The 55836-nt window shown below is 58.3% G+C and carries 51 protein-coding genes, 1 other RNA gene and 1 riboswitch (1 of these 53 only partly in view); of the genes, 34 read left to right on the top strand and 18 right to left on the bottom strand.

Features of this window, described 5'->3' with window-relative positions:
- Positions 1-209: 209 nt before the first annotated feature.
- A complete protein-coding gene (pdxR, locus tag ACR0FB_RS19700; protein ID WP_171638305.1) occupies positions 210-1670 on the bottom strand; it encodes a MocR-like pyridoxine biosynthesis transcription factor PdxR in 1461 nt (486 codons plus the stop codon).
- A 133-nt stretch (positions 1671-1803) separates the two neighbouring features.
- Here pdxR and ACR0FB_RS19705 point away from each other — a divergent pair, with 133 nt between their 5' ends.
- Positions 1804-2112 carry an ArsR/SmtB family transcription factor gene (locus ACR0FB_RS19705; protein WP_171207031.1) on the top strand — a complete coding sequence of 103 codons (309 nt, stop codon included), beginning with the start codon at positions 1804-1806 and terminating at the stop codon, positions 2110-2112.
- Positions 2105-3136 (top strand): permease, encoded by a 1032-nt coding sequence (locus ACR0FB_RS19710; protein ID WP_480621668.1) that lies wholly within the window; start codon positions 2105-2107, stop codon positions 3134-3136. Before ACR0FB_RS19705 ends, ACR0FB_RS19710 begins: the two co-directional genes overlap by 8 nt.
- A 56-nt stretch (positions 3137-3192) precedes the next feature.
- Here the strand turns inward: ACR0FB_RS19710 and ACR0FB_RS19715 are convergent, their stop codons facing one another.
- Together ACR0FB_RS19715 and ACR0FB_RS19720 are read right to left on the bottom strand one after the other, a co-directional pair.
- Entirely contained in the window at positions 3193-3582 is a 390-nt protein-coding gene (locus tag ACR0FB_RS19715) for a hypothetical protein (protein ID WP_171725100.1), read from the bottom strand.
- Positions 3583-3633: 51 nt separating this feature from the next.
- Positions 3634-4395 carry a DUF1013 domain-containing protein gene (locus ACR0FB_RS19720; protein ID WP_171638297.1) on the bottom strand — a complete coding sequence of 254 codons (762 nt, stop codon included), beginning with the start codon at positions 4393-4395 and terminating at the stop codon, positions 3634-3636.
- A gap of 130 nt (positions 4396-4525) precedes the next feature.
- On the opposite strand from ACR0FB_RS19720, the gene ACR0FB_RS19725 reads away from it, so the two are divergent.
- Positions 4526-5167, top strand: coding sequence for a ribonuclease T2 family protein (locus tag ACR0FB_RS19725; RefSeq protein WP_209835526.1), 642 nt, complete (start codon positions 4526-4528; stop codon positions 5165-5167).
- On the opposite strand, the gene ACR0FB_RS19730 is transcribed toward ACR0FB_RS19725, so the two are convergent.
- The 4 genes from ACR0FB_RS19730 to ACR0FB_RS19745 form a co-directional block, all read right to left on the bottom strand.
- Complete coding sequence (locus ACR0FB_RS19730; protein ID WP_480621669.1) at positions 5164-5652, bottom strand: hypothetical protein; 489 nt, start codon at positions 5650-5652, stop codon at positions 5164-5166. The two genes, ACR0FB_RS19725 and ACR0FB_RS19730, sit on opposite strands and share 4 nt — an antisense overlap.
- Positions 5653-6238: 586 nt before the next feature.
- On the bottom strand, positions 6239-6832 hold the full coding sequence (gene recR / locus ACR0FB_RS19735) for a recombination mediator RecR (RefSeq protein ID WP_209835524.1): 594 nt from the start codon (positions 6830-6832) through the stop codon (positions 6239-6241).
- Positions 6833-6893: 61 nt separating this feature from the next.
- A complete protein-coding gene (locus ACR0FB_RS19740; RefSeq protein ID WP_171725104.1) occupies positions 6894-7247 on the bottom strand; it encodes a YbaB/EbfC family nucleoid-associated protein in 354 nt (117 codons plus the stop codon).
- A 400-nt stretch (positions 7248-7647) separates the two neighbouring features.
- Positions 7648-9411 (bottom strand): DNA polymerase III subunit gamma/tau, encoded by a 1764-nt coding sequence (locus ACR0FB_RS19745; protein ID WP_480621670.1) that lies wholly within the window; start codon positions 9409-9411, stop codon positions 7648-7650.
- 171 nt (positions 9412-9582) lie between these two features.
- Between ACR0FB_RS19745 and ACR0FB_RS19750 the strand changes: the two genes are divergently transcribed.
- Entirely contained in the window at positions 9583-10095 is a 513-nt protein-coding gene (locus ACR0FB_RS19750; RefSeq protein ID WP_171638284.1) for a protein-tyrosine phosphatase family protein, read from the top strand.
- On the opposite strand, the gene ACR0FB_RS19755 is transcribed toward ACR0FB_RS19750, so the two are convergent.
- Entirely contained in the window at positions 10087-10494 is a 408-nt protein-coding gene (locus tag ACR0FB_RS19755) for a hypothetical protein (protein ID WP_210093882.1), read from the bottom strand. The two genes, ACR0FB_RS19750 and ACR0FB_RS19755, sit on opposite strands and share 9 nt — an antisense overlap.
- Positions 10495-10585: 91 nt before the next feature.
- Positions 10586-10806: riboswitch (cobalamin riboswitch) on the bottom strand.
- Positions 10807-10963: 157 nt separating this feature from the next.
- Here ACR0FB_RS19755 and ACR0FB_RS19760 point away from each other — a divergent pair.
- Positions 10964-11797: an alpha/beta hydrolase family protein gene (locus ACR0FB_RS19760; protein ID WP_348539753.1), complete on the top strand. Its 834-nt coding sequence runs from the start codon at positions 10964-10966 to the stop codon at positions 11795-11797.
- Positions 11798-11836: 39 nt separating this feature from the next.
- On the opposite strand, the gene rsgA is transcribed toward ACR0FB_RS19760, so the two are convergent.
- The 3 genes from rsgA to ACR0FB_RS19775 all read right to left on the bottom strand — a co-directional run bounded on the left by rsgA (position 11837) and on the right by ACR0FB_RS19775 (position 15027).
- Positions 11837-12913 carry a ribosome small subunit-dependent GTPase A gene (gene rsgA, locus ACR0FB_RS19765; protein ID WP_245218231.1) on the bottom strand — a complete coding sequence of 359 codons (1077 nt, stop codon included), beginning with the start codon at positions 12911-12913 and terminating at the stop codon, positions 11837-11839.
- Between the two features lie 107 nt (positions 12914-13020).
- Positions 13021-13119, bottom strand: an RNA gene (ffs, locus tag ACR0FB_RS19770) — signal recognition particle sRNA small type.
- A gap of 39 nt (positions 13120-13158) precedes the next feature.
- A complete protein-coding gene (locus ACR0FB_RS19775; protein ID WP_480621671.1) occupies positions 13159-15027 on the bottom strand; it encodes a bifunctional 2',3'-cyclic-nucleotide 2'-phosphodiesterase/3'-nucleotidase in 1869 nt (622 codons plus the stop codon).
- 182 nt (positions 15028-15209) lie between these two features.
- Between ACR0FB_RS19775 and nudC the strand changes: the two genes are divergently transcribed.
- From nudC to ACR0FB_RS19790, 3 genes are read left to right on the top strand one after another with little or no spacing between them, the layout of a single operon-like run.
- The gene (gene nudC, locus ACR0FB_RS19780; protein ID WP_210093881.1) at positions 15210-16193 is read left to right on the top strand and encodes an NAD(+) diphosphatase; all 984 of its coding nucleotides are present in this window, start codon (positions 15210-15212) and stop codon (positions 16191-16193) included.
- Positions 16194-16230: 37 nt separating this feature from the next.
- Positions 16231-16698 (top strand): SRPBCC family protein, encoded by a 468-nt coding sequence (locus ACR0FB_RS19785; RefSeq protein WP_171638278.1) that lies wholly within the window; start codon positions 16231-16233, stop codon positions 16696-16698.
- A gap of 49 nt (positions 16699-16747) precedes the next feature.
- The gene (locus ACR0FB_RS19790) at positions 16748-17290 is read left to right on the top strand and encodes a chloramphenicol phosphotransferase CPT family protein (RefSeq protein ID WP_480486554.1); all 543 of its coding nucleotides are present in this window, start codon (positions 16748-16750) and stop codon (positions 17288-17290) included.
- A gap of 4 nt (positions 17291-17294) precedes the next feature.
- Here the strand turns inward: ACR0FB_RS19790 and ACR0FB_RS19795 are convergent, their stop codons facing one another.
- A complete protein-coding gene (locus tag ACR0FB_RS19795) occupies positions 17295-18128 on the bottom strand; it encodes a prephenate dehydratase (RefSeq protein WP_480621672.1) in 834 nt (277 codons plus the stop codon).
- Between the two features lie 120 nt (positions 18129-18248).
- Here ACR0FB_RS19795 and ACR0FB_RS19800 point away from each other — a divergent pair, with 120 nt between their 5' ends.
- From ACR0FB_RS19800 to ACR0FB_RS19820, 5 genes are all read left to right on the top strand, one after another.
- Positions 18249-18761, top strand: a complete 513-nt coding sequence (locus ACR0FB_RS19800; RefSeq protein WP_152459925.1) for a c-type cytochrome — start codon at positions 18249-18251, stop codon at positions 18759-18761.
- 170 nt (positions 18762-18931) lie between these two features.
- Positions 18932-20836, top strand: coding sequence for an extracellular solute-binding protein (locus ACR0FB_RS19805; protein ID WP_480621673.1), 1905 nt, complete (start codon positions 18932-18934; stop codon positions 20834-20836).
- Position 20837: 1 nt separating this feature from the next.
- Positions 20838-21932 (top strand): microcin C ABC transporter permease YejB, encoded by a 1095-nt coding sequence (locus tag ACR0FB_RS19810; protein ID WP_152459198.1) that lies wholly within the window; start codon positions 20838-20840, stop codon positions 21930-21932.
- Positions 21933-23039: an ABC transporter permease gene (locus ACR0FB_RS19815; RefSeq protein ID WP_480621674.1), complete on the top strand. Its 1107-nt coding sequence runs from the start codon at positions 21933-21935 to the stop codon at positions 23037-23039.
- Positions 23036-24613, top strand: a complete 1578-nt coding sequence (locus tag ACR0FB_RS19820; protein WP_480492556.1) for an ABC transporter ATP-binding protein — start codon at positions 23036-23038, stop codon at positions 24611-24613. Before ACR0FB_RS19815 ends, ACR0FB_RS19820 begins: the two co-directional genes overlap by 4 nt.
- A gap of 24 nt (positions 24614-24637) precedes the next feature.
- Here the strand turns inward: ACR0FB_RS19820 and ACR0FB_RS19825 are convergent, their stop codons facing one another.
- Both ACR0FB_RS19825 and hemN read right to left on the bottom strand, forming a co-directional pair.
- The gene (locus ACR0FB_RS19825; RefSeq protein WP_480621675.1) at positions 24638-26566 is read right to left on the bottom strand and encodes an elongation factor G; all 1929 of its coding nucleotides are present in this window, start codon (positions 26564-26566) and stop codon (positions 24638-24640) included.
- 212 nt (positions 26567-26778) lie between these two features.
- Positions 26779-28134, bottom strand: a complete 1356-nt coding sequence (gene hemN, locus ACR0FB_RS19830) for an oxygen-independent coproporphyrinogen III oxidase (RefSeq protein ID WP_480621676.1) — start codon at positions 28132-28134, stop codon at positions 26779-26781.
- Between the two features lie 61 nt (positions 28135-28195).
- On the opposite strand from hemN, the gene fnrL reads away from it, so the two are divergent.
- Both fnrL and ACR0FB_RS19840 read left to right on the top strand, forming a co-directional pair.
- Positions 28196-28939, top strand: a complete 744-nt coding sequence (fnrL, locus tag ACR0FB_RS19835) for a transcriptional regulator FnrL (RefSeq protein WP_171638263.1) — start codon at positions 28196-28198, stop codon at positions 28937-28939.
- A 70-nt stretch (positions 28940-29009) separates the two neighbouring features.
- Positions 29010-29264 (top strand): GlsB/YeaQ/YmgE family stress response membrane protein, encoded by a 255-nt coding sequence (locus tag ACR0FB_RS19840; protein ID WP_152459192.1) that lies wholly within the window; start codon positions 29010-29012, stop codon positions 29262-29264.
- A gap of 52 nt (positions 29265-29316) precedes the next feature.
- Here the strand turns inward: ACR0FB_RS19840 and ACR0FB_RS19845 are convergent, their stop codons facing one another.
- On the bottom strand, positions 29317-30156 hold the full coding sequence (locus ACR0FB_RS19845) for a universal stress protein (protein WP_171638259.1): 840 nt from the start codon (positions 30154-30156) through the stop codon (positions 29317-29319).
- A 200-nt stretch (positions 30157-30356) separates the two neighbouring features.
- Between ACR0FB_RS19845 and ccoN the strand changes: the two genes are divergently transcribed.
- From ccoN to nusG, 10 genes are all read left to right on the top strand, one after another.
- Positions 30357-31964 carry a cytochrome-c oxidase, cbb3-type subunit I gene (gene ccoN, locus ACR0FB_RS19850; RefSeq protein WP_171638257.1) on the top strand — a complete coding sequence of 536 codons (1608 nt, stop codon included), beginning with the start codon at positions 30357-30359 and terminating at the stop codon, positions 31962-31964.
- A gap of 14 nt (positions 31965-31978) precedes the next feature.
- Positions 31979-32707, top strand: a complete 729-nt coding sequence (ccoO, locus tag ACR0FB_RS19855; RefSeq protein WP_152459189.1) for a cytochrome-c oxidase, cbb3-type subunit II — start codon at positions 31979-31981, stop codon at positions 32705-32707.
- 12 nt (positions 32708-32719) lie between these two features.
- Complete coding sequence (locus ACR0FB_RS19860; protein ID WP_050605006.1) at positions 32720-32905, top strand: CcoQ/FixQ family Cbb3-type cytochrome c oxidase assembly chaperone; 186 nt, start codon at positions 32720-32722, stop codon at positions 32903-32905.
- Positions 32902-33765, top strand: a complete 864-nt coding sequence (gene ccoP / locus ACR0FB_RS19865; protein ID WP_171638254.1) for a cytochrome-c oxidase, cbb3-type subunit III — start codon at positions 32902-32904, stop codon at positions 33763-33765. Before ACR0FB_RS19860 ends, ccoP begins: the two co-directional genes overlap by 4 nt.
- Positions 33766-34184: 419 nt before the next feature.
- Entirely contained in the window at positions 34185-35612 is a 1428-nt protein-coding gene (gene ccoG / locus ACR0FB_RS19870; protein ID WP_171638252.1) for a cytochrome c oxidase accessory protein CcoG, read from the top strand.
- 2 nt (positions 35613-35614) lie between these two features.
- Entirely contained in the window at positions 35615-36073 is a 459-nt protein-coding gene (locus ACR0FB_RS19875; protein WP_171638250.1) for a FixH family protein, read from the top strand.
- Positions 36074-36075: 2 nt separating this feature from the next.
- On the top strand, positions 36076-38253 hold the full coding sequence (locus ACR0FB_RS19880; RefSeq protein ID WP_480621677.1) for a heavy metal translocating P-type ATPase: 2178 nt from the start codon (positions 36076-36078) through the stop codon (positions 38251-38253).
- 5 nt (positions 38254-38258) lie between these two features.
- Positions 38259-38417 (top strand): cbb3-type cytochrome oxidase assembly protein CcoS, encoded by a 159-nt coding sequence (gene ccoS, locus ACR0FB_RS19885; RefSeq protein ID WP_152459183.1) that lies wholly within the window; start codon positions 38259-38261, stop codon positions 38415-38417.
- 99 nt (positions 38418-38516) lie between these two features.
- Positions 38517-38714, top strand: a complete 198-nt coding sequence (gene secE, locus ACR0FB_RS19890; RefSeq protein WP_050605011.1) for a preprotein translocase subunit SecE — start codon at positions 38517-38519, stop codon at positions 38712-38714.
- A gap of 199 nt (positions 38715-38913) precedes the next feature.
- The gene (nusG, locus tag ACR0FB_RS19895; RefSeq protein WP_152459924.1) at positions 38914-39447 is read left to right on the top strand and encodes a transcription termination/antitermination protein NusG; all 534 of its coding nucleotides are present in this window, start codon (positions 38914-38916) and stop codon (positions 39445-39447) included.
- Between the two features lie 86 nt (positions 39448-39533).
- On the opposite strand, the gene ACR0FB_RS19900 is transcribed toward nusG, so the two are convergent.
- Positions 39534-40763, bottom strand: coding sequence for a peptidoglycan-binding domain-containing protein (locus ACR0FB_RS19900; protein ID WP_171638246.1), 1230 nt, complete (start codon positions 40761-40763; stop codon positions 39534-39536).
- 382 nt (positions 40764-41145) lie between these two features.
- Here ACR0FB_RS19900 and rplK point away from each other — a divergent pair, with 382 nt between their 5' ends.
- The 9 genes from rplK (at position 41146) to ACR0FB_RS19945 (ending at position 54787) form a co-directional block, all read left to right on the top strand.
- Entirely contained in the window at positions 41146-41595 is a 450-nt protein-coding gene (rplK, locus tag ACR0FB_RS19905) for a 50S ribosomal protein L11 (protein ID WP_037314971.1), read from the top strand.
- 1 nt (position 41596) lies between these two features.
- Complete coding sequence (gene rplA, locus ACR0FB_RS19910) at positions 41597-42295, top strand: 50S ribosomal protein L1 (protein WP_171638244.1); 699 nt, start codon at positions 41597-41599, stop codon at positions 42293-42295.
- Between the two features lie 128 nt (positions 42296-42423).
- Positions 42424-43182, top strand: a complete 759-nt coding sequence (locus ACR0FB_RS19915; protein WP_480492560.1) for a nuclear transport factor 2 family protein — start codon at positions 42424-42426, stop codon at positions 43180-43182.
- A 321-nt stretch (positions 43183-43503) separates the two neighbouring features.
- The gene (rplJ, locus tag ACR0FB_RS19920; protein ID WP_171638240.1) at positions 43504-44022 is read left to right on the top strand and encodes a 50S ribosomal protein L10; all 519 of its coding nucleotides are present in this window, start codon (positions 43504-43506) and stop codon (positions 44020-44022) included.
- 79 nt (positions 44023-44101) lie between these two features.
- On the top strand, positions 44102-44479 hold the full coding sequence (gene rplL, locus ACR0FB_RS19925; RefSeq protein ID WP_152459178.1) for a 50S ribosomal protein L7/L12: 378 nt from the start codon (positions 44102-44104) through the stop codon (positions 44477-44479).
- Positions 44480-44729: 250 nt separating this feature from the next.
- Complete coding sequence (rpoB, locus tag ACR0FB_RS19930; RefSeq protein WP_171725116.1) at positions 44730-48866, top strand: DNA-directed RNA polymerase subunit beta; 4137 nt, start codon at positions 44730-44732, stop codon at positions 48864-48866.
- Positions 48867-48916: 50 nt separating this feature from the next.
- Positions 48917-53158 carry a DNA-directed RNA polymerase subunit beta' gene (gene rpoC / locus ACR0FB_RS19935; protein ID WP_171638236.1) on the top strand — a complete coding sequence of 1414 codons (4242 nt, stop codon included), beginning with the start codon at positions 48917-48919 and terminating at the stop codon, positions 53156-53158.
- Positions 53159-53344: 186 nt separating this feature from the next.
- Positions 53345-53827: a hypothetical protein gene (locus tag ACR0FB_RS19940; RefSeq protein WP_480621678.1), complete on the top strand. Its 483-nt coding sequence runs from the start codon at positions 53345-53347 to the stop codon at positions 53825-53827.
- 90 nt (positions 53828-53917) lie between these two features.
- On the top strand, positions 53918-54787 hold the full coding sequence (locus ACR0FB_RS19945) for a DMT family transporter (RefSeq protein ID WP_171725118.1): 870 nt from the start codon (positions 53918-53920) through the stop codon (positions 54785-54787).
- On the opposite strand, the gene ACR0FB_RS19950 is transcribed toward ACR0FB_RS19945, so the two are convergent.
- Together ACR0FB_RS19950 and ACR0FB_RS19955 are read right to left on the bottom strand one after the other, a co-directional pair.
- Entirely contained in the window at positions 54772-55578 is an 807-nt protein-coding gene (locus tag ACR0FB_RS19950; RefSeq protein ID WP_171725122.1) for a glycosyltransferase, read from the bottom strand. The genes ACR0FB_RS19945 and ACR0FB_RS19950 overlap by 16 nt on opposite strands.
- 4 nt (positions 55579-55582) lie before the next feature.
- Positions 55583-55836, bottom strand: partial view of a putative rhamnosyl transferase gene (locus ACR0FB_RS19955; protein ID WP_480486577.1) — the final stretch only. 553 nt of this gene lie beyond the right edge of the window; only the last 254 of its 807 coding nucleotides appear in the window; its start codon lies beyond the right edge, outside the window — the gene reads right to left on this strand; its stop codon occupies positions 55583-55585.

Here is a 55836-nt window from a genome sequence, read left to right on the forward strand (position 1 = left end):
CGCAGATCCAATGATCCCGAACGCATGCTCAATCCCGTGCATCTGCAAAACCTTAACAAAGGCCTCTTCCGTCGTCATTTTCATAAGGGTGCTCTCCAACCAAGAGTGAGTGAAACCGGGCACTGCACCCGGCGTTTGATATGGTTTTGGCGCAAGGGTGCGACCTGCGTTAGGGCCAAAACGAAAGCCGGATTAGGTCCAGATAAGGCTCAAACGGCCCGAATTGCGTCTGCGATCAGTTTCACGCCGGTCGCGATGCGGTTAGTTGGAATTGAGGAATAGCCCAGGCGATAGAAATTCTGTGGTCTGTCCGGCCCCGAGAAGAACGGTGCGCCGGGTTCGATGTGAACACCCTGGTTTTGCAGTCTTAATGCCAGTTGAGTTGTGTCGACATGCTCAGGGGCTGACATCCACAGTGAAGAGCCGCCAATTACACCCCGTCCAGCCACGGTCAGCCCACTTTCCGCGATGGCTTTGTCCATCGCGTCGCGCCGCTCTTGCAAGGCCTTTGACATACGCCGAATTTGCGCGTCGTAGTGGCCCAGCGACAGGAAATACGCCGCCGTGCGCTGAATGTGGCCTGGTGGGTGACGCAGAACCAATGAACGCAGCGCGCGTGCCTCGCGGATAAAGGGCTCTGAGCCGACCATGTATCCAAGTCGCAATCCTGGAAACAGCGACTTGGAAAAACTGCCGACGTAGATCACGCGCCCATCCCGATCCATGGATTTCAGCGCCGGCGAAGGGGCGCCTCGGAAGGCCATTTCAAACTCATAGTCATCCTCGACGACCATCGCGTCGAGTTCGCGTGCTCGGTCCAGCAACTGGTTGCGGCGGTCGATCGGCATCGTCGCGGTTGTCGGGCTTTGATGGCTGGGGGTGGTAAAGATGACGTCTGCTTCGTCGGGAATCGCCTCGGGCGGCAGACCGTCCCGGTCCACACTCAAGGGCGTGACCGCACAGTCCCAATGGTTCAGAAGGCTTCGCAGCGCATAGTAACATGGGTCTTCTATGACGGCCGTGCGATTGTGGGTCAGCAAGATACGCGATGCCAGCCAGAGCGCGTTCTGCGCGCCAAGAGTGATCAAGATCTCTTCGGGGCGGGCCGCGATGCCTCGGCGTGGTAGAGTGTGACGGGCAATAAACTCGATCAACAACGGATCATCCTGATCCACGTAATCACCGGTCAGCGAATCGAAATCCTTGTGTCCCAACGCGCGGACGGCGCATAACCTCCAGTTGGCGTGGTCAAACAAGGTTCGGTCAGCCTGCCCGTAGATGAACGGATAACGGTATTCTCGCCAGTCGCTGGGTTTTGGCAGCACGTCGCTGTCCAGAAAGCGACGCGCCAGTGCCTTGTCCCAGTCAACGGATTCTGTGCCGCGCTGGACAGGCGAATACTTGGGGGGGACAGGTGCGTTTTGCGAAACGTAATACCCGGACCGTCCCTTGGCGGTCAGGTAGTCATTGGCCAACAGTTCGGTGTAGGCCAATGTCACCGTTATTCGGCTGACCCCCAGATGCGCGGCCAGTTTGCGTGACGAAGGGAGTTTTTCTCCGACGTGAAAGCGACCGGACAAGATGCCTTCGGCAATCATCTGCTGGATCTGGGCCTGCAATGTGCCCTGACCATTGAGCTCAAGAAAGAATGTATCGACCGAAATCCCCATGCCTGCTTATAGGGTGGACTTAAGGCCGGGGCAATCTGGACTTACATCGCAGTCACGAAATTTTGTCGGCGGGGTTGACCGGAGAGTTCCTTCGGACTAAATAACTATACATCTAGTTTAATGGAGATAGTGGATGTGGGAAGCTGCTGCTGCCGGATTTTCTGCCATGGGCTCTGAAGCTCGGCTGAAAGTCCTCAAGACGCTGGTCCGGGCTGGCAAAGCCGGATTGACCGTTGGCGAGATACAGGACCGGACCGGGATTGCCCCGTCGACCCTGGCCCATCACCTGCGGTTTCTTGCGGCCGGTGGAGTGGTTGAACAGGAAAAGGTCGGTCGAACCACGATCAACCGCGCCAATTACGACGAATTGAGAAATCTGGCGCAATTCATTCTCAGCGAGTGCTGCGCTGACGAAGTTGGAAAGGCTGCGAACGATGGCTGAATTGACACAGAACCCGCGCATGACTGCCAAAATGGCGCTGGACCTGATCAAGACACCCTGGACGCTGATCGTCGTCATTCTGGCGGCGGTGGCAATCCTGGATCCCGGAAACTTGCCCGAGGTGGTGACATTTGCAGCCAAGGCTCTGGCGCATACAGGGCAATATATTCTGTTTGCAGTGCTTCTGCTGTCTTACCTCAAGGCGACCGGCGCAGAGGTGATGGTGGCGCGTGCCTTTGAGGGGCGCGAGACCCGGATGATCTTTCTGGCTGCCTTGTTCGGTGGTCTTGCCCCCTTCTGTTCTTGCGAGGTTATTCCCTTCATTGCGGGTCTTCTGGCCCTTGGTGCGCCGTTGTCCGCGGTCATGGCGTTCTGGCTCAGCTCACCCTTGATCGATCCGCCTACGCTTTTGATTACCGCCGGTGCGCTGGGATGGCCCTTTGCCATCGGCAAGGCTGTTGCGGCGGTTGCGCTTGGCCTGTTCGGCGGGTTCGCGGTTCGGTTGCTTATGCGCAAAGGAGCGTTTGCCCAGCCTTTGCGCGAATACAAGCCCTCCGGGTGCTGCGGATGTGGTCCGAAAACGGATACCAAGCCGGTCTGGACATTCTGGCCGGAGTCCGAGCGTCGCGCCCGGTTCCGTTCGGAATTCGTGCACAACGGTCTGTTCCTGTTGAAATGGCTTGCGCTGGCTTATGTCCTCGAGGCGCTTTTGGTCAATTATATCCCCGCCGACCTGATCGCCGGCGTGGTTGGCGGAGAAGGCGTGCTGCCGATCGTCGTCGCTGCGCTGGTGGGTATGCCGGCATACCTGAACTCGTACGTGGCGCCGCCTTTGCTGGCAGGGTTGATGGAGCAAGGTATGACAGCGGGTGCGGCCATGTCGTTCATGGTTGCCGGTGCTGTCAGTTCCATCCCGGCGATGGCTGCGGTCTGGTCATTGGTCAAACCACGTGTCTTTGCAACCTATCTGACCCTGGGAGTCGGTGGCGCAATCGTGGCTGGTATCATCTTTCAATTGGTATGAACGCAAAAACCGCCCGGTGTCACATCGGGCGGCTTTTATCCGTTCGGTGCCGTCGATCAACTACCGTCGCACAGACGTGGCAGTTTGAGCCGGTACCGGGCTTCTCCGCTTTCGAGGTAAACGCGTTTTTCGATACAGGCCGTCGTGCCCACTGTCTGCGAAATCTGCGCATCTGTAGACGTAATCGATGTGGCGGACCCATCCGGCAAGCGGACAGATGCCACGACGCCGTTCTTCAGATCTCCGTTCACCGGAGTTGCAGACAGAACCGGGACGGTCAGAAACGCCTCATGCTCGTGTTCGCCTTCATCCCCCAGCAGAAACAATGTCGTGACGATGGCAATCATGACAACGCCGCCGGCCAGACCAAGCCCCCACGTTTTCAGAAAGGCATAAATCGTGACGGCGCGATGCGGGCCAAATACCGCAGATAGAACGTTCAGCATGGCAAGTCCGTGAAAAAAGCCCCAGCCGTCATGGCCGAGGCTGTTTGCGCGTTACGGGCGAAGATCGTCTTCGTCTTCGTCATCCGCCCCACCCTTGGGCAGGTTGAAAAAGCTGTCTGCGTCGATGATCGGCTCGTCGTCTTTCTCTTCCGACGGTTCGTCGGACAGCGAGAAGGTTTCCAGACCTTCAATTGCGGTCGGGATTTTCGGCGCTGCGTCCATTTCCAGCGACTGCTCGGTCGAGACCAGCTTGCGACGTTCGTCATCGCTCATCACGCCGCCTTCAGCCGCTTTCTTGGCCGCCGCTTTCTGCACGGCGGTGTCCAGTTCGGACTGTTTGCACAGACCCAGAGCAACCGGATCAATCGGCTGCATGTTGGCGATGTTCCAGTGCGTGCGTTCGCGGATCGACTGGATGGTGGGTTTGGTGGTGCCCACCAACTTAGCAATCTGGCCGTCGCTGAGTTCCGGGTGGAACTTGACCAGCCACAGGATCGAGTTCGGACGGTCCTGACGTTTCGAAAGCGGCGTGTAGCGCGGACCACGGCGCTTTTCCTCACCGGCGGCCGATGGGTTGAACTTGAGCTTCAGCTTGTGAAGCGGGTTGTTCTGTGCCGCGTCGATTTCTTCCTGGGTCAGCTGGTTGTTGGCGATCGGGTCAAAGCCCTTGACGCCGGCGGCGACGTCGCCATCAGCGATACCCTGCACTTCCAACTCGTGCATTCCTACGAAATCCGCGATCTGCTTGAAGCTGATCGTGGTGTTGTCCACCAGCCATACGGCGGTTGCCTTGGCCATAAGCGGTTTTGCCATCAGCCCGTCTCCTATACATACATCTGTCCCGTCGCCGGAATTCGGCGGCCCCTTGGTTTTGGGGCAGGTTTCCGTTGTCGGGGAACTTGGCCCGTATATAGTCGCGCAAAGGCAAGAAGGGAAGAGGCGAATGCGCCAAGGGATTACGGGGCTGGTTTTGTGGGTCTTGAGCGCGGTCGCTGCGCCGGCCGAGGGCGAAAAGGCGGGCGAGTTCGATTACTACGTGCTGTCGCTCAGTTGGTCGCCCAACTGGTGCGCCCGCGAAGGTGACGCGCGCGGCTCGGATCAATGTGACGATCGGCATGATCACGGCTGGATACTGCACGGGCTATGGCCACAGTTCCATCAGGGCTGGCCGTCCTACTGCCGTACCCCGGAAGGCCCACCTTCGCGACGCACGACGCGGGAAATGGAGGACATACAAGGCAGTTCCGGCCTTGCTTGGCATCAATGGAAGAAACACGGCACATGCTCGGGATTGTCGGCATCCGACTACTTTGCCTTGTCCCGGCGGGCTTACGAAGCCGTCAAGCGCCCTGAGGTGTTCCGCAAACTGGATTCATCCGTCAAACTGCCGGCTTCGGTGGTCGAGGAGGCATTCCTGAAGGCCAACCCGGAGTTGGAGCGCGACATGATCACGATCACCTGCAAACAGGGCTATATCGAAGAAGTCCGCCTGTGTCTGTCCCGCGATCTTGATTCCGTACCCTGTGGCCGCGACGTGATCCGCGACTGCACGGCCAAGGACGCGCTGTTCGATCCGATTCGTTAAAGCTTTTTGTTCTGGCAATCCCGCGCATAGTCCAGCGCCCTGGCGGTGCCTTTCAGATCGATGGCCATCACCACCTCACCTGCCGGGTTATAGACGGTCATCGTTTTGTTCTGAGCGATGGCGTTCACAAAGCTCCGGTCAGTGAAAAACACGGTTGCGCCCGGCACGTCGCGTTCGTTGAACCCGATGGCCGTCGCATCATAGCTTTTGCCGTCCAGATCAAAGCGGATCGGATAACTCTCACCCTGTTTAATGTCGCCCCATGCCTTGTTGTACACGGCGAAATACCCACGATTGCCCAAGGCATCATAGCCCAGCCGCACCACCGAGAGATCCTGATACACCGTCTGGATCAGGCACCCGTTGCCAAGCGCGGGGTCCATCATGATGTTCCAGCCGTCGACAAAGCCCTTGTCGATGAGGTCTTGGGCTAGGGCGGAGGTGGCTGTCAAAGCGGCGAAGGCGAGGGCGAGAAGGCGGGTCATAGCATATCCACAAATCAGACAATCTATTCATGTCATTGTAAATTGTTGTAGAAGTTAGACAATCCATTTATTTCCCGCGGGCCGTGTCAGGTCTCCTCGCCGTTGGAACAGATCTCAAGTCTCAGGTTAACAATTGCCTGGTTTGGAACGTCTTCTGAATTCAGCGATCCTCCGACAGCTAACCATTCGGAGAATTCAGGGTTAATGCAATCAACGTATAGAACGCCGAAAAAATCGCCGTACTTACCTTCACCGCGAACATAGACGTGCCTGTGTGTTTGTTCATCATACCTTTTGTCTTCTGGAATTGCGCTCCACCATTGTTTGTATGGCGGCGGTAAATCGTGCGTGTCTTCGAATAAGTAGAGAGTTTCAGCGGCCAAGGGCGAGGCGAAAGCACCAACAATTGCAAAAAAACGCTAAGTGTTTCATCGTGTTTGATAATCCGTGGAATTAACAGAAAGAAACTCATCCAATAACTGTACAGCTGTCAAGCTAGTTACCGCGATACTTGAGCGTGCATCGTGCGTTGCGCTGGCGCCGCCTAGCGCAAAGGCCTCGCGAAAAAAGAACCGGTAAGTTAGAGCTACAGTTCCTTCCGCGCCCTGAGCGCCGCCGTAATCGTCCCGTCGTCCAGATAATCCAGTTCGCCTCCAATCGGAACACCCTGCGCCAGTGAGGTCAGGCGGACCTGTCCCTCGAGCTGATCGGCGATGTAGTGGGCGGTGGTCTGGCCATCGACGGTTGCGTTCAGGGCCAGAATGACCTCAGAAATCCCTTCGGCCATCACCCGATCCTTGAGTCGGGGAATGCGCAGTTGGTCCGGGCCGACCCCATCCAAAGCCGACAGCGTGCCGCCCAGAACGTGATAGCGACCCTTGAAAACTGCAGCGCGTTCCATCGCCCAGAGGTCGGCGACGTCTTCGACCACGCACAGCTCTCCGGTCGCGCGATCCGCGCTATCGCAGATGTCGCAGATATCGGTGGTGCCGACATTGCCGCAGTTCAGGCATTCGCGGGCGGTGGCGGCCACTTGTTGCATCGCGTCCGAGAGGGGCGTCAGCAGCAGGGCGCGTTTGCGGATCAGGTGCAGAACCGCGCGGCGGGCCGAGCGCGGGCCCAGGCCCGGCAGTTTGGCCATCAGGTCGATCAGGTTGTCGATGTCGCTGTTCGAACTCATGGCCAATCCTGCATTGCGCCAGAGGGAGCCTCCGGCGGGAGTATTTGGGAAAAGATGAAGCTCAGAACGGCAGCTTGATGTCTTTGGGCAGGCCCATGCTTTCGGTCAGCTTGGCCATTTCAGCCTGCGAACGTTCGGTTGCCTTGGTCTGCGCATCCTTGATGGCGGCCAGGATCAGGTCTTCGACCACTTCCTTGTCATCGCCGTTGAAGATGGAAGGGTCGATATCCAGACCTTTGAGTTCACCCTTGGCCGTCGCCGTTGCCTTGACCAGGCCTGCACCGGATTCGCCGACAACCATCATGTTGTTCAGCTCTTCCTGCATTTCGGTCATCTTGGTTTGCAGGTCCTGCGCAGATTTCATCATCTTGGCCATGTCGCCCAGACCGCCAAGCCCGCCGAGTCCTTTCAGCATAGTATTCTCCTGTGTCTCCGTTTGCGCTCTAGATACGGGCAGCAGCGACATGGCACAAGGGTTCTCCCGCCGGTCGGAGGCTCATCCGTTCCGGTCGGCATGTTGATCAGCGCAGGCGTCAGCAGGAACGTGCTAACCATCTGTGACACCATATTTGCCAGCAGGCCCGACAAGCGCAGATCGTCCTTGGCGCGCATATGGTCTGCTGCCGAGACTGATTGCACGGAACACAGGAAATCTGGGCGGGGTTCGAATGGCTACGCAGCATTCGGATCAGAATGGTCACGGGCCGCCTTCCGCTGGCCGGTGTCGCAACAAACGATCTGAGACATGCGGGCGGATGTGTTCGATCGAAACCTCGGTCAGCTTCGTTTGAAACGGGGGGTGACGGGCGGCGGGGTCAGTCTTCCTCGAACGGGTCCCACTCGTCTTCCACTTCGGGAAGCGCTTCGGTCTCGACCTTGGCGGCGCGTTGCTCCGGCGTTTCGATCCTAGTGATTTTCGCCTTTGGGAATTGCGCCAATACCGCCTGCACCAACGGGTGTTGTTCGGCTTCGGATTTCAGTGCGAGCTCGGCCGCATCCCTGACTTCTGCAATCGTGGGGGCTTCTCCGTCCGAGACGATCGAGACAGCCCACCGATTTCCTGTCCAGCGTTGCAAGGCAGTGCCCAGTCGTGGCGCCAGATCCGCCGGTGCCTGGGTGGCGGGTGTGAATTCGATTCGTCCGGGTTGATAGGAGACGAGGCGCACGCCGTTTTCCACCTCGACCAGCAACTTTACGTCGCGATTGGTCCGGATCAGTTCCACCACGTGGTCGAAGGTCGGGTAATGGGCAAGGGCCGTCTGGGCATCCTGCGCCAGGGCTGCAACCGGTGCGCCACCGGAACCGCGAGGGGACGGCGCGTAGGCAGGTGGATGGGTCGCGCCAGCCGGCGCCGGACCGGCGCCCGGTCGGGATATCGAAACGCCGCCATTGGGCCCGCCCGGCGGCGGTGGCGGGGCATCTTGCAACCGTTTGATCAGCTCTTCGGGGCTGGGCAAATCCGCCACATGGGTCAGGCGAATAACGGCCATTTCAGCGGCCATCATGGCGTTGGGCGCAGCCGAGACTTCCTCGAGCGCCTTCAGCAGCATTTGCCACATCCGGGTCAGAACCCGCATCGGCAGAGCCTCGGCCATGTGTTGGCCCCGGGTCCGTTCATCCGGAGAAACCGTCGGATCCTGCGCCGCGTCAGGCGTGATCTTCACGACGGACACCCAATGCGTGATCTCGGCCAGATCGCGCAGCACCGCCAGCGGGTCTGCGCCTTCGGCGTATTGGCCGCTCAACTCGGTAAGTGCTCCGGCGGCATCGCCGCGCAGGATCATATCCATAAGGTCCAGAACCCGGCCACGGTCTGCCAGTCCAAGCATTGCACGGACCTGATCGGCGGTCGTCTCGCCAGCCCCATGCGAAATCGCCTGATCCAGCAACGAGGTCGCATCCCGGGCCGATCCTTCCGCTGCTCGGGTGATCAGCGCCAGCGCGTCTTCGGCGATCTGGGCGTTTTCCGCTTCGGCGATCTTGCGCAGCAGGCCAATCATGTCTTCGGGTTCGATCCGGCGCAGGTCGAAACGCTGGCAGCGGGACAGCACAGTGACAGGGACTTTGCGGATTTCAGTGGTTGCGAAGATGAACTTCACATGCGCGGGCGGTTCTTCCAACGTCTTGAGCAGCGCGTTGAACGCGCTGGTCGAGAGCATATGAACCTCGTCGATGATGTAAATCTTGTAACGCGCGCTGGCGGCGCGATAGCGGACACTGTCAATGATCTCGCGGATGTCGTTGACGCCCGTACGGCTGGCGGCGTCCATCTCCATCACGTCGACATGGCGGCCTTCCATGATGGCGACACAATGTTCACACTGACCGCAGGGTTCGGTCGTGGGGCCACCGGTTCCGTCGGGTCCGATGCAGTTCATGCCCTTGGCGATGATCCTTGCGGTCGTGGTTTTGCCGGTGCCGCGAATGCCGGTCATGATGAAGGCCTGCGCGATCCGGTCGGCCGCGAACGCGTTTTTCAGGGTGCGCACCATGGCATCCTGACCCACCAGATCGGCAAAGGTTTCCGGGCGATATTTGCGGGCGAGAACCTGATAGGCGGGGCTGGAGCTGTCTGTCATGTCTTCTCGTTGGGATTCGGTGCTTGGGCACAGCGTAGTGGCCACCGTTGCCCGCGTCCACAGCGTGGCGCGATGATTTTTGATTTAGAAACGAGTCGCTTTCGCACTAAACTGCATCAGCGGATTTAATGGCTCATTTTTGTATAGAGTTCTTTGGGGAGGACAGGATTCATGTCGCAGTTGGTGATCTACGCCCTGCAAGTCGGTGGCGGAACGCTGGCGCTGACCTCGATGCCCGGACGCGGCGGAGATTACTCCAGCGATCTGGATATGATCGCAGCCTGGCAGCCGGGGCTTGTTGTTTCGATGACGACGGATGTCGAAATGCTTCAGGACGGGGCGCAGGAATTTGGAAGCGATATTCAAAGCCGCGCCAGCCGATGGGTTCACCTGCCGATCGAAGATTTCGGAGCGCCGACAAAAGCGATTGATGACGCGTGGCCGTCCGTCAGCGCCGCGGCCCGGCACGCGCTGTCCGGCGGAGGTCGCGTATTGGTACACTGCCGCGGGGGCTGTGGCAGGTCAGGTATGATTGTCCTGCGGCTGATGGTCGAATGCGGCGAAGGCGCGGACACGGCGCTGCAACGATTGCGGGCGGTGCGCCCTTGCGCCGTCGAAACGGATGCGCAACTGGCCTGGGCCTCTCGGCGTGCCCAGGCACAGGTCAGTCTGGACTCAGATTGAAATCTGCGCGGGCGCGCAAGCAGGTTTTCGAGGCCGGATCGTAGAAACTTCGATCATCGCGCAGGGTGGGGTTTTCACGACGCCGGATGGCATCGCACTGAACGTGTTTCCGAAGATCAGGTCGGCATAGCCGTTCAGCGGCTCAATCGCGGTTTCGGGCTGCGTCCCGCAAAAGACACGAATGCGGTCTGATTGCGCGCGGAAAATTGCATGACATCCTTCGCTGCAATGTGACAGCGCGCTGCTGCCCTCAATCTCGAAATCGTCACTTGTGGCCGAGGTCGCCTGGGCCATGGCTTCGGATATCGAGCGCGCCAGCCGCGCCAAAGCGGGACAGGTTTTGCCCGTCCGCTGACATACTGTTGCACTGAATTCATGTGTCTTTGTCTTCCAGATCATCCTGCGCCCTCCGCGCTTGGTGGACAGGATATTTGGGACAGGTGGGACAGCGTGATGCCGTCAGGACCTGCCCGGACACCCCGCCCGAGTTTCGGTTTCGTTTCCGATGGCAGGTCTCCTGACTTGCGGGTCATCGCTTTGCCGACCTTCCCAGCCTTTGGGCCAGTGGTGTTTCGGCATCGCTTACCGCTTACAGTTGCGGGGGCAGTCGCGGATTTGGTTGTTGCCTGCATGACCAGACATTACCGCACCGTGTTCCCTTTTCATCCCGACCCCTTGTGGAGGCCGGAAACCATCACACAACCGCTAGCGTTTGAGCACGCGTCGAGTCAAGCCGATCTTTTGACCGGACGCTTGGTCATGCTGGATACGGTGTTGGTTCATGCATAGTGTCGAGGGCGTTGAGGTTCGGAAACCGGATTTACCAAGCGCAAAGCCAGAGATCATGTTGGACGCAGAGCAAACGGTAATGACCGAAGAATTTCGCTTTCCGTCCGGGCAGAAAACACTGTCTGCCCGGTTGTACAGCCCGCTGTCTTCGCCCGAAATCGTCGTCGTGCTGAACAGTGCAACGGGTGTGCCGCGCGATTATTACCGTCATTTCGCACGATGGCTTGCTGCCGAGCAGGGTATGGCCTGCCTGACCTATGACTATCGCGATTACGGGCATTCCTTGACCGGCCGCCTGAAAGATTCGCGTGCGACCATGGCGGATTGGGCCTTGATCGACATGCCCGCGGCACGGGCAGAAATGCGCAGACGGTTTCCCGATTCGCAGCATTGGACCATCGGCCATTCGATCGGCGCGATGTTGGGGCCTGTGCAGCCGGATATCGATCTGATTGATCGCATGATCTGTGTGTGTTCGGGGCTGGTAACCCTAAGCGACCATCCATGGCCCTATCGTGGTTTGGCAGGATTGTTCTGGTATGGTCATGCCCCGCTTTTGGCCCGAGCCCTTGGCTACCTTCCCGGAAAGGCGATCGGGTTCGGCTCGGATCTGCCGGCATCGGTCTATTGGCAGTGGCGCAAATGGTGTACGGCGCCTTTGAACTATGTGCCTGAAATCGGGCATGAGTTACCTGCGGCGCAGTGGAAGGATTCTGGAACGCCCGTGGATTTGTTCACCTTCGAGGACGACCAGATGGTGCCGCCGGAAGCGGTTTGGCGGCTTGCGGATCTTTACGGCCCCGATGCCAACCGCCACCTGCTGAGCCCTGCCGATTTCGGGTTGCCCGAGGTTGGTCATATCGGAGCATTTGCCCGGCGCAATGCAGCGGTTTGGCCGCGACTGATCGCTTGATCAGACGCGGCGCAGGACGGGCCGGGCACCGCCCAACGATCACCGGTTGCGAAGTTTCTTTTCCTTCATGACGCCACGGACCATCTTGCCGAACGCTTTGTCCCGCGCCCGGGACTGCGCGACGGTTTCAGAATTGCGCTGATCTTCGCGCCGAAGCTTGCGCCACCGGTCCAATCGAGCCGGATCAAGCGTGCCGTGGCTTATTGCCTTTTGCACGGCACATCCGGGCTCGGAGCTGTGCTGGCAATCCGAAAAACGGCAGTCCCGGCTCAACTCGGCAAGGTCCGAGAAAACGTCGTCGATCCCGTCCCGAGCGTCCAGCAGGCGCAACGCGCGCATTCCGGGTGTATCGATCAACCAGCCACCGTTGCGCATCCGGTGCAATGCGCGTGCGGTCGTCGTGTGCCGGCCCCGCGCGTCATCCTCGCGAATGTCCGAGGTGGCGAGATCCTGATCGGTCATGGTATTGGCAAGTGTCGTCTTGCCAACGCCCGACGATCCAACCAGCGCTCCGGTCTGGCTTTTGGGGCACCAGGACAGAACCTTTTCAACCTCTGCCGGGTCCAGCGCGTTGATCGCCAGAACCGTCAGGAACGGATCCAGAGATTGCACCTGCCCCGAGAAACTGTCGGGGTCCGCCGATTTGTCGGCCTTCGTCAGAACAACGACCGGGTAACACCCGGCCTGATGCGCGAGCGCCAGATATCGTTCCAGCCGGGGCAGTTTGAAATCGGCATTGCACGAGCTGACGATGAACAGCACATCGACATTGGCTGCGATCAGTTGCGTCGCGGCGCCTGTACCCGCGGCGCGTCGGTGCAGCAGGCTGCGCCGGTCGAGCAAATGGCGCACGCGTTTGTCGTCATCGGCGAGAACCCAATCGCCAACAGCATAGCTGCCGGTCGTTTGATCGGGGGTCAATAACGGGACTTCGCCGTCAGGGTTAAGCCCTATCAGGCGGTCCCGATGAACGGAAGTGATGCGAAAAGGCGTGCAGGAAGGATAAGCCGCGTGTTGCGCGGCAAAGTGAGAGGACCATCCCAGGTCCGAAAGTGCAAGAAACATTGGTTTGCCTGTCGTCAGAAACAGCACTCCCGACGGATGGCGATCGCTCATCCCCGGGTCATGTATTCAGGCAGTCAGTCGATACCGTGAGGTCAGAACCGTGCTGCCCGAAGGATCTTTGCTACAATCATAAAGCCCTCCTGCGGCCAAGGTTCGTAAAGTGAGAGGTTGGACATCGACCCAAGCGGGGCTCGTTGTGGCTGCTTCCTTCCGGACCTGACCAGGTTGGCGAGGCGCTCGCCCGCGCCAACCTCTCGACTCTGGATATAGGGAAGGCTTCGGCAAAAGACAACCCGTCAGAGCGTCAGCCGAATGCGAGCAAAACCGTTTTCGTCAGGTTCCAGAATCTTGGGGGCAAACCTGTTCAATTCGTCAACATACTTCAAAGCACCGGGACCGGTCCGAAGAATGGTCGTCACCCCCGATTTTGGCATCAGAGAGAACGGGTAAGGTTGCCGGGCCAATGGGTCGGGTGGCAGGCGGTGCGTCATGTAGTCCCGCAAAATGTCCCGGATATCCAGCGGGGGCAGATCGATGGCCGGGGCCGACGACACATGCGGGAAATGTCCGCCCCCGCTTGCGCGATAATTATCGAGCGCGACGACAAATGCCTGATCGGGTTGCACGGCTTGGCCTGCGCAAGTCAGATGATGCACCCGCCTGTGGCCGGGATGGATCATTTGCCCCCCGACATCGTAACGCGCCGGTTGCGACGGGTCGACCTGATAGGACAAGCCAAAGATGACATCGAAATTGTATCCCGCCCGATCCCGGTCGAATAGCTCTGCCTCGGCGTCGGGGAATTGTTGGTTGAATGCGCTGGCTGACATCTCCAACCACTCCAGCAGCTGCGCGCCCGTGATCTGAACCGCGCGCAATTCGTTTGGAAAGACATGCAGGTCCGCCACGTGACGCAGACAGATTTCGCCGAGCGGCACGTCCGTATAGTGCCTGGGGCCAGAGCGTCCGCCGCATTTGGCCGGCGACGCGGCTGACAACAGCGGCAGCTCTGCAAGCGTGGTGCCGTGTAAAAAAGGGCGCAACGTGGCTGCCTGTGCGGCGGCCACAAGCGCCAACCCACGATCCGGCGCACAGAAGCTGAAATAGCTGTGCAATGTGTCCGAGACGCGCGCAACGGGCGCGGCCATGTCCTGACGGGTCTGCTGATGTGCGGGTTCAACCAGATGCGCGAATTCCAAATCTTCGCCAATCGCGGTGCCGCCCACCGAAACCGGGCGCAATTCGGCGTGGCTGTCGACAACACGCAGCCCCGACTGGGGCTCTAGGGTAACGGCCAGATCGATTACTCCAAGATATGCGCCTGCCGAACCGGGCATGACAACCGGCGTTCCATGCACCAGCCCTTTCACGTAATCCACATTCGGGGTTTGCGCGCTGGTGCGTGCGGGAAGGGTCAGGTGCGTGTGCCCGGCGACGACAGCGTCGATGCCCTCGATCGCGGCCAGGGGAATAACGGCATTTTCAGTGTCGGTCGCTGTGTCCGGGTGTCCAAGCCCGGAATGGGCGAGCGCCACGATCAGATCGCACCCCTTTTCGCGCAAGATACGCGTCAGGGACTGTGCCGCGACAACGATGTCGTCCGCCTCTACGGTTTCGTTCAGATTGTGTTCTTCCCAACGTGTTGTCTGCGGTGGCAGCACCGAAAACACGCCGACGCGAATGGGCACATCCTTGTTTCCCACCCTAACGATACGGTCAAGGATCGCAAAACGCTGCCAAGATTGGTGTTCTCCGGACCGATGAAGATTGCCGCACAGAACCGGGCACGGGGCTTGTGCAAGGGTCTTGTCCAATGTCGGCAGCCCGAACCCGAAATCATGGTTGCCCAGACCAATCGCATCATAGTCCAGCGCCTTGAATGCCTGCATCATCGGGTGGGGATTGTCGTTCCGAACGGCCCATTCGCCCATCGGCGTTCCCTGAAGCGAATCCCCGTTGTCGAACATCAGCACCAGCGCGTCTGTGGCCTCGTGTCGGGCCTTGCGGATCAGGCTGGCGGTGCGTGTCAGCCCAAGCGTCGGGTCCGGTGTGTCCGCGTAATAGTCAAAACCAGTCAGATGCATATGCACGTCGGAGGTGGCAAGAATACGAATACGCCCACGGTCTTTTGTGGGTTGCACCTGCGTCGATGGGGTTTGCTTCACTTTTGTTGTTCTGCTTTTGAGTGTGGTAATGGGCTAAAATCATCAAAACGCAGTCTAGATGATTTTTCCGGGGCCGCCATGCGGCTTTTCGGTGGCGTGTCCCTGCGTTTTGCGCCTTGAATTGCCATTGCAACAGGGCCTGAGACATGGCAGCCCTGTGCGCAAGACCAGAAGGAATTCCAATGAAAAACGCAGAGCAGGTGACTTTCGGCGGCTCGGGCCTGAATCGGGCAGCGCATCTTCGTGGGGATTCAGAGAAGCTGTCCGAGATGGCGGGCGACCCTGCTGCGCGATGCATATTGTTGTGGCGAGGCAAGCTTCTGGTCGTGGGCGCGGCGCTGGATCAGCTTGCCCTGACGCAGATGACCCACCCGCTGGTATGCGATGGCCCCGGCGGCGTGATCGAAGCACCGGTTTTTTTGGGCCTGAGCGCAGAGGGCGCACCCCTGTTTGCCGCAGATATCTCGGCCTGGGGGGCAGAGGGATTGGATCTGACCGGCCTGGGAGAGTTCGTGGACAGATCCGAACAGCAGCACCCGGATTTGCCTGAAGGGCATGTTTTTGCCGAGCTCCGCCGGATCATGGCGCGATTGTCGCCTCGTGATGCCGAGTTGGCCGCATCGGCCAAGGCGGTTGTCGGTTGGCACGAAACACATCGCTTCTGTGCTCGCTGCGGCGCAGCCAGCGATATGTCGCAAGCGGGATGGCAGCGCAGTTGCCCGTCATGCGGCGGGCAACATTTTCCGCGCACGGATCCGGTTGTGATCATGCTGATTACGCATGCGGACAGCGTGCTTATGGGGCGGTCTCCGGGTTGGCCCGAGGGAATGTTTTCCTTGCTGGCGGGATTTGTCGAACCCGGCGAAACGCTCGAAGCGGCGGTGCGCCGCGAAGTGATGGAAGAGGCAGGCGTACCGGTTGGTGCGGTGTCGTACCTGTCCAGCCAGCCCTGGCCGTTCCCGGCATCCCTGATGTTCGGATGCGCCGGCGAGGCCCTGTCGCGTGACATCGTTATCGATCCGGTCGAGATCGAAGAGGCGATGTGGGTCAGCAAATCCGAAATGATGCAGGCATTTGCCGGCGAACATCCCCGGTTGTTGCCGGCTCGCAAGGGGGCTATCGCTCATTTTCTGCTTCAGAACTGGCTTGCGGATACGCTGGACTGAAGAAAAACTGGTGAAGCCATAAACAGCAAAGGTCATTATGCAGTTTTCAGCGCGCGAAGATATCGAAGCCCCGATCAATTCGGTGTTCGACATGGTGTCGGATTTCGAAAGGTTCGAACGTATGGCGATGCGTCGTGGCATCGACGTGCGGCGTCTGGACACTGATGCGATGGTGGTTGCCGGCACTGAATGGAAAACCGAATTCAAGTTGCGTGGAAAGCCGCGCCAGATGTCGGTGGTGATGACGGATTTCGACAAGCCGTCGCAAATGCGGTTCGAGGCGGCCAGCAAAGGGATGACCGGCCTGACGACAGTAGATTTTCTGGCCTTGTCTCCGCGCCGGACACGCCTGAGCATCGAGATGTCCTTGGCCGCAAAGTCCTTGCCCGCGCGGTTGCTGTTGCAGTCCATGAAGCTTGGACAGTCAAAGTTCCGCAAGCAATTCCAGGTGCGGTTCAGCGAGTTTGCGCGTGAACTGGAACAGCGTCACCTGCACGGGGCGTGAACGGCGTCCGCTGGGCTGATCGGGGCAAGGATTGGAAAAGAAACCTCGGATGTCGCACATTATTTTTCTGCATGGCGCATCAAGCAGTGGAAAATCGACAATCGCGCAGGCTTTGCAGCAGAAGATAGAGAAGCCGTTCTGGCATATCTCGATCGACCACCTTCGCGATTCTGGTGTTCTGCCGCTGGATCGCTATCGCCGTGGCGAGTTCGATTGGTCCGACGACCGATCGACTGTCTTTGATGGGTTTCATCAGTCGCTAGCTGCCTACGCGGCCTCGGGCAACAATTTGATTTTGGAACATATTCTGGATACGCCGGGGTGGGACAAAGATTTGCGCGACCTCTTGCGCCCGTTTGATGTTCTGTTCGTAGCTGTCCATTGCCCGGTTCCCGAGTTGAACGCGCGCGAACGATTACGCGGCGACCGTCCGGTGGGAAGCGCCCAGCGGGACCAAACCATGATCCATGCTGGTAGAGTTTACGATATCGAGATTGATTCCATGGACGGCATTGAAGCCAACGTGCAGACAATTCTTCAGGCATGGCGCAGTGACCTGCGCCAATCGGAATTCAGCCAGTCTTTCGCGTGACCTGTCAGCCGCGAGGATGGGCCGCAGGGTAGACGCCAAGAACCTCGACATTGGTCGTGAAGTGTTCCAGTTCGTCCATTGCCAGCTGCACGTTGCGGTCTTCGGGATGTCCAACAATATCCGCATAAAACTGCGTTGCCGTGAAGGACCCGTCGACCATATAGCTTTCCAGCTTGGTCATGTTGATCCCGTTGGTGGCAAAGCCACCCATGGCCTTGTACAGCGCGGCCGGGATGTTGCGGACCTGAAACACGAAACTGGTGATCATCCCATGATCGCCCCGGCGGGACAAATCCGTTTCGCGTGACATGACAAGAAAGCGGGTCGTGTTGTCGTCATTGTCCTCGATATGGCGGGCCAGCACGTTCAGGTCGTAGATTTCAGCCGCAAGCTCGCTTGCCAGAGCGGCGGAATGCAAGTCCCCGATTTCGGCCACTTCGCGCGCGGCGCGGGCATTGTCGGGACTGACACGGCCACGAATACCGTGTTCTTTCAGAAATTCTGAACATTGCGGCAGCAGCACCAGATGCGAATGCGCTTCGGTGATGTCTTCCAGTTTTGCGCCGGGTACACCAAGAAGGTTGATGTGAACACGCACGAACGCTTCATCGATGATGTGAAGCCCGCTATGGGGCAACAGCCGGTGAATATCGGCAACCCGACCGTAGGTCGTATTTTCGACCGGCAGCATCGCCAGATCGGCCGCGCCCAAGCGAACTGATTCGATCACATCCTCGAATGTGCGGCAGGGCAAGGCCTCCATTTCGGGTCGTGCGTTGCGGCAGGCCTCGTGACTGTAGGCGCCGGGTTCGCCCTGAAAAGCAATGCGATTGGTCATTTGGTCGATTCCATGCAACAAGTTCGCGATTTGGTCGTTTCGTCGCGGTGTCTATACCTTGCCTCTCGCAAGTGGAAGCCTTAGACACCTGCGCAGACAGCTGAAATGGACACGCGATCAATGTTCGACACGATGACAGTTACGAAGGCCGCCGCAGGCCTGTTCGGCACTTTCCTGGTGCTGCTTCTGGCCAAATGGGGGGCTGACATCCTCTATTCTTCCGGTGGCCATGGCTCGGCTGAGGCCGCCTACATTATCGAAACCGAAAGCTCGGGCGAAAGCGCCGACGGCGAAGAAGTGGTCTTTGAAGATCTGCTGGCCGCCGCTGACGTTGAGAAGGGCGCGAAAGTATTCCGCAAGTGCACCGCGTGCCACAAGCTGGAAGACGGGGCGAATGGAACCGGCCCTTACCTGTATGGTGTAGTTGATCGCCCGGTTGCCTCGGCAAAAGGTTTCACCGGTTACTCAGCCAGTATGCAGGCCCATGGCGGCAACTGGACGCCCGAAGCGTTGGATGCCTTCCTGGAACGCCCAAGCGCCTATATCTCGGGAACATCGATGAGTTTTGCTGGCTTGAAAAAACCTCAGGACCGCGCGGACTTGATTGCTTATCTGCAGACAATTGGCAACTGATTGCCTGAGAGACCATTGAAGTTCAGAGCCGCTGCCCCGCGCAGCGGCTTTTTTTGTCTGAAGGGAACTTCACAAAGCGCTCACGCATTCTAAACTTGAAACTGTCAGCGTTGGCACTTTAGCTAGCGTATGCGACATAAAAGATTACAATAACCCAGAGGATGAGCCCCATGATATCCCTAATGCCTGCTGCATGTGATCTTAAGGTCAGGCCATTGGCTGGCATATTCGGGCTTTGTGCTGTTCTGCTCTCACCGCAAGCTGCTTTGGCATTGGATGAGGGGGTTACCCGCAGTCATGGATATTCGTATTTCGGCAATCTGGATTACCCTGCTGACTATCCGCATCTGAATTACGTGAATCCAGATGCGCCCAAAGGTGGTGAGTTGTCCTTGGCGGCTTCTGGGACGTTCGATTCCTTGAATCCCTATTCCCGCAAGGGGCGCGCAGGCGCCTTGACGACGCTGCAATATGACCGCCTGTTCGAAAGCTCTGATGACGGTGTCGGGCAGTATTACGGCGTGCTGGCGGAAAGTCTGGAATATGATGAAGGGCGCAACTACGTCATTTTCCATTTGCGACCCGAAGCAACCTTTTGGGATGGCACGCCGGTGACGGCCGAAGATGTTGTCTACAGCCATCGCCTGTTCATCGAACAGGGCCTGCCTTCCTACGCCCAAGCCGTGGGCCGCATGGTGACGGGGGCCGAAGCGCTGGATGATCACACGGTCAAATTCACGTTCAATCCGGAAGTCACCCGCCGCAGTTTGATCGAGACCGTCGGGTCGACCCCCGTCTTTTCGAAAGCATGGTTCGAGGCGGACGAGTCCCGGCGTCTGGATGAGCCGCGTCTGGAAGTGGCGGTCGGCTCGGGTCCCTATAAACTCGACAGCTATGACATCAATCGCCGTATCGTTTACAAGCGACGTGACGACTATTGGGGTAAGGATCTGCCATTCAATGTCGGTCGCAACAATTTCGATACCATTCGCGTTGAGTATTTCGCCGATCAGACAGCGGCGTTCGAGGGGTTCAAGGCCGGTGAATACACGTTGCGGATTGAAAGCGATCCCAAGCTTTGGGCGACGGCGTATGATTTTCCGAAGCTGAACGAAGGTGTGATCGTACGGGACGAGATACCGGATGGCAGCCCGCCAACACCGTCCGGCTTCGTCTTCAATCTCGGAAAACCGCAGTTTTCCGACAAGAACGTACGCAAGGCCCTTGCCTTGGCCTTCAATTTCGAATGGGCAAATGAATCCCTGCTGTTTGGTCTGAATTCACCGCGCAATTCCTTTACACAAGGCACCCCGCTGGAAGCGCAAGGCCTGCCCGAGGGCGATGAACTGGCGTTTCTTCAAGCGCTGGGTGAGGTTGTGCCCGAGGACCTTCTTTCAGAACCTGCCGTGACGGTTCACGAGTCAAACCCCGCGCGCCTGAACGATCGCAGAAATCTGCGAAAAGCCGCGAAACTGCTGGACGAGGCCGGGTGGCCGGTCGGCGATGGCAACGTGCGGCGTAACGCGGAAGGGCAGACACTGAAGGTTAATATCCCCTATCCTTCAAACCTGCCGACTTCGACGGCCACGATGATTGAAACCTATGTCCAGAACCTGCAAGCCATTGGCGTGGATGCGTCGGCGGAAAAGGTTGACCCGGCGCAATACACGCTGCGCAGCCGCGAGCGGGACTATGACATGGTCTATTCCACTCGTTACGGGTCTTTTTTGTCGACCGGTGGCGGGTTGAGCCAGATGTACGGGTCGGAAGAGGCCGCATTCAGTCTTTTCAACCCGGCCGGATTGGCAAGCCTATTGGTTGACGCGATCATCGAAGCATCCTTTGATACTGACAATCAGGCGGATCAGGACATGGCGTTGAAGGCGTTGGATCGCGCTTTGCGGTACGAGTTCTTCGTGATCCCCGTAGGATACATCGCTGACCACTGGGTGGCATATTACGATATGTATGAATACCCGGAAAACCTGCCGCCTTATTCGCTGGGCTATTTGGATCTGTGGTGGATCAATCCGGAAAAAGAGGCTGCACTGAAAGCGAAAGGCGCGCTGCGATAACATGGGCGCCTATATTCTAAGACGTTTGTTGCTGATCATCCCGACCCTTCTGGGCATCATGATCGTCAACTTCACGCTGGTACAATTCGTGCCTGGCGGGCCGGTTGAACAGATCATTGCCCAGATCGAAGGTCAGGGGGATGTTTTCGCCGGTTTTGCGGGTGCGGGCGATGCCGGCGCGGGGTCAGAGCCGGCGGGCGGCGTTTTCGACGACAAATATGTCGGTGCACGGGGCCTGCCGCCCGAGTTCATTGCTGAACTTGAAAAGGAATTCGGCTTCGACAAACCGCCCCTGGAACGTTTTCTGATCATGATGGGCAACTATCTGACGCTGGACTTCGGCGAGAGCTATTTCCGCTCGATCAGCGTGATTGATCTGGTGCTCGAGAAAATGCCGGTCTCGATCTCGCTGGGCCTGTGGTCAACGCTTATCGCCTATCTGGTTTCGATCCCTCTGGGCATTCGCAAGGCGATCAGGGACGGTTCGCAGTTCGACACGTGGACCAGCGCAGCGATCATCGTGGCCTATGCGATCCCTGGCTTCTTGTTTGCCATTCTGCTGTTGGTGCTTTTCGCCGGTGGATCCTATTGGCAGATCTTCCCGCTTCGGGGGCTGACATCTGACAACTGGGACAGCCTGAGTCTTTTTGGCAAAATCGCAGATTATTTCTGGCATATCGCGTTGCCGACCATCGCGCTGACGATCTCGGCCTTTGCGACATTGACGCTGCTGACCAAGAACTCGTTTCTCGATGAAATCAAAAAGCAATATGTCATGACCGCCCGCGCCAAAGGCCTGAGCGAACGCAAAGTGCTGTATGGCCATGTGTTCCGCAACGCGATGCTGATCGTCATAGCCGGATTTCCGGCCGTGTTCATCGGCGTGTTCTTCGGAGGTTCGATCATCATCGAAACGATCTTCTCACTTGATGGTCTGGGACGTCTGGGTTTTGAAGCCGCCGTGGCGCGGGATTACCCAGTGATTTTCGGCACGCTGTTCATCTTTGGCCTGATGGGGCTGGTGGTCGGCATCATCAGCGATCTGATGTATGTGCTGGTCGACCCGCGCATCGATTTTGAAAAGCGGGAGGGGTAAATGGCATTGTCCCCCCTGAACCAGCGCCGCTGGAGCAACTTTCGCCGCAACAAGCGCGCCTTCTGGTCGTTGATCATCTTCGCCGTGTTGTTCGGCCTGTCGCTGTTTGCCGAGTTCATCGCCAATGACAAACCGATTCTGGTGAAATACCGGGGCGAGTTCTACATGCCGGTCTTCAACTTCTACGCGGAAACCGATTTTGGCGGAGACTTCCAGACAGAGGCGATCTATCGCGACCCCGAGGTTCAGTGTCTGATAGACAGCGGCGGCCTGGAAGACTGTTTTGACGATCCCGAAGGCATTATCGAACAGATCGACGCCGGTACGTTCCAGGCGGAGGGGTTCGAGCGTGGCTGGTCGCTTTGGCCGCTGATCCCTTATTCCTACAACACGTCTGTGGACCGCCCCGGGGCTGCACCCTTGCCGCCCAACGGCCAGAACCTGCTGGGCACCGATGACACCAAGCGCGATGTGCTGGCACGGGTGATTTACGGCTTCCGCCTGTCGATCCTGTTCACGCTGCTGGTGACGGGTGTTGCCAGCCTGATCGGTATTTTCGCCGGTGCCGTACAGGGTTTCTTCGGCGGTTGGCTGGATCTGATCTTTCAGCGGATCATCGAGATCTGGTCCGCAACCCCGTCGCTTTATGTCATCATCATCATGTTCGCGGTGTTGGGGCGAAGTTTCTGGCTGCTGGTCGCGTTGATGATCCTGTTCAGCTGGACCGGGCTGGTTGGCGTGGTGCGCGCAGAATTCCTGCGGGCGCGAAACCTTGAATATGTGCGCGCTGCACGGGCATTGGGTGTGGGCAACATGACGATCATGTTCCGCCACATGCTGCCCAACGCAATGGTGGCCACGCTGACCTTCATGCCCTTCATCGTCACGGGCACCATAGGCGGGCTGGCTTCGCTGGATTATCTGGGTTTTGGTCTGCCGTCTTCGGCCCCCTCGCTGGGGGAGCTCACCTTGCAGGCAAAACAGAACCTTCAGGCCCCATGGCTGGCTTTCACGGCCTTTTTCACCTTTGCTATCATGCTGTCCCTGCTGGTCTTCATCTTTGAAGGCGTACGGGATGCGTTCGATCCCAGAAAGACCTTCTCATGAGCCTGCTGGATGTAAACAACCTGAAAGTCTCGTTCCGGCAGGACGGTCGGATCAGTGCTGCGGTTCGGGGCGTGTCATTCCATGTCGATCGCGGGGAAACCGTGGCGCTGGTGGGCGAATCCGGGTCGGGCAAATCTGTCACCGCGCTCAGCACCGTATCGTTGCTGGGCGACAGCGCGATCGTCGAAGGGTCCGTCACCTATGACGGGCAGGAGATGATCGGCGCCTCGGAGCAACGCCTGATGGATGTGCGCGGCAATGACATCAGCTTTATTTTCCAGGAGCCGATGACATCGCTGAACCCGCTGCACACGATCCAGAAGCAGATGGCGGAATCGCTGGCCCTGCATCAGGGGGTCACGGGCGATGTCGCGCGCGAACGAATTCTTGAACTGTTGAACAAGGTCGGTATCCGCGACCCCGAAGACCGGCTGGACAGCTATCCGCACCAGTTGTCTGGCGGACAGCGGCAGCGCGTGATGATCGCCATGGCGCTGGCGAACAAGCCGGACATCCTGATCGCCGATGAACCGACGACGGCGTTGGATGTAACCATTCAGGCACAGATCCTCGAGTTGCTGGCCAGTTTGCAGAAATCCGAAAACATGGGGATGCTGTTCATCACCCACGATCTGGGCATTGTGCGGCGCATCGCCGACCGGGTTTGCGTGATGAAGGATGGTGAGATCGTCGAGACCGGCGCGACCGCCGAGATCTTCGACAACCCGCAGCACCCCTATACCCGCAAGCTCCTGGCCGCGGAACCTTCGGGTCAGCCAGACGCCGTTGCAACAGATGCCGAGGAAGTCGCGCGTACGGATCATCTGAAAGTCTGGTTCCCGATCCAGCGCGGGTTTCTGAAACGCACGGTCGGCTATGTGAAGGCGGTGAATGACGCCACGCTGAGTGTACGCGCGGGTGAGACCTTGGGGATCGTGGGCGAAAGCGGGTCGGGCAAGACCACGCTGGCGCTTGCGATCATGCGCCTCATCGCGTCCGAAGGCGGCATCACCTTCCGCGATCAGGATGTGCGAAGATGGTCTACCCGCGAATTGCGCCGGCTGCGCAAGGATATGCAGATCGTGTTTCAGGACCCGTTCGGCAGCCTCAGCCCACGCATGACCTGTCAGCAGATCATCGCGGAAGGTCTGGCCATTCACAACATTGATCCTCATCGCGCGCCGCGCGAGCTGGTCGCTGAGGTGATGACCGAGGTGGGCCTGGATCCTGCGGCCATGGACCGATATCCGCACGAGTTTTCGGGCGGTCAGCGTCAGCGCATAGCCATTGCGCGCGCGATGGTCTTGCGGCCCAAGCTGCTGGTTCTGGACGAACCGACCAGCGCGCTGGACATGACGGTTCAGGTTCAGATCGTCGATCTGCTGCGCGATCTGCAAAAGAAATACGGGCTGGCGTATCTGTTCATCAGCCATGACCTGAAAGTTGTGCGGGCGATGTCGCACAAGGTGATCGTCATGCGAAACGGAGATGTGGTTGAAATGGGCACGGCCGAGGATTTGTTCGAAAATGCCCAGACCGACTATACCCGCGAATTGATTGCTGCGGCGGGCTGAGATCAGCCCGCCATCGTCAGGCCATCAGGCGCTGGCTTTTTCTTTGGCCGCCGTTTTCGGCACCGGCCCGCGCAGTTCTTCATAGTGATCAAAGCTCAGCTTGACCCACCCGGTTCCGCGCGTGGCACTGGCAAGAGTGCGATGCAACTCATCTTCGGCAACGGAGGGAATCAGAGCGTTGAAAATCTCCCAGCCTGATGCGTTCGGGTTGCCCTCAAATCCCAGAACCTGCCCTTGCAGAGAGCTGATCGTCGGCACGAGGTCGCCGACAAAATCAGAAGGCAGGTGGATTTCAGCGTTCAGGATCGGCTGCAAAACAACGGGCTTGGCCTGAGGCAGCGCTTCGCGCACGGCGTTCTTGCCCGCGGTACGGAAGGCATAATCCGAACTGTCTACGTTGTGATGCTTGCCGTCATGCAGCGTGACCTTCACATCCACCACCGGAAAACCCTCGGGGCCTTGCTCCAGCGCGTCTCTGGCGCCCTGTTCCACGGATGGAATGTAATTCTTGGGCACCGCGCCGCCCTTGACCACCTCTTCGAACTGGAACCCAGATCCGCGCGGCAGCGGCGCGACCGAGATCACGACATCCGCGAACTGCCCAGCCCCGCCGGATTGTTTGCGGTGTCTGTGGCGGTGTTCGACAGGTGTTCGGATGGTTTCGCGATAGGCGGTTTCGACTTGGTCGGCTTCAATCTCGATCCCGAAATCCTCGGCCAGCTTGGCGGTCACGCGTCGCATGTGCTGCGGACCTTGAGACCCAAGAACGGCGTGGCCGGTAAGCTCATCCTGTTGCAGGTGAAGGCCGGGGTCGATTTCGGCCAGACGGCTCAGGGCGTTTGACAGGCGCACATCGTCCCGCTCATGCGCGGGCGAGACAATCTGACGATGCGCCACCGGATGCGAGGCCGCCCATTCCGGCAGTTCCGTCGCCGAATTGCTGTCGTAGATGTAGCCGGGTTCGAGGTGATCGGATTTCACCGCCAGACCAATCTGCCCGGCCTCCAGCGCGGCGATCTGGGTTTTGGCATCCAGCGTTGTCAGATTGCCGACGGTCTCACCGCCCAAGGCTTCATGGGCTTGCACGCCGTCCCCCAGGCCGCGCAGAACCACGATTTTTCCGATGTGTTTTTTGACATCCGCGAAACCGGCAATGGCGCGGGCGCTGTCAGCGGCCTCGTCGCGCCCGGCGGCGATGTCAAATTCGGGGGCTTCGTGCCGCAGCGCCTTCATCAGACGCGTCAGCCCGTTGCCGTGACTTGCGGCACCCAGGCAGGCGGGAATCAACTGATGGTTCTGCAAAACCTGTGCCGCCAGATCATAGACCTCGCCACTTGGCGGCTGTTTGTCTTCTATCAGCTGTTCCAACAGGTTGTCATCAAAATCGGACAGGGTTTCGAGCAGCTCGGTTCGCGCTTCCTGCTCGCGGTCTTCGACGGATTGAGGCAGTTCGATCAGGGCCGAGGGCTGGCCCTCCTGATATTTCCAGGCCCGTTCCGAGATCAGATCAACCGCCCCGATGATCGTATCCCCTTCGCGGATCGGTACCTGACGCAGGGCAATGTGGTGGGTGCAGTATGTTTGCAGAGCAGCGATGATATCGCGGACGCGGCCATTGGGGTTGTCCATCCGGTTGATGAACAGAAAACAGGGGATGCCGGCCTCTTCGACCAACCGCAGGTAGGGCGCGCACAGAACAGCGGCATTTGGGTCTGGGGGCACCACGACCACGGCGGCGTCCGAAATCGCCATTGCGGGGCCAACATAGGCCAGCGCATCGCCGCCCCCATCGACGTCGATCGCGCACCAGGGCTCGTCCAGGTAAGAAAAACCGTGCAAATGCACGGTTCCGGAAACATCGAATGTGGTGGGGCGCCCGTCAAGGCGGCTGATGGCCTCGACAAGCGTAGATTTGCCCGATTGGCTGGGCCCGAGGACGGTGAAAACGCGCATGAGTGTTGTCCCTCTTTCAGGTTGCAGATTAGCTACACGAAAGGGACCGACCGACGCGTTGGCGCCGACAAGGGTTGTCTGTATTTTGCCCGCCTCAGACCGCAGAGCGAGATGCCGCCCTACAGCATGAGTGTGGGAAAAACCGCAGGTGTGCGTCAAGCCCCTGATGTGTTTTGCGCGTCACGGGCCGAATGTTGCCCGCCGAAAAAGGGTCAGATGGCCGAGCTGTGCCCGGCTTTGCTGAGGTCATAGGCGTCAAAGCTGCGGGCGATCATCCGGGTCAGCGCGCGCGCTTCGGGCGGTATGAAAAGCCCGGCTTCAGTGATTTGCAGCATCCCGTCGAAAGATGCATTGGCTGCGTGATACATCTCGTCCAGGTCAGAGACCGAAATATCGTGATCCCGAAGGATTTCTGTCGAGTCGATCTTGAAATCGCACATCAATGCTTCGATCAGGCGGGCACGCAGAATGTCCTGACCTTTGAAAAGGTGCCCTCGGGATGTCGAAAACTGCCCATCGCGAATGGCTTTGGTATGGGCAGAGGTGGCCGGAGCGTTCTGTGCGTAACCTTGCGGGAAGCGCGAGATCGAGCTGGCCCCGACACCAATCAGAACATCGGCCTGATCGTCGGTGTAACCCTGGAAGTTCCGCTTGAGGCGGCCCGCGCGCAACGCGTGGGTCAGCCCGTCATCCTGAGTGGCGAAATGGTCGATGCCGATTTCGGCATAATTGTCCCAAAGGAACAAACGCCGGGCTGTGTCGAACAGTTCAAGGCGTTGTTCGGGCGTTGGCAGTGCGTCCGACGGAATCAGCTGCTGCCGCTTGGCCATCCAGGGTACGTGGGCATAACCATAAAGTGCCACGCGATCCGGGCTGAGCGACAGGAGTTTCTGTACGCTTTCCGTCATGCGCGCCTTGGTCTGATGTGGCAGGCCGTAAAGAATATCCGCATTCAGGCTGGTGATGCCACGTTCACGGATCATGTCGATAGCGTCGCGCGTGGTGTCATAGCTTTGAATACGGCCTATGGTTTTCTGGATTTCGTCATCGAAATCCTGCACCCCAATCGAGGCGCGGTTCATGCCCGCGTCAGCCAGCGCATCCAGACGCGCCTCGTCAATCTCGTTCGGATCGATCTCGACCGAGAATTCGGCATCCGGCCCCATGGGGACGATACCCAGGATGTGTTGTGCCAATTCGCGCATCAATTGGGCGTTCAGCAACGTTGGTGTGCCGCCGCCCCAGTGCAGACGCGACAGGACCACACCCTCAGGCAGACGTGCCGCCAGAAGGTCCAGTTCGGCCTTCAGAACATCGACATAGGCGATTACCGGGTTGTCGGTTTGTGTGCCTTGTGTCCGGCAGGCGCAGAACCAGCATAACCTGCGGCAGAATGGGACATGAATGTACAGCGAAATTGCACTGCCGGGTTTGATCCCGGAAATCCAGTCGCCAAACATATCTGCTCCCACGTCGTTGTTGAAGTGGGGGGCGGTGGGGTAGCTTGTGTAACGCGGTACTTTCGCGTCAAAAAGTCCAAGCTTTGCCAATTGTGGTTTCACTATCATGGCGATACCCTTATGCGACAGGCGACACAGGTGCTTTGATGGAGATCAAGTGGGAACGCGCATGACAGTAAAAGCACAATTTGACCATTCAAATTGCGGAGATTGCCCGATTCGTCATCGCGCCGTCTGTGCCCGTTGTGATGCCGATGAGCTGGAAGAGCTTGAAAGCATTAAATATTACCGCAGTTTTGAGGCGGGTCAGACGATTATCTGGTCTGGGGATCAGATGAGTTTTGTCGGCTCGGTTGTGGCCGGAATCGCGTCGTTGACCCAGACGATGGAAGATGGCCGCACTCAAATGGTTGGTCTGCTGCTGCCAAGCGACTTTGTTGGCCGCCCGGGTCGCGATACTGCGCCTTATGATGTTCAGGCTACGACGGATGTCGTGATGTGCTGTTTCCGCAAGAAACCGTTCGAAGAGTTGATGGACCACACCCCGCATATCGCCCATCGTCTTTTGCAGATGACTTTGGACGAGCTTGATGCCGCCCGCGAGTGGATGCTGGTTCTGGGGCGCAAAACGGCGCGTGAGAAGATTGCCAGTTTGTTGTCAATTATCGCCCGCCGGGACGGTTCAATCAGTCAAAAAGCTGTATCAGGACCCATTGTGTTCGACCTGCCCCTGACCCGAGAAGCAATGGCGGATTACCTGGGTTTGACATTGGAAACGGTCAGTCGCCAGATATCAGCTTTGAAAAAAGACGGGGTGATCACGCTTGAAGGAAAGCGGCACGTGACCATCCCCGATCTGGGCCGCCTGATGGAAGAGGCGGGTGACGATTCGGATGGCGGCTTTCCGGTCTGACGTAATAGGCTTTTGACCACTGACAGCCGCCGCAGTCTTTTTCGCGGGATATCTAATTCAGGAGCTCGGCATGGAATTTACCAGTTTGTTGGCAATGCTTTTGGTCGGCGCAATCGCCGGTTGGCTTTCCGGAAAGATCATGGAGGGCAGGGGTTTTGGCCTTTTCGGAAACATAGTTGTCGGAATCGTAGGCGCGTTTCTGGCGGGGTTGATATTTCCGGCGCTTGGATTTGCCGTTGGCGGCGGCCTGTTGTCGTCTATCCTATTCGCAACAGCAGGTGCCGTGATCCTGTTGTTCCTGATAGGCCTGATCCGCAGAGGATGACAAAAGAGAGGATGACAAAAGCCGCCAAGTCGGGCGGCTTTTGATGGGCGTATCAATGGGCCAGGAATACCGGTACGCCAGACTGCTCCAGCATGTTGCGTGTTGCGCCGCCCAGAATGGCCTCGCGAAAACGGGAATGACCGTAAGCGCCCATGACGATCAGATCCGATTCTGTATCGGATGCGTGACGGTTGAGAATATCCGACACGCGCGTCATGCTTTTGCTTAGCACATCAATCTCACATTTGACCCCGTGACGGGACAGCATCTGTGACAGCATTCCGCCCGGATCAGACCGGTCCGGACCATGGCGAGGCGGATCGATGACCACGATTCGGACCAGCTCGGCCTGTTTCAGGAAGGGCAGGGCGTGACGAATGGCGCACATGGCCTCTACGCTTTCGTTCCAACCTATCATGATATTGCGCGGCACCGTCAGGGGCTCGACGTCGTCCGGTACGACCAGAACCGGGCAATGCCCTTCGAACATGGCGGCTTCGATGATGGGCTCGGCCTCGGCACCGCGGTCTTTTCCATAAGGGTGCGGCAGGACCACCAGATCGGAAAACCGTGCCCTATGCGCGACATGGCGTCCGATATCGGCAATCTGCGCGACACCATGCTCGGCGGACCAGCGAACGCCGGACTTGCCAAGGTAGTCATTGGCAAAGTTTAACAGCTCCTGGGCCTCGGCGTTGGCCCGGCTCAGTGTTTCCTGAACGATCAGCGCATTGGCACCCGCATAGTAGTAACCTGTCTGACTGCGATCGACGCCAAGGCACAGGGCTTCGGCATGTGCATCCTGCGATTCCGCCAGGGCCACCATCTGCGCCAGAGCGGCGGGTGCTGTCTGCGTTTCGGTCATGACAGTGAGTAGAGATTTGTAAGTCATTGCGACCTCATGATTCGGGCATTTGGTCTCATGTGACCAGTTGGCCTGTTTCCTTTACAATGCGTGTCACAGAAAACGCAGAACTGTCTTGATACAGATCAAAGCAGTAACAGCCGCCGTGCTTCAGAACGGCAGCCAGTCAAATGGGTTTCGCGCGTATAAGAATCAAAAACGCGCGGGGCATGGCAAAGGGACGCAATATGTCGAATTACATCAAGCTGATCGTGCTTGGTCTGATCGCGCTGTTTGCAGCGATCGGAACCAATTATGCACGCGATTTGGCGTATCAGGTACATGCACTGCTGGTGATGCTTATCGCCGGTGGCCTGTTTATCTGGACGCTTCGAAACACTGACGAGCCAGATATTCTAGTCGACCGCTCGGGCGAATACATGGATGACGTGATCCGCTATGGCGTGATCGCAACCGCCTTCTGGGGCGTGATCGGGTTTCTGGCCGGGACCTTCATCGCATTTCAGCTGGCTTTTCCGGTGCTGAACTTTGAATGGGCACAGGGGTATCTGAATTTCGGTCGTTTGCGTCCGCTGCATACGTCGGCAGTGATTTTTGCCTTTGGCGGCAACGCATTGATCGCAACGTCGTTCTACGTCGTTCAGCGTACCAGCGCGGCGCGGCTTTGGGGCGGCAATCTGGCCTGGTTCGTTTTCTGGGGCTATCAGCTGTTCATCGTGCTGGCGGCGACGGGTTATGTTCTGGGCGGAACGCAGTCCAAGGAATATGCCGAACCTGAATGGTATGTCGATCTGTGGCTAACCATTGTCTGGGTCGCCTATCTGGCTGTCTACTTGGGTACGATCATCAAGCGGAAAGAACCCCACATATATGTGGCCAACTGGTTCTATCTGGCCTTTATCGTCACCGTCGCCATGCTGCATCTGGTCAACAACATGACCGTTCCTGTCAGCATCTGGGGTTCGAAATCGGTCATCGTCTGGTCGGGCGTGCAGGATGCCATGATCCAGTGGTGGTATGGCCACAACGCGGTGGGCTTTTTCCTGACTGCCGGCTTCCTGGGCATGATGTACTACTTCATTCCGAAGCAGGCCGAGCGTCCGGTGTTCTCGTACAAGCTGTCGATCATCCACTTCTGGGCGCTGATCTTCCTGTACATCTGGGCCGGCCCGCACCACCTGCATTATACTGCGCTACCTGACTGGGCCTCGACGCTGGGCATGGTGTTCTCGGTGATCCTGTGGATGCCGTCCTGGGGTGGTATGATCAACGGTCTGATGACCCTGTCGGGCGCGTGGGACAAGCTGCGCACCGACCCTGTGATCCGGATGATGGTGATCTCGGTCGGCTTCTACGGCATGTCCACCTTCGAAGGCCCGATGATGTCGATTCGCGCGGTGAACTCGCTGAGCCACTACACCGACTGGACAATTGGTCACGTGCACTCGGGCGCGTTGGGCTGGAACGGCATGATCACCTTTGGTGCGCTGTACTTCCTGGTGCCTGTCCTGTGGAAGCGTGAGCGTCTGTACTCGCTGCAAATGGTCAGCTGGCACTTCTGGCTCGCCACCATCGGTATCGTGCTTTACGCCGCGTCGATGTGGGTCACCGGTATCATGGAAGGCCTGATGTGGCGCGAAGTGGATGCCAACGGCTTCCTGGTGAACTCGTTCGCCGACACCGTGGCTGCCAAGTTCCCGATGTATGTGGTGCGTGCTCTGGGTGGCGTGATGTTCGTCGCCGGTTCGCTGATCATGTGCTACAACCTGTGGATGACTGTGCGGAAAGCGCCGGCCAAAGAGGCCAGCCTGACCGTCGCGGTCCCGGCTGAATAAGGAGGGCCGGAGCAATGGCAATTCTCGACAAACACAAGATCCTCGAGACCAACGCGACCCTCCTGCTGATCTTCAGCTTTTTGGTCGTGACCATCGGTGGCATCGTACAGATCACCCCGCTGTTCTATCTTGAGAACACAATCGAAAAGGTGGAGGGCATGCGCCCTTACACCCCCCTCGAGATGGCGGGTCGCGAGATCTACATCCGCGAAGGCTGCTATGTCTGCCACAGCCAGATGATCCGTCCGATGCGGGATGAGGTCGAACGCTATGGCCACTACTCGCTGGCGGCGGAATCGATGTACGATCACCCGTTCCAGTGGGGGTCCAAACGGACCGGACCGGATCTGGCGCGTGTCGGTGGCCGCTATTCCGATCAATGGCATGTCGACCACCTGCGGGATCCGCAATCCGTTGTACCTGAATCGGTGATGCCGAAATACGGCTTCCTCGAACATCGCAAAATTGACGGCAAGTACATCGGTGATGTGATGGCCGCCAATGCTCTGGTCGGGACGCCTTATTCCGAAGAGATGCTGGAAAACGCACAAGCCGACTTCCTCGCTCAGGCTGACCCGGACAGCGACTATGACGGGCTGCTGGAGCGCTATGGTGACAAGGTCAACGTGCGCAACTTCGACGGCCAGCCCGAGTTGACCGAAGCTGATGCGTTGGTTGCCTATCTTCAGATGCTGGGCACGTTGGTCGATTTCTCGACCTTCACCCCGGACGCAAGCCGCTAAAGGAGGATCGTGATGGAAGAATACACAATTCTCAGGCAGTTTGCGGATAGCTGGATGCTGCTGCTGTTGTTCGCCTTCTTCGTTGGTATCGTCATCTGGGTTTTCCGCCCCGGTGCCAGCAAGGAATACAAGGACACCGCCAACATCCCCTTCCGGCATCAAGACAAACCCGCCACATCCAAGGAGGCGCGGCAATGAGCAAGACACCTGAAAAACAGCCGGGTGATCCGAACACAACCGGGCACAGCTGGGACGGGATCGAAGAGTTCGACAACCCGATGCCGCGCTGGTGGCTGTGGACCTTCTACGCCACTATCTTCTGGGGCGTGATCTACACGATCATGTATCCAGCATGGCCCCTGGTCCAGTCGGCCACCGCCGGCGTCATGGGCTGGTCTTCACGGGCTTTGGTCCAGCAGGAGATGGTCGCATTCGAAGAGGCAAATGCACCCTGGAACGCCAAACTGGTGGAAACACCGCTGGAAGACATCGCGCAGGACGCTGAGCTTCAGCAATATGCCGTGAACTCTGGCGGTGCCGTGTTCCGTACATGGTGTGCGCAGTGCCACGGTTCCGGTGCGCAGGGCGCGCCGGGTTTCCCGAACCTGCTGGATGACGCCTGGCTGTGGGGTGGTACGATGGAAGATATCGTCTACACCGTCAGCTATGGTATCCGGAACGAAGAAAGTGACGATGCGCGCTATTCCGAGATGCCTGCCTTCGGTGAAATCCTGGAGCATGACGAAATCACGCAGGTGGTTCAGTATGTCATGTCGCTGAGCAATGCTCAGACCGATGACGCGGCGGCACAGGCGGGCAAGGTTGTCTTCGAAGACAACTGCGTGTCCTGCCATGGTGAAGATGGCAAAGGTGACATCTTCCAGGGGGCGCCGAACCTGACCGACGCGATCTGGCTTTATGGCGGTAGCGAAGAAGCTCTGACCGAAACAGTGACCTACAGCCGCTTTGGCGTCATGCCGAACTGGGATACCCGCCTGACCGAGGCGCAGATCCGTGCGGTATCCGCCTATGTCCACCAGTTGGGTGGTGGCCAGTAAGACCTAGAGGGCACCTTCGGGCGGCTGGCCGCCCGAAGGCTGTAGCACCGGCTGTTCCATCTGTTCGCGCGTTTCCTGAACAGCCGGTGCTTTTTTACACTGAATTCCTTTTGTTTTGCCATTCCGTTCTTTGCAACGACGGCTTATCACCCGCGTTCGGGCAGGGCTGACCCGGGGCTGCGACAATTGGTCGGTACTTGGAAAACTGCATGTACCACGTGCAGCTGGTATCGCGCCACAAGCAGATTTTCCGCCAAAATAGGCTCAAAATCGGGTAAAATACCTGATTTCCAGCCTCGGTAAGAAGGGCGGATCTTCAAAAGATGTTTGCTCGATGCGCTTTTTGACCCATGTCAAAGTTCGCCTAGGCATGATCTGGAACAAGACGTCTTCAGAAGACCCATTTGTGGAGCCAGCCAGTGAGCGATTCCGATCCCGCCCCCAGCCTTTACGCCGCGCGTGAGCCGATTTTTCCAAGACGTGTTTCGGGGCCGTTTCGAAACCTGAAATGGATCATCCTCATCGTGACGCTGGGCATTTACTATGTGACGCCCTGGATCAGATGGGATCGTGGCCCCAGCCTGCCTGATCAGGCTGTCCTGCTGGATCTTGCAAATCGACGTTTTTATTTCTTCTGGATCGAGATCTGGCCGCACGAATTCTACTTTGTCGCTGGTCTGCTGATCATGGCAGGTTTGGGTCTGTTCCTGTTTACGTCGGCTCTGGGTCGCGTTTGGTGCGGATACGCATGCCCGCAAACCGTCTGGACGGACCTGTTCATTCTGGTCGAGCGGTGGATTGAAGGCGACAGAAACGCCCGCCTGCGCCTGCACCGTCAGGAAAAGCTTGATTTCCGAAAGGCTCGCTTGCGGGTCACCAAATGGGCGGTCTGGTTTCTGATCGGTTTGGCGACAGGTGGTGCCTGGGTGTTCTATTTCGCGGATGCACCCACGCTGGCCCGTGATCTTGTGACGGGCAACGCGCATCCCGTTGCCTATACGACGATGTTGATCCTGACGGGTACAACCTTCTTCTTCGGCGGGTTCGCCCGCGAGCAAATCTGTATCTATGCCTGCCCTTGGCCGCGCATTCAGGCGGCGATGATGGATGAGGACACGCTGGTTGTCGGCTATCGTGAATGGCGGGGTGAACCGCGCGGCAAAGGCAAGCGGACGGCCGATTCTGAGTTGGGGGATTGCATCGACTGTATGGCCTGCGTGAATGTCTGCCCTGTCGGGATCGATATTCGGGATGGCCAGCAGCTGGAATGTATCACCTGTGCCCTTTGTATCGACGCGTGTGATGACATGATGGCCAAGATCGGCAAGCCACGAGGGCTGATCGACTACATGGCGCTAAGCGATGAAGCCCACGAGCGATCCGGCGAGCCCGCCAAGAATGTCTGGAAGCACATTCTGAGGCCGCGTACGATTTTGTACACCGCATTGTGGGCGCTGGTCGGGTTCGGGCTGCTGTTTGCGCTCTTCATCCGTTCTGACATTGATTTGACCGTTGCACCGGTTCGCAACCCCACTTTCGTCACCCTGTCGGACGGTACAATCCGCAACACCTATGACGTTCGTCTGCGCAACAAGCACGGTGAGGACCGTCTTTTCAAACTGTCATTGGCGGGCGATCCGGCGATGCGACTGGAAATCGAGGGAACCAATATCGATACTGTGAATGTCACGGCGGATACGGCACAATTGACCCGTGTATATATCGTGGCCTCCCGCAATAGCGATCCGGCCGCAGCAGATGCGACACCAGTACGGATCTGGGTCGAAGACCTCAGCAGCGGCGAACGCGCCTACAAGGACACCACGTTCAACGGACGAGGGAACTGATCATGGCCGAACGTAAATTCACCGGAAAGCACGCCCTTGCCGTGTTTGTCGGCGCTTTTGGCGTGATCATCGCGGTGAACCTCGTGCTGGCGTACAATGCGGTGAAAACCTTTCCCGGGCTGGAGGTCAAGAACTCCTACGTCGCCAGCCAGGAGTTCAACGAGCGCCTGAAAGAGCAGCAGGCGCTGGGCTGGACAGTTCGGGCGGAAACCAAAGGCGGCCTTCTGATCCTGCACATCACCGACGAAAGCGGTGCGCCGGTTGAGGTGAGCGAATTGCAGGCCGTGGTCGGTCGGGCAACCCATGTGCGCGACGACTTCGTGCCGGATTTTACGTTCGACGGTACAGCCTATGCCACGCCTGCTACACTGGGCAAGGGCAACTGGAACATCCGGTTGGTGGCGCGTGACGGAAACGGTGCCGAATTCTCGCAGCGCGTCCCGCTTTACGTGAAGGGGTAAGCATGACGGCTCAGCTTTCATCCGGCACAGCAGCCTGCCCGGGCTGCCTTGCGGCCCCGGCAGAACCGGCCCGGCCCATACCGGAGGATGTGCAGATCGCTTTGTCGCTGCCGGGCATTCATTGCTCGGCCTGTATCGCGACGGTCGAGCGTGAACTGAACGCGCATCCCGGCGTCGAAGACGCCCGGGTGAACCTGACGCTCAAACGCGCGATGATCAAAGCCACGCCGGAAACGCGTGCAAGCGATCTGATCCCGGTGCTTGAACAGGCAGGTTTCGAAGCACATGAGCTTGATCCGGGGGCTTTGTCCGCAACCCAGACGGACAAGGCCGGGCGTGATCTTCTGATGCGGCTGGCCGTGGCCGGGTTTGCATCCATGAACGTGATGTTGCTGTCGGTGTCGGTCTGGTCAGGTGCGACGGATGCAACGCGGGACATGTTCCACTGGATTTCAGCGGCCATCGCGCTGCCGGCCATTGCGTTCTCGGCCCAGCCGTTCTTTGCCAATGCCTGGAGCGCCCTGCGCGTGCGACGGCTGAATATGGATGTGCCGATTGTACTGGCGATCCTGTTGGCGCTGGTCACGTCGCTGTGGGAAACCGCGTTGAGCGGCGAGCATGCCTATTTCGACGCAGCCCTGACATTGACCTTCTTTCTGCTGGCCGGACGGTATCTGGATTACCGCACCCGTGCCGCGGCGCGATCTGCGGCCGAAGAATTGACCGCGTTGGAAGTTCCCCGCGCCATTCGTGTCGCCGATGGGATTGAAGATGAAGTTCCCGTTGCCGAGTTGTGCGTCGGAGATCTGATCCTTGTCCGACCGGGTGGGCGCATGCCCGTGGACGGCCAGATCGTGTCGGGTCAGTCCGAACTGGATCGATCCCTTCTGACAGGCGAGACGGTGCCAGTCTTTGCCGAGGCCGGGCAGGCTGTGAGCGCGGGTGAAGTCAACCTGACGGGTCCGTTGACAATCCGGGCAACGGCGGTCGGGGAAGACACGTCGCTCCATCGTATGGCTGATCTGGTCGCCATCGCCGAGTCTGGCCGGTCCCGGTACACCTCGTTGGCCGATAAGGCTGCCAAGCTGTATGCGCCCGGCGTTCACATTCTGTCGGCGCTCAGCTTTGTTGGGTGGTACATCTATTCCGGTGATTTGCGCACGGCGCTGAACATCGCGGCGGCTGTTCTGATTATTACCTGCCCCTGTGCGTTGGGTCTGGCCGTGCCAGCGGTAACCACGGCCGCGTCGGGCCGGTTGTTCCGCAAGGGAATGCTGATCAAGCACGCCACGGCACTGGAACGGCTGTCCGAAGCTGACACAGTTGTATTCGACAAGACGGGAACGCTGACATCCGGCGCACCGGAACTGGTCAATCTGGCAGACCATGCACGGGCCAAGGTCGAGGTCGCTCTGGCGCTGGCCGAGGCTTCTGCACATCCCTTGTCCGTATCATTGGCAAAAGCGGCGCGTGCGGCAGGCATCAAACCAGCAAATGTGCGGGGAGTAGCCGAGGTTCCCGGCTATGGCACCGAGGGCGAATTCCGTGGTCAGCGTGTTCGTCTGGGGCGGGCCGCCTGGGTCGGCGCGGATCAGGGCACAGACACTTCGGCCTGGCTGGCAATCGGCGAGGAAGCACCCGTGGCCTTCCGATTCTCGGACGCGTTGCGCCCGGGCGCCGCTGAGGCGGTGGATGCCCTGCGTGCTTCGGGCAAGCGTGTACTTCTGATTTCAGGGGATTCGCAGGGGGCAGTGCGCGCCTTGGCGGAAAAACTGGGAATTGAGGACTGGATTGCCGAGGCTTTGCCGCAGGACAAGGCAAGACGCATTCAGGATCTCAGCGATGAAGGCCACAAAGTTTTGATGGTTGGCGACGGGCTGAACGATACCGCCGCTTTGGCGGCGGCGCATGTGTCGATCTCTCCGGCCTCTGCGCTGGATGCGGCGCGGGTCGCGTCAGATATCGTGCTGTTGGGCAATGATCTTTCGCCCATTGCGGATGCGTGTGACACGGCCGTCAAAGCCACCAGACGCATTCGCGAAAACTTCCAGATCGCAACCGTTTACAATGTGATCGCCGTTCCTCTGGCCGTGATCGGACTGGCGACACCGCTGATCGCGGCCTTGGCGATGTCGACCTCGTCCATTACCGTGTCCCTGAACGCCCTGCGGTTGAGGTAATCTGAATGGAAGTGCTTGCTTATCTGATCCCGATTTCCCTGTTCCTGGGGGGCGTTGGTCTGGCGGCCTTCGTATATACCGTTCGTACGAACCAGTACGAAGACCCCGAAGGTGACGCGCGCCGGATCCTGAGCGACGAATGGGATGACAAACCCAAACCCTGAACGAATGCCCCATAGAGGCAGAGTTGAACCAACTGCCCTTGAAATTGCCGCAATGCCCGGCTATGTCCGGCCCATCCGCTAGCAGAGAGAACACGCCAAATGGCCACCACCAATCCGATCCAGTTCATTCAGCAAGTCCGTGCCGAAGTCTCCAAGGTCGTCTGGCCGACCCGGCGCGAGGTGCTGTTGACCACGGTAATGGTCTTCATCATGGCGGCGCTGACGGCTGTATTTTTCGCTTTGGTCGATTTGGGTATCCGGGGTGGTCTTCAACTGATCCTGGGTGCTTTCAGCTAGACGGGATCAGCGCGCTGAAACGTCTCTGCCCCCTTGCGCTGCGGGCAATGTCAGAGTAGGTGACGCGGTACTATTCGGAATGGGCGTGTGGCGATTCGGGCTGCGCGCCGCTTTTTATTCCGGATGGCGTGGCAAGATTTTAATGACGGGTGTGTCCGGTACGCTTGATACCCCGAAGACAAACAAGGACGACAGGTTCATGGCGAAACGGTGGTACTCGGTCAGCGTTCTTTCGAATTTCGAAAAGAAGATCGCAGAACAGATCCGCACGTCGGTGGCTGAACAGGGCCTTGAGGACGATATCGACGAAGTTCTGGTGCCCACCGAAGAGGTGATCGAAGTGCGCCGGGGCAAGAAGGTCACGACCGAACGCCGATTTATGCCTGGTTACGTTCTGGTGCATATGGAAATGTCGGATCAGGGGTACCACCTGATCAACTCGATCAACCGCGTCACCGGTTTCCTGGGCCCGCAAGGCCGCCCGATGCCGATGCGCGACGCCGAAGTGAACCAGATCCTGAACCGTGTTCAGGAAGGTGAAGAAGCACCCAAGCTGATGATCAGCTTCGAGGTCGGTGAGAAGGTCAAAGTCAACGATGGCCCGTTCGAAGATTTCGACGGCATGGTCGAAGGTGTGGACGACGAAAACCAGAAGCTGAAGGTTTCGGTTTCGATCTTCGGCCGGGAAACTCCGGTCGAGCTGGATTTCACGCAGGTCACCAAGCAGAGCTGAGGAAACACTCCTCGAGAATTGAAACGCCGCGATGCCAAGGGCAACGCGGCGTTTTTTGTTTGGGTATTCGCTGAAAACGTGTCGACCTATTGCGCCTGCACCATGGCCGCGCGCAAAAGTTGCGGGCGGTCGGTCTGCGAGGGCAGGAACACAGCCTGCGATCCGGCGTCCAGGGCCGACAGGCTCGCGTCATACCACTGCATCGCAAGATCGCGACGTTTCTGTACACCGAAGCCTTCGCGCAGATGGTGGCCAATCAGTTCGCCATAGGCGGGCTCACCCATTGCGACCAACATCAGGGCAGACCCAAGCGCGGCATCCATGTTGTCCTGACGATAGCCAATCGCAAGGCAAACCTTACTTGTCGCGGCAAGGTCTTGGGGGCTGAGGCCCGAGTCCAGCGCCAGCTTGCGCATCTGGGTTTCAGCCTCGGTTTTCGAATTGATAGACAGAGCATCAACCTGAGGCGCCACCATTTCACCATACGAGTCGCATTGAGCACTCACCTGCTCCGGCGTCAGCCCCTGGATATCCTGAATCAGATCTTCACCGCGCGCCATCGCGTAGCTGCGGGCAAGACAGAACTGCTCGCTGAGCGCAAAGTCGGGATCGGACATGTTCGCCAGGGTCGTATAGCCGCCATTGGTAGATGTTTGCAGCATGACCCCGCTACAGCGATTGGCCAGCGACGGGCCTCCGGTGCCGCCGGAAAACAGGCTCGGCAGGCTGGCAGACGTTGTTTCGGTTGTCTCCGGCTCAGGTTCTTGCGGTGTCGCAACCGGAACAGGTTGTGCCGGGGCGGCTTGTGCCGGCGCCTGAGGGGCAGTAGCCAAAGCAGATCCCGTCTGCACCTGACGGCGATACGCCATCAGAAGCGGTTGGCCCGCAAGTTGAGTCGTTGCCTGTCCACCGCTTGTGGCCCAATAGTAGGCTTGCATCAGAAAATCATACTGATACGGCTGAAAATCATAGCCGTTTATAGGATAACCCATCGAGGCCTGATAGCGTTCGATTGCGGACCGGGTGCCACGACCGACCTGACCATCGACCCTTCCTGCATTGTACCCGAAGTAATTGAGCGCAGTCTGGGTTTGCGCGCCTTGCGTGGTCGACGGAATGCCTGACCGATAGGTGCGGTTCGATGTAGTTGTTCTCTGAGATTTTTTCTTTTGTTGGTCCTTGCCGATTGCGTAACCAACGATCCCGCCGACGACCGCACCACCAAGAAACTCTCCAGCGTCGGCCCGCGCCGTTTGAGGGATGGCAGCAGCAAGAGAAAAGGCGATGCCAAGAGTTAAAGCTAAACGAAGTATCATAATTAACCTCCACCAATAATCACAATTTTTAAGGAGTATAGCACGGTCATCTGCGTTGTGGCGAAGCAAGCGCCAATGTCGCGTTCAATTGGCTGAAAACTGGCGGTTTTACATGTCTTTGCAGATTGTTAGAGGAATTTGGAACCGCGCGGACATTCGCGTGTAATCACGCAGGCAGCAAGAATCCTCTCAGGGTTTGATTCGGTACAACCCGAATGGTGCGCCAACCACTTGTCATCTCTCCTGATCCCATGTAAACGCCGCCTCTATCGTCTTCGGGCGAGATTCTCTCGTGGGAGGTTGCCGGGGTCGCGATCCCGGACCGGACCACGCAACATAATCTGGGTGGGACGCGTTTCACCCAAGTTGAAAGGAAAACCAAATGGCCAAGAAGCTTGCTGGTACAATGAAACTGCAGGTTCCTGCAGGTCAGGCGAACCCGTCGCCGCCAGTTGGTCCGGCGCTGGGTCAGCGCGGCATCAACATCATGGAATTCTGCAAGGCGTTCAACGCCAAGACCGCAGACATGGAGCAGGGCGCACCTTGCCCAACCGTGATCACCTATTATCAGGACAAGTCCTTCACCATGGACATCAAGACGCCGCCCGCGTCTTACTACCTGAAAAAAGCAGCTGGTCTGAAGCCGGTCGGCAAGCGTAACCGCCCCCGTGGCGCGGAAAACCCCGGTCGTGAGACCGTGGCCACCGTGACCTCGAAGCAGGTTCGTGAAATCGCAGAAGCCAAAATGAAAGATCTGAACGCCAACGACGTCGAAGGCGCAATGCAGATCATCCTGGGCTCGGCCCGCTCTATGGGCATCGAGGTGAAGTAAGATGGCAAAACTCGGTAAACGTACCCGCGCTGCGCGCGAAGCTGTCGCCGGCAAGGAAAACCTGTCGGTTGAAGAAGCAGTTGCCCTGGTCAAAGCCAATGCAACCTCGAAATTCGACGAGACCATCGAAATCGCACTGAACCTGGGTGTTGACACCCGCCACGCGGACCAGATGGTTCGCGGCGTTGTCGGCCTGCCGAACGGCACCGGTAAAGCGATGCGCGTTGCTGTTTTCGCTCGTGGCCCCAAGGCCGATGAGGCGAAAGAAGCAGGTGCGGACATCGTTGGCGCAGAAGACCTGATGGAAACCATTCAGGGCGGCACCATCGAATTCGATCGCTGCATCGCAACCCCGGACATGATGCCGATCGTCGGTCGTCTGGGTAAAGTTCTGGGCCCCCGCAACCTGATGCCAAACCCCAAGGTTGGTACCGTGACCATGGACGTGAAAGCGGCCGTGGAAGCAGCCAAGGGCGGTGAAGTTCAGTTCAAGGCGGAAAAAGGCGGCGTTGTGCATGCCGGTGTTGGCAAAGCGTCGTTCGACGAAGCCAAACTGGCTGAAAACGTCCGCGCGTTTGTCTCGGCTGTTGCCAAGGCGAAACCGTCGGGCGCCAAAGGCACCTATATGAAGAAAATCGCGCTGAGCTCGACCATGGGCCCCGGTGTGACCGTTGATGTAGCAGAGGCCTCGGGCGAGTAAGCCAGACAAATCTGCTGTAAAGTATTGATCCCGGGTGGTGCAAACTGCCCGGGATTTTCATTTTGCCGGGTTCGGTGCGAAGATAAATCGCATGCATTTCAGTTCTGGCAATCGAACGGACCATGGCTATGGAAACTAAGCGCGAACTCCTCCAAAGATTTCTTAAGGGATTGGAAACCGGTGACGCCATGGCGGCAGCGGTTGTGAATGAAGAGAAGTACATCCAGCACAACCCTCAAACTCACGAAGGCAGCGAAGGTATTGCCGACCTGTTCGCAAGGCTGTCCAAAACCTCGCCCAAGGTTACATTCAAAAGGGTTTTCGAGGATGGCGACTTTGCCTTTGCGCATATCGAGTACGATTTCAGTAGCCTGCGCGCCGCGTTTGAGGTGTTTCGGTTCGAAGATGGCAAAGCCGTAGAGCATTGGGACAACATTCAGCCCTTACGCGGTCCAAACCTTTCTGGGCGTGTAATGCTGGATGGTCACACCGAAGTAACGGACCTGGAGAAGACGGAAGAAAACCGAGCCGCTAGCAGCATGTTTGTCACAGACGTTCTGATAAAGCGCAGGTTTGACAGATTGGCGGACTTTGTTGCAGAGGATCTAAAACAGCACAATCCGGACATGGCCGACGGAATCGTAGCGCTCAAGAACGTGTTGGAAGGAACAAGCGAAAGCGGGACAAAATTTGTCTACAAGCATTTGCATCGGGTTTTGGCAGAGGGAAATTTCGTCCTTTGCGTGTGCGAAGGGGAAAGAAATGGGGTGCATTCCAGCTTTTATGATTTGTATCGCTGGGACGCTGATCGGATCGTCGAACATTGGAACACCATCGAAGCGGTTCCGCCGCGCAAGGAATGGAAAAACGACAACGGGAAGTTCTGACACATGCCCTTGGAACTTGGGTGTTGTATGATCTGAATTGGGTGTAATTTACCCCTTGGAAACCTCCTCTATCTGCCCTAAGAAGACCTGCGGAACAAAGCGTGCGATTCGTCGTGCGCTTTGTTTCGTTTCGTCCAAGACGGTGGGTGGGTCCATTCGGCCCCTTAATTCCCTGCCTGAGACGGGTAAGACCAAAGAATTCTGGGGGTCCCACCCTCGGGCGCATTTTGGCCAATCCCGTAACAAGGACCTGAACGCCGGAGCGAAAGCTGCGGCAAATATGAGCCGGGGTGAGATTTCGCCCCTAACTTGGAGAGAACTGTGGATAGAGCCCAGAAAGAGAAAGTGGTCGAGGAACTCGGCCAAATCTTCGAAAGCTCTGGCGTCGTAGTGGTTGCCCACTACGCCGGTCTGACAGTTGCCGAGATGCAGGACCTGCGCGCGCGTGCACGCGAAGCGGGCGGTTCCGTGCGTGTTGCCAAAAACAGGCTCGCCAAAATCGCCCTTGAGGGTAAGCCGTGTGAAAGCATGGCCGACCTGCTGACAGGGATGACCGTTCTGACCTATTCCGAGGACCCTGTGGCAGCAGCCAAAGTGGCCGAGGACTTCGCCAAGGAGAACAAGAAGTTCGAAATCCTTGGCGGTGCAATGGGCGAGAACGCTCTGGACCGCAAAGGCGTCGAAGCTGTTTCGAAAATGCCGTCTCGCGAGGAGCTTATTGCTTCGATCGTGGGCTGCATTGGCGCACCTGCTTCGAACATCGCCGGCGCGATTGGCGCACCTGCAAGCAATATCGCAAGCATCCTTTCCACCATCGAAGAGAAGGCGGAAGCTGCGTAAGCGGTTGGCACTGAATGATCTGCGTGGGGCATTTGCCCTGACGTTGGAACACACACTGTAAACGGAAAGAGCTGATAAAATGGCTGATCTGAAAGCACTCGCAGAAAGCATCGTGGGTCTGACCCTGCTGGAAGCACAAGAACTGAAAACCATCCTCAAAGACGAATACGGCATCGAGCCCGCAGCTGGCGGCGCCGTAATGGTCGCAGGTGCAGCTGGCGACGCCGGCGGTGCAGCTGAGGAAGAAAAAACCGAATTCGACGTCGTTCTGAAGAACGCCGGCGCATCGAAAATCAACGTCATCAAAGAAGTTCGCGGCATCACCGGCCTGGGCCTGAAAGAAGCCAAAGAACTGGTCGAAGCCGGCGGCAAGATCAAAGAAGGCGTGGACAAAGCAGAAGCAGAAGACGTCAAAGCCAAGCTGGAAGCAGCTGGCGCCGAAGTCGAGCTGGCCTAAGCTTGGTCTCAGGTGCATCGCTGATGTGCCGAAAAATTTGGCTGGGTCCGGAGAAATCCGGGTCCAGCCGAACCTGTCTTAGAAAGGGCCTCAAGACGCGAGGCGTTTTCTAAGACACGGTTTTCGGATCGGGAGGCCGCCTTCGGGACGGTGGCCATGAATTGATCCGGACGTGTTGTCTCGATTGTGCAAGATGCCGGGGCCCGACGGTGTCTTTGCCCGCTGAGAACATCGAAAGGTGACATCTGACATGGCTCAAACGTTCCTTGGCCAGAAACGTCTTCGTAAATATTACGGCAAAATCCGCGAAGTGCTGGAAATGCCGAACCTCATTGAGGTCCAGAAATCTTCTTATGATCTTTTCCTGCGCTCCGGCGATGCAGAGCAGCCCACTGACGGCGAAGGCATCAAAGGCGTGTTCCAGTCGGTTTTCCCGATCAAGGATTTCAACGAAACCTCCGTTCTGGAATTCGTGAAATACGATCTGGAAAAACCCAAATACGACGTCGAAGAGTGCATGCAGCGCGACATGACCTACAGCGCACCGCTGAAGGTTACCTTGCGTCTGATCGTGTTCGATGTCGATGAGGACACCGGCGCAAAATCGGTAAAGGACATCAAGGAGCAGGATGTCTTCATGGGCGATATGCCTTTGATGACGCCGAACGGCACTTTTGTCGTGAACGGGACCGAGCGTGTGATCGTATCGCAGATGCACCGTTCGCCCGGCGTGTTCTTTGACCACGACAAAGGCAAGACTCATTCCTCGGGCAAGCTGCTGTTTGCCTGCCGCATCATCCCGTATCGCGGCAGCTGGCTGGACTTCGAGTTTGACGCCAAGGACATCGTGTTCGCCCGGATCGACCGTCGCCGCAAACTGCCTGTGACAACCCTGCTTTATGCATTGGGTCTGGATCAGGAAGCGATCATGGACGCGTATTACAACACCGTGTCCTACAAGCTGGACAAGAATAAGGGTTGGGTGACACCGTTCTTCCCCGAGCGCGTGCGCGGCACCCGCCCGACCTATGATCTGGTTGACGCCAAGTCCGGTGAAGTGATTGCCGAAGCGGGCAAGAAAGTTACCCCACGCGCGGTCAAGAAGCTGATCGACGAAGGCACCGTCACTGATCTGCTGGTTCCGTTTGATCACATCGTCGGCAAGTTTGTCGCCAAGGACATCATCAACGAAGAAACCGGCGCGATCTATGTCGAAGCCGGTGATGAGCTGACCCTGGAATACGACAAGGATGGCGACCTGATCGGCGGTACCGTCAAGGAACTGATTGACGCGGGTATCACCGACATCCCGGTACTGGACATCGACAACGTCAATGTCGGCCCCTACATGCGCAACACCATGGCTCAGGACAAGAACCTGAACCGTGAAAGCGCGCTGATGGACATCTACCGCGTTATGCGTCCGGGTGAGCCGCCCACCGTCGAGGCTGCGTCGGCTCTGTTCGACACGTTGTTCTTCGACAGCGAGCGGTATGATCTGTCCGCTGTTGGCCGCGTGAAGATGAATATGCGTCTGGCACTGGATGCGCCTGACACCCTGCGTACCCTGCGCCGCGAAGACATCGTGGCCTGCATCAAGGCGCTGGTGGAGCTGCGCGACGGCAAAGGCGATGTGGACGATATCGACCACCTCGGCAACCGTCGTGTGCGTTCGGTCGGCGAACTGATGGAAAACCAGTACCGCGTCGGCCTGCTGCGCATGGAGCGCGCAATCAAAGAGCGTATGTCGTCAGTCGAGATCGACACCGTCATGCCACAGGACCTGATCAACGCGAAACCGGCGGCGGCCGCGGTTCGTGAATTCTTCGGCAGCTCGCAGCTGTCGCAGTTCATGGACCAGACCAACCCGCTGTCCGAGGTTACCCACAAACGCCGTCTTTCGGCGCTTGGCCCCGGTGGTCTGACTCGTGAACGTGCGGGCTTTGAGGTGCGCGACGTTCACCCAACCCACTATGGCCGGATGTGCCCGATCGAAACGCCCGAAGGTCCGAACATCGGTCTGATCAACTCGCTGGCCACCTTCGCCCGCGTGAACAAGTACGGCTTCATCGAAACCCCTTATCGCGTCGTACAAGACGGGCAGGTGACCGACGAGGTCCACTACATGTCCGCGACCGAGGAAATGCGTCATACCGTGGCACAGGCCAACGCGACGTTGGATGCGGATGGCAAGTTCATCAACGATCTGGTTTCGACCCGTCAGGCGGGTGACTACACGCTTGCCCCGCGCGAGAATGTGGACCTGATCGACGTGTCGCCGAAACAGCTGGTCTCGGTTGCTGCATCGCTGATCCCGTTCCTTGAAAACGACGACGCCAACCGCGCTCTGATGGGTTCGAACATGCAACGTCAGGCGGTTCCGCTGCTGCGGGCCGAGGCACCGCTGGTCGGTACCGGCATCGAGGAAAAGGTTGCGATCGACTCGGGTGCTGCGATCCAGGCGAAACGCGCCGGTATCATCGACCAGGTCGATGCCCAGCGTATCGTTATCCGCGCCACTGAAGATCTGGAACTGGGCGACGCTGGCGTTGACATCTATCGTCTGCGCAAGTTCCAGCGTTCGAACCAGAACACCTGCATCAACCAGCGTCCGCTGATCAAGGTGGGTGACACCGTCCAGAAGGGCGAAGTCATTGCCGATGGTCCGTCGACCGATATGGGTGAACTGGCCCTGGGTAAGAACGTGGTCGTCGCGTTCATGCCGTGGAACGGTTACAACTACGAAGACTCGATCCTGATCTCGGAGCGTATCGCGCGTGACGACGTCTTTACCTCGGTTCATATCGAGGAATTTGAAGTCGCCGCCCGTGACACCAAGCTGGGTCCGGAAGAAATCACTCGCGACATCCCGAATGTCGGTGAAGAAGCGTTGCGCAACCTCGACGAGGCGGGCATCGTTTACATCGGTGCGGATGTTGAGCCGGGCGATATTCTGGTCGGCAAGATCACTCCGAAGGGCGAAAGCCCAATGACCCCGGAAGAAAAGCTGCTGCGCGCCATCTTTGGTGAAAAAGCATCTGACGTGCGCGACACCTCGCTGCGCGTGAAGCCGGGCGACTACGGTACGGTCGTTGAGGTTCGCGTCTTCAACCGTCACGGTGTCGAGAAAGACGAGCGTGCGCTGCAGATCGAGCGTGAGGAAGTCGAACGTCTGGCCCGTGACCGGGACGACGAGCTGGCGATCCTTGACCGCAACATCTATGCGCGTCTGCAAGGTCTGATCCTGGGTAAAACCGCTGTCAAAGGCCCGAAAGGCGTCAAGGCAGGGTCGGTGATCACCGAGGAGCTGCTGGAAACCCTGACCCGTGGTCAGTGGTGGCAGCTGGCGCTGGAAGACGAGCAGGATGCACAGATCGTCGAAGCTCTGAACGAGCAGTACGAAGTGCAAAAGCGCGCTCTGGACGCCCGTTTCGAGGACAAGGTCGAGAAAGTCCGTCGTGGCGACGATCTGCCGCCGGGTGTGATGAAGATGGTCAAAGTCTTCATTGCCGTGAAGCGCAAGTTGCAGCCGGGCGACAAGATGGCTGGTCGTCACGGGAACAAGGGTGTGATTTCCAAGGTCGTTCCGATGGAAGACATGCCGTTCCTGGCCGATGGTACGCCGGTTGATTTCTGTCTGAACCCGCTGGGTGTGCCGTCGCGTATGAACGTTGGTCAGATCCTTGAAACCCACATGGGTTGGGCCGCACGCGGTCTGGGTCTGAACATCGATGAGGCGCTACAGGAATACCGCCGTTCGGGCGATCTGACGCCGGTACGTGACGCGATGAAACACGCCTATGGCGAGGATGTCTATGAAGAGGGCATCAGCGGCATGGACGAGGACCAGCTGATCGAAGCGGCCAGCAACGTCACTCGCGGTGTTCCGATCGCAACCCCGGTCTTTGACGGCGCCAAAGAGGCTGACGTCAACGACGCTCTGGTGCGCGCGGGCTTCTCGGAAAGCGGTCAGTCGATCCTGTTCGACGGTCGTACCGGTGAGCAATTCGCGCGTCCGGTCACGGTGGGCATCAAGTACCTGCTGAAACTGCACCACCTTGTGGACGACAAGATCCACGCGCGTTCGACCGGGCCGTACAGCCTGGTGACCCAGCAGCCGCTGGGTGGTAAGGCGCAGTTCGGTGGTCAGCGCTTTGGTGAGATGGAGGTCTGGGCTCTGGAAGCTTACGGCGCCGCCTACACCCTGCAGGAGATGCTGACGGTGAAATCGGATGACGTCGCCGGCCGGACCAAGGTCTATGAGTCGATCGTCAAGGGCGAGGATAACTTTGAAGCGGGCGTGCCGGAATCGTTCAACGTTCTGGTGAAAGAAGTCCGTGGCCTCGGCCTGAATATGGAACTCCTGGATGCGGAGGTTGAGGAGTAAGGGCCTTGCCCTTTCTCCCGTCCCCCCTTCCGCAAGATTTGAGGTAACAAATGAACCAGGAAATCACCAACAACCCGTTCAACCCGCTGACGCCGCCGAAAGTATTCGACGAGATCAAGGTCTCACTGGCGTCGCCCGAGCGGATTCTGTCTTGGTCCTATGGCGAGATCAAGAAACCCGAAACCATCAACTACCGGACGTTCAAGCCTGAACGTGACGGCCTGTTCTGCGCGCGCATCTTTGGCCCGATCAAAGATTATGAATGTCTGTGCGGCAAATATAAGCGGATGAAGTATCGCGGCGTTGTCTGCGAGAAATGCGGTGTGGAAGTCACCCTGCAAAAAGTCCGCCGCGAGCGTATGGGTCATATCGAACTGGCCGCGCCCGTTGCGCATATCTGGTTCCTGAAATCGCTGCCGTCCCGCATTGGTCTGATGCTGGACATGACGCTGCGCGATCTGGAACGCGTTCTGTACTTTGAAAACTACGTCGTCATCGAGCCCGGTCTGACCGACCTGACCTACGGCCAGATGCTGACCGAAGAAGAGTACATGGACGCGCAGGATGCCTATGGCATGGACGCGTTCACCGCGAATATCGGTGCCGAAGCCATCCGTGAGATGCTGGCCCAGATCGATCTGGAAGCCGAAGCAGAGCAGCTGCGCGCTGATCTGGCCGAAGCAACCGGCGAGCTGAAGCCCAAGAAGATCATCAAGCGTCTGAAGGTTGTTGAATCCTTCCTCGAGTCGGGCAACCGTCCCGAATGGATGGTGATGACCGTGATCCCGGTCATTCCGCCGGAACTGCGTCCGCTGGTTCCGCTGGATGGTGGCCGTTTCGCGACCTCGGATCTGAACGATCTGTATCGCCGCGTGATCAACCGGAACAACCGTCTGAAGCGTCTGATCGAACTGCGCGCGCCTGACATCATCGTCCGCAACGAAAAGCGGATGCTGCAGGAATCCGTTGACGCTCTGTTCGACAACGGCCGTCGTGGCCGCGTGATCACCGGCGCCAACAAGCGCCCGCTGAAATCGCTGTCGGACATGCTGAAAGGCAAGCAGGGTCGCTTCCGTCAGAACCTTCTGGGTAAGCGCGTCGACTTCTCGGGCCGTTCGGTCATCGTGACCGGTCCGGAACTCAAGCTGCACCAGTGTGGTCTGCCCAAGAAGATGGCGCTGGAACTGTTCAAGCCGTTCATCTACTCGCGCCTTGAAGCCAAGGGTCTGTCTTCGACTGTGAAACAGGCGAAGAAACTGGTCGAGAAAGAGCGTCCCGAAGTGTGGGATATCCTCGACGAGGTGATCCGCGAACACCCTGTCATGCTGAACCGTGCGCCGACGCTGCACCGTCTGGGCATTCAGGCGTTCGAGCCGGTCCTGATCGAAGGTAAAGCCATCCAGCTGCACCCGCTGGTCTGTTCGGCCTTCAACGCCGACTTCGACGGCGACCAGATGGCCGTTCACGTCCCGCTGAGCCTTGAGGCGCAGCTGGAAGCCCGTGTTCTGATGATGTCGACGAACAACGTTCTGTCGCCTGCAAACGGCGCGCCGATCATCGTTCCGTCGCAGGATATGATCCTGGGTCTGTACTATGTGACCCTGGAACGCGAAGGCATGCCGGGTGAAGGCAAGGTCTTTGGTTCGATCGACGAAGTTCAGCACGCGCTGGACGCGGGTGAGGTGCATCTGCACTCGAAAATCACTGCCCGGATCACGCAGATCGACGAGGAAGGCAACGAAGTTCAGAAGCGCTATGAAACCACTCCGGGCCGTCTGCGTCTGGGTGCGTTGCTGCCGATGAACAACAAGGCGCCGTTCGAGCTGGTCAACCGCTTGCTGCGGAAGAAAGAAGTGCAGCAGGTGATCGACACTGTCTACCGTTACTGCGGTCAGAAAGAGTCGGTTATCTTCTGTGACCAAATCATGTCGATGGGCTTCAAAGAAGCGTTCAAGGCGGGCATCTCGTTCGGCAAGGATGACATGGTCATCCCAGGCGACAAGTGGAGCATCGTCGATGACACCCGCAGTCAGGTGAAAGACTTTGAACAGCAGTACATGGACGGCCTGATCACTCAGGGCGAAAAGTACAACAAGGTTGTTGATGCCTGGTCGAAGTGTAACGACCGCGTGACCGAGGCAATGATGAGCACGATCTCGGACGTTGCCAAGGCCGAAGACGGGTCGGACATGGAGCCGAACTCGGTCTACATGATGGCCCACTCGGGTGCGCGTGGCTCGGTTACTCAGATGAAACAGCTGGGCGGTATGCGTGGCCTGATGGCCAAACCGAACGGTGACATCATCGAGACGCCGATCATCTCGAACTTTAAAGAAGGTCTGACCGTTCTCGAGTACTTCAACTCGACCCACGGTGCCCGTAAGGGTCTTTCGGATACCGCTCTGAAGACGGCGAACTCGGGTTACCTGACCCGTCGTCTGGTGGATGTGGCGCAGGACTGTATCGTTCGTGAGATCGACTGCGGCACCGAGCGTGCGATCACCGCCGAAGCAGCCGTGAACGACGGTGAGGTTGTCGCCTCGCTGGCCGAACGTGTGCTAGGCCGTGTGGCGGCTGACGATGTTCTGCGTCCGGGCACCGATGAGGTGATCGTCGCAGCCGGTCAGCTGATCGACGAACGTATGGCCGACACCATCGACGAAGCCGGCGTTCAGTCGATGCGCATCCGCTCGCCTCTGACATGTGAGTCCGAGGAAGGCGTCTGTGCGACCTGCTACGGTCGTGACCTTGCACGCGGTACAATGGTGAACACAGGTGAAGCTGTCGGCATCATCGCGGCGCAGTCGATCGGTGAACCCGGTACACAGCTGACCATGCGGACCTTCCACATCGGTGGTGTTGCGCAGGGTGGTCAGCAGTCGTTCCAGGAAGCCAGCCAGGAAGGTATCGTTTCCTTCGAGAACCCGCAGATTCTGGTCAACGCAGCCGGCGAAAGCCTGGTCATGGGCCGGAACATGAAGCTGGTGATCAAGGACGAACACGGCGAAGAGCGTGCCAGCCACAAGCTGGGCTACGGCTCCAAGCTGTTCGTCAAGGACGGCACTAAGGTGGCCCGTGGCGACAAGCTGTTCGAGTGGGATCCCTACACCCTGCCGATCATCGCCGAGAAAGCCGGTACTGCAAAATATGTCGATCTGGTTTCGGGCCTCGCTGTCCGCGACGAGACCGACGAAGCAACTGGCATGACCCAGAAGATCGTGATCGACTGGCGCGCCGCCCCCAAGGGCAGCGACCTCAAGCCCGAGATCATTCTGGTTGGCGAAGATGGCGAGCCGGTCCGCAACGATGCGGGCAACCCGGTTCACTATCCGATGTCGGTGGATGCGATCCTGTCGGTCGAAGACGGCCAGAAGGTCGAAGCCGGTGACGTCGTCGCGCGTATCCCGCGCGAAGGTGCCAAGACCAAGGACATCACAGGTGGTCTGCCGCGTGTGGCCGAACTGTTCGAAGCCCGCCGTCCGAAAGATCACGCGATCATCGCCGAGGCCGATGGTTACGTGCGCTTTGGCCGCGACTACAAGAACAAACGCCGCATCAGCATCGAGCCGGCTGACGAGTCCATGGAGACCATCGAGTACATGGTGCCCAAGGGCAAGCACATCCCGGTCGCCGAAGGGGACTTCATCCAGAAGGGTGAATACCTGATGGACGGTAACCCGGCTCCGCATGACATCCTGTCCATCATGGGTGTCGAAGCGCTGGCGGATTACATGATCGACGAGGTGCAGGACGTGTATCGTCTGCAGGGCGTGAAGATCAACGACAAGCACATCGAGGTCATCGTGCGCCAGATGCTGCAGAAGTGGGAGATCCTGGATTCGGGTGACACCACCCTGTTGAAGGGCGAACATGTCGACAAGCAGGAGTTCGACGCGGCCAACGAAAAGACCATCGCCCGCGGTGGTCGCCCTGCTCAGGGTGAGCCGATCCTGTTGGGGATCACCAAGGCCTCGTTGCAGACGCGCTCGTTCATCTCGGCGGCGTCGTTCCAGGAGACCACCCGCGTGCTGACCGAAGCTTCGGTTCAGGGCAAGAAGGACAAGCTGGTCGGCCTGAAAGAGAACGTCATCGTCGGTCGTCTGATCCCCGCCGGTACCGGAGGGGCAACGCAGGCTGTCCGCCACATCGCGCAGTCGCGTGACAATGTGGTGATCGAAGCCCGCCGGGAAGAGGCCGAGGCCGCCGCCGCCCTGGCCGCACCGATCATGGATGATGATATGGTCGGGGATGAGCTGGACGTTCTGGTCGAAACACCGGAAAGCCGCGAATAAACCGCGTCATTCAAAACCAAAAAAAGGCCCTGCGATTTCGTGGGGCCTTTTTTGTTGCCGCTCCAGGTGCGCAATTGTGAACCGTCGTGACAGAGCACAGCCTTTGACGCGATTGCATCAGGCTTGTGGTTCTTCAATCAGTGGTTTAGCGATATTCTGTGTTTTCGGATTATATTGAGCTGAACAATGGACACCAAAGGCAACTCTTTCGAGGACCGTGTGGCACGGATCAAGAAGTGTTCAGAAGAAAGCACACGCAAGTCGCCTCTGCCTCGAACCGAGAGTATCTGGCAACGTCTGGGTTATCCCGCTGCGTTTCTGGGGGCTTTTATACTGGGTGTTATTGCGGTCTTCCTGTCCCGCCTGATTCAATATCAGTCGGTTGGCATTCCGGTGCCCGGCAAGGTGGGAACGCAGGATTTCGTCAGCCTCGGCCTCGCAGGCGGGGCCTGCATCATGGTTATGCTGTTTCTGAAAGGTAAACTGCGAGAGTTCGCCGGGGCGCTCACGGTTGGTGCGTTGGTGACGACCTTTTCCTTTCATAATTTCGTGTGGAAATATCCTGTGTTTTTCGAACTTGTATACGGGGAAGACTGGGTTGAGTTTGTAAAAGACACGACAGAGCCTTCCAGCCTGAACCTGTTCGGGACCATCCTCCCATTCGGTTGATGATCTCTGTACCCCGTGGTGCGTTATTGACATCCAGCCCGACTCGGCGGCCAATGCGGGGCGATCAATTGCCCCGGAGCCCGAAGCAGCATGACTCCAAACACCAAAGGCGCTTTGCTGATGATGGGCAGCATGGCTGCCTTTACCTTGAACGATACGCTGGTGAAGGTTGCCTTGCAGGATCTGCCATTGTTTCAGTTGGTGGCCATGCGCGGGTTCCTGGCTGTATTTCTGATCTATGTACTTGCCCGGTCACTGGGCACGTTGCATCTGAATTTTTCGCGCCATGACAAGTGGCTGGTTGCACTGCGCTGCCTTGCAGAGCTGGCGGCGACATTCTTTTTCCTGACGGCGCTGAAGAACATGCCGCTTGCCAATGTTACGGCCATTCTTCAGGCATTGCCGCTTACGGTAACATTGGGTGCTGCTTTGGTTTTTTCCGAACAGGTTGGTTGGCGACGTGCTTTGGCAATCGCCGTGGGGTTCGTCGGAATGCTGCTGATCGTAAGACCCGGGCCAGAGGGGTTCAGCGTGTATTCCATCTATGCGCTGGTTGCAGTGGTTTCGATTACAGTTCGGGACCTCATCACGCGACGCATGTCAGCCGACGTGCCGTCAATGCTGGTTACCCTTGCCACCTCGGTTTCCATAGCGGGGGCCGCGGCAATAGCCTCGGTTTTCGAAGGATGGGTTGTGGTTTCGGCAACGGCGGGTTCCCTGGTCGCGGCGGCGGCCGTGTTTGTGCTGCTTGGCTATTTGTTCAGCGTCATGGTCATGCGTCAGGGAGATGTCGGATTCGTTGCACCATTCAGATATTCCAGTCTGATCTGGGCGCTCGGGTTGGGTTGGGTCGTGTTTGACGAATGGCCTGACAGCCTGACGATGCTAGGTGCTGTCCTGATCGTGGGTGCCGGTCTGTTCACCTTGTTCCGGGCACGTGCGCGTCAGGGCTTGGCGTGACTCCGTCTGACCATGTCCGGATCAATGGCGAAACGGGTTTGAAACTCGAGCTCCTGCTGCCGGGTAAGAGGGTTGAGCGCGACATCCATGTTTCTGGTTCGCGGTGAGTCATTGAACCGGTTCAATCCTCTTACCCACATCGGACTGTCGGGTCGGGTCACAACGGGCATCGCGCGGTTGATCCTGTTATGGGCAAAATTCATGATCGACTTCCGCTGCCCGCCCCGCACGTACATTCCCAGACCGGCAGTGATCAACGGGCGATGCACGCGCGTGGCCTGTATCCCCTCGGAATTGGCGCGGGCCAGATAACCGCAGTTGAAGTCAACGGCGACCATCGCGTGCCTTTCGAACAAGCCGACACATTCCCTGACACAGCCCCGGAACCGCTCGACAAAATCCACGGCCACTGCATCATCATCGTCGTGGCGAAACTGAAGGCAGGGTTGGTCGGGATCGGTCCGTGCCGAATTCAGGACATCCTGCATGACTTTTCTGTGACGCCCCGGAGGTTTCGCGACTATGCGCGCCTGTTTCAGCCCACCGGTCAGATCGTTGAGGCGGTCAAATGCCAGCTTGGGCAGGCAGTGGCCGACCACGATCACCAACTGGAAATCTTCGTCGGACTGTTTTTTGAAACCGGGCAGGGCGACCGTCTCGAACAGGCGAAACCGTTCTTCCAACCTGTCGTGCTGGTACAGGAATTGCCGTCTATCTTCGACACACTCGTGCGTTGTCTGAAAGCCGCCAATTGCGGGATAGGAAAACCGGCAAAGACCGATGACCTGCATTTTCTCAGCGCGCCGCATATCTGGCCTCGAACGCGTCAGGGTCGATCGAGAACCGTACCCGCAAGTCTTCAGCCTGTTCAGGCGTGAAAGGCGACAACTCGCTGGTATCTTTGCGCGCGTGGTCCGAGTCGTTGAAATCGTGCAGCATCCTAACCCACATGGGCGTGTCCGGATAGCTGACCACGGGCATGAACCGGGCGAGCCTGTTGTGCAACCGGTCAAATATCGTCCGCGTGCTTCCGGCTTGAACATGCATGC

This window comes from Ruegeria sp. P10 (assembly GCF_056534925.1).

Excerpts from the sequence above, each read along its gene's own strand:
- pdxR (WP_171638305.1), bottom strand. The coding sequence starts at position 1,670 with ATGGGGATTTCGGTCGATACATTCTTTCTTGAGCTCAATGGTCAGGGC.
- ACR0FB_RS19705 (WP_171207031.1), top strand. The coding sequence starts at position 1,804 with ATGTGGGAAGCTGCTGCTGCCGGATTTTCTGCCATGGGCTCTGAAGCT.
- ACR0FB_RS19710 (WP_480621668.1), top strand. The coding sequence starts at position 2,105 with ATGGCTGAATTGACACAGAACCCGCGCATGACTGCCAAAATGGCGCTG.
- ACR0FB_RS19715 (WP_171725100.1), bottom strand. The coding sequence starts at position 3,582 with ATGCTGAACGTTCTATCTGCGGTATTTGGCCCGCATCGCGCCGTCACG.
- ACR0FB_RS19720 (WP_171638297.1), bottom strand. The coding sequence starts at position 4,395 with ATGGCAAAACCGCTTATGGCCAAGGCAACCGCCGTATGGCTGGTGGAC.
- ACR0FB_RS19725 (WP_209835526.1), top strand. The coding sequence starts at position 4,526 with ATGCGCCAAGGGATTACGGGGCTGGTTTTGTGGGTCTTGAGCGCGGTC.
- ACR0FB_RS19730 (WP_480621669.1), bottom strand. The coding sequence starts at position 5,652 with ATGACCCGCCTTCTCGCCCTCGCCTTCGCCGCTTTGACAGCCACCTCC.
- recR (WP_209835524.1), bottom strand. The coding sequence starts at position 6,832 with ATGAGTTCGAACAGCGACATCGACAACCTGATCGACCTGATGGCCAAA.
- ACR0FB_RS19740 (WP_171725104.1), bottom strand. The coding sequence starts at position 7,247 with ATGCTGAAAGGACTCGGCGGGCTTGGCGGTCTGGGCGACATGGCCAAG.
- ACR0FB_RS19745 (WP_480621670.1), bottom strand. The coding sequence starts at position 9,411 with ATGACAGACAGCTCCAGCCCCGCCTATCAGGTTCTCGCCCGCAAATAT.
- ACR0FB_RS19750 (WP_171638284.1), top strand. The coding sequence starts at position 9,583 with ATGTCGCAGTTGGTGATCTACGCCCTGCAAGTCGGTGGCGGAACGCTG.
- ACR0FB_RS19755 (WP_210093882.1), bottom strand. The coding sequence starts at position 10,494 with ATGATCTGGAAGACAAAGACACATGAATTCAGTGCAACAGTATGTCAG.
- ACR0FB_RS19760 (WP_348539753.1), top strand. The coding sequence starts at position 10,964 with ATGACCGAAGAATTTCGCTTTCCGTCCGGGCAGAAAACACTGTCTGCC.
- rsgA (WP_245218231.1), bottom strand. The coding sequence starts at position 12,913 with ATGAGCGATCGCCATCCGTCGGGAGTGCTGTTTCTGACGACAGGCAAA.
- nudC (WP_210093881.1), top strand. The coding sequence starts at position 15,210 with ATGAAAAACGCAGAGCAGGTGACTTTCGGCGGCTCGGGCCTGAATCGG.
- ACR0FB_RS19785 (WP_171638278.1), top strand. The coding sequence starts at position 16,231 with ATGCAGTTTTCAGCGCGCGAAGATATCGAAGCCCCGATCAATTCGGTG.
- ACR0FB_RS19790 (WP_480486554.1), top strand. The coding sequence starts at position 16,748 with ATGTCGCACATTATTTTTCTGCATGGCGCATCAAGCAGTGGAAAATCG.
- ACR0FB_RS19795 (WP_480621672.1), bottom strand. The coding sequence starts at position 18,128 with ATGACCAATCGCATTGCTTTTCAGGGCGAACCCGGCGCCTACAGTCAC.
- ACR0FB_RS19800 (WP_152459925.1), top strand. The coding sequence starts at position 18,249 with ATGTTCGACACGATGACAGTTACGAAGGCCGCCGCAGGCCTGTTCGGC.
- ACR0FB_RS19805 (WP_480621673.1), top strand. The coding sequence starts at position 18,932 with ATGATATCCCTAATGCCTGCTGCATGTGATCTTAAGGTCAGGCCATTG.
- ACR0FB_RS19810 (WP_152459198.1), top strand. The coding sequence starts at position 20,838 with ATGGGCGCCTATATTCTAAGACGTTTGTTGCTGATCATCCCGACCCTT.
- ACR0FB_RS19815 (WP_480621674.1), top strand. The coding sequence starts at position 21,933 with ATGGCATTGTCCCCCCTGAACCAGCGCCGCTGGAGCAACTTTCGCCGC.
- ACR0FB_RS19820 (WP_480492556.1), top strand. The coding sequence starts at position 23,036 with ATGAGCCTGCTGGATGTAAACAACCTGAAAGTCTCGTTCCGGCAGGAC.
- ACR0FB_RS19825 (WP_480621675.1), bottom strand. The coding sequence starts at position 26,566 with ATGCGCGTTTTCACCGTCCTCGGGCCCAGCCAATCGGGCAAATCTACG.
- hemN (WP_480621676.1), bottom strand. The coding sequence starts at position 28,134 with ATGATAGTGAAACCACAATTGGCAAAGCTTGGACTTTTTGACGCGAAA.
- fnrL (WP_171638263.1), top strand. The coding sequence starts at position 28,196 with ATGACAGTAAAAGCACAATTTGACCATTCAAATTGCGGAGATTGCCCG.
- ACR0FB_RS19840 (WP_152459192.1), top strand. The coding sequence starts at position 29,010 with ATGGAATTTACCAGTTTGTTGGCAATGCTTTTGGTCGGCGCAATCGCC.
- ACR0FB_RS19845 (WP_171638259.1), bottom strand. The coding sequence starts at position 30,156 with ATGACTTACAAATCTCTACTCACTGTCATGACCGAAACGCAGACAGCA.
- ccoN (WP_171638257.1), top strand. The coding sequence starts at position 30,357 with ATGTCGAATTACATCAAGCTGATCGTGCTTGGTCTGATCGCGCTGTTT.
- ccoO (WP_152459189.1), top strand. The coding sequence starts at position 31,979 with ATGGCAATTCTCGACAAACACAAGATCCTCGAGACCAACGCGACCCTC.
- ACR0FB_RS19860 (WP_050605006.1), top strand. The coding sequence starts at position 32,720 with ATGGAAGAATACACAATTCTCAGGCAGTTTGCGGATAGCTGGATGCTG.
- ccoP (WP_171638254.1), top strand. The coding sequence starts at position 32,902 with ATGAGCAAGACACCTGAAAAACAGCCGGGTGATCCGAACACAACCGGG.
- ACR0FB_RS19875 (WP_171638250.1), top strand. The coding sequence starts at position 35,615 with ATGGCCGAACGTAAATTCACCGGAAAGCACGCCCTTGCCGTGTTTGTC.
- ACR0FB_RS19880 (WP_480621677.1), top strand. The coding sequence starts at position 36,076 with ATGACGGCTCAGCTTTCATCCGGCACAGCAGCCTGCCCGGGCTGCCTT.
- ccoS (WP_152459183.1), top strand. The coding sequence starts at position 38,259 with ATGGAAGTGCTTGCTTATCTGATCCCGATTTCCCTGTTCCTGGGGGGC.
- secE (WP_050605011.1), top strand. The coding sequence starts at position 38,517 with ATGGCCACCACCAATCCGATCCAGTTCATTCAGCAAGTCCGTGCCGAA.
- nusG (WP_152459924.1), top strand. The coding sequence starts at position 38,914 with ATGGCGAAACGGTGGTACTCGGTCAGCGTTCTTTCGAATTTCGAAAAG.
- ACR0FB_RS19900 (WP_171638246.1), bottom strand. The coding sequence starts at position 40,763 with ATGATACTTCGTTTAGCTTTAACTCTTGGCATCGCCTTTTCTCTTGCT.
- rplK (WP_037314971.1), top strand. The coding sequence starts at position 41,146 with ATGGCCAAGAAGCTTGCTGGTACAATGAAACTGCAGGTTCCTGCAGGT.
- rplA (WP_171638244.1), top strand. The coding sequence starts at position 41,597 with ATGGCAAAACTCGGTAAACGTACCCGCGCTGCGCGCGAAGCTGTCGCC.
- ACR0FB_RS19915 (WP_480492560.1), top strand. The coding sequence starts at position 42,424 with ATGGAAACTAAGCGCGAACTCCTCCAAAGATTTCTTAAGGGATTGGAA.
- rplL (WP_152459178.1), top strand. The coding sequence starts at position 44,102 with ATGGCTGATCTGAAAGCACTCGCAGAAAGCATCGTGGGTCTGACCCTG.
- rpoB (WP_171725116.1), top strand. The coding sequence starts at position 44,730 with ATGGCTCAAACGTTCCTTGGCCAGAAACGTCTTCGTAAATATTACGGC.
- rpoC (WP_171638236.1), top strand. The coding sequence starts at position 48,917 with ATGAACCAGGAAATCACCAACAACCCGTTCAACCCGCTGACGCCGCCG.
- ACR0FB_RS19940 (WP_480621678.1), top strand. The coding sequence starts at position 53,345 with ATGGACACCAAAGGCAACTCTTTCGAGGACCGTGTGGCACGGATCAAG.
- ACR0FB_RS19945 (WP_171725118.1), top strand. The coding sequence starts at position 53,918 with ATGACTCCAAACACCAAAGGCGCTTTGCTGATGATGGGCAGCATGGCT.
- ACR0FB_RS19950 (WP_171725122.1), bottom strand. The coding sequence starts at position 55,578 with ATGCAGGTCATCGGTCTTTGCCGGTTTTCCTATCCCGCAATTGGCGGC.